At 73.1% G+C, this 55,806-nt stretch carries 54 protein-coding genes (1 of these 54 only partly in view); 22 read left to right on the top strand and 32 right to left on the bottom strand.

The genetic code is table 11. The annotated features are described in order from the left end of the window. The 3 genes from IO39_RS35350 to IO39_RS35340 all read right to left on the bottom strand — a co-directional run. Positions 1-1,313, bottom strand: partial view of an FAD-binding oxidoreductase gene (locus IO39_RS35350; protein ID WP_043632868.1) — the 5' portion only. 292 nt of this gene lie to the left of the window's left edge; 1,313 of the gene's 1,605 nt are visible here — the first part of the coding sequence; its start codon is at positions 1,311-1,313; its stop codon lies beyond the left edge, outside the window. A gap of 133 nt (positions 1,314-1,446) precedes the next feature. Then, positions 1,447-1,809, bottom strand: coding sequence for a nuclear transport factor 2 family protein (locus tag IO39_RS51260; protein ID WP_052423776.1), 363 nt, complete (start codon positions 1,807-1,809; stop codon positions 1,447-1,449). 55 nt (positions 1,810-1,864) lie between these two features. Beyond that, on the bottom strand, positions 1,865-3,025 hold the full coding sequence (locus tag IO39_RS35340; protein WP_043632865.1) for an epoxide hydrolase family protein: 1,161 nt from the start codon (positions 3,023-3,025) through the stop codon (positions 1,865-1,867). Between the two features lie 204 nt (positions 3,026-3,229). On the opposite strand from IO39_RS35340, the gene IO39_RS35335 reads away from it, so the two are divergent. Next, positions 3,230-4,432 (top strand): ROK family transcriptional regulator, encoded by a 1,203-nt coding sequence (locus IO39_RS35335; RefSeq protein WP_052423775.1) that lies wholly within the window; start codon positions 3,230-3,232, stop codon positions 4,430-4,432. Between the two features lie 172 nt (positions 4,433-4,604). Here IO39_RS35335 and IO39_RS35330 read toward each other — a convergent pair whose 3' ends face one another. Beyond that, the gene (locus IO39_RS35330) at positions 4,605-5,216 is read right to left on the bottom strand and encodes a hypothetical protein (RefSeq protein WP_043632862.1); all 612 of its coding nucleotides are present in this window, start codon (positions 5,214-5,216) and stop codon (positions 4,605-4,607) included. Positions 5,217-5,297: 81 nt separating this feature from the next. Between IO39_RS35330 and IO39_RS35325 the strand changes: the two genes are divergently transcribed. Beyond that, positions 5,298-7,565 carry an MMPL family transporter gene (locus tag IO39_RS35325; protein ID WP_043632859.1) on the top strand — a complete coding sequence of 756 codons (2,268 nt, stop codon included), beginning with the start codon at positions 5,298-5,300 and terminating at the stop codon, positions 7,563-7,565. Here IO39_RS35325 and IO39_RS35320 read toward each other — a convergent pair. From IO39_RS35320 to IO39_RS35300, 5 genes are all read right to left on the bottom strand, one after another. Beyond that, positions 7,550-9,667, bottom strand: coding sequence for a polyprenyl synthetase family protein (locus IO39_RS35320; RefSeq protein WP_157549291.1), 2,118 nt, complete (start codon positions 9,665-9,667; stop codon positions 7,550-7,552). The two genes, IO39_RS35325 and IO39_RS35320, sit on opposite strands and share 16 nt — an antisense overlap. 158 nt (positions 9,668-9,825) lie before the next feature. Next, the gene (locus IO39_RS35315) at positions 9,826-10,284 is read right to left on the bottom strand and encodes a cupin domain-containing protein (protein ID WP_043632856.1); all 459 of its coding nucleotides are present in this window, start codon (positions 10,282-10,284) and stop codon (positions 9,826-9,828) included. Between the two features lie 105 nt (positions 10,285-10,389). Then, positions 10,390-11,298 carry an NmrA family NAD(P)-binding protein gene (locus IO39_RS35310; protein WP_043632852.1) on the bottom strand — a complete coding sequence of 303 codons (909 nt, stop codon included), beginning with the start codon at positions 11,296-11,298 and terminating at the stop codon, positions 10,390-10,392. Positions 11,299-11,527: 229 nt separating this feature from the next. Continuing rightward, positions 11,528-11,650, bottom strand: coding sequence for a hypothetical protein (locus IO39_RS59160; protein WP_281200315.1), 123 nt, complete (start codon positions 11,648-11,650; stop codon positions 11,528-11,530). A 427-nt stretch (positions 11,651-12,077) separates the two neighbouring features. Continuing rightward, complete coding sequence (locus IO39_RS35300) at positions 12,078-12,518, bottom strand: MarR family winged helix-turn-helix transcriptional regulator (protein WP_043632846.1); 441 nt, start codon at positions 12,516-12,518, stop codon at positions 12,078-12,080. Between the two features lie 62 nt (positions 12,519-12,580). On the opposite strand from IO39_RS35300, the gene IO39_RS35295 reads away from it, so the two are divergent. Then, positions 12,581-13,102 carry a hypothetical protein gene (locus IO39_RS35295; RefSeq protein WP_043632844.1) on the top strand — a complete coding sequence of 174 codons (522 nt, stop codon included), beginning with the start codon at positions 12,581-12,583 and terminating at the stop codon, positions 13,100-13,102. On the opposite strand, the gene IO39_RS35290 is transcribed toward IO39_RS35295, so the two are convergent. Both IO39_RS35290 and IO39_RS35285 read right to left on the bottom strand, forming a co-directional pair. After that, positions 13,084-14,295, bottom strand: coding sequence for a WD40 repeat domain-containing protein (locus IO39_RS35290; protein WP_043632840.1), 1,212 nt, complete (start codon positions 14,293-14,295; stop codon positions 13,084-13,086). The genes IO39_RS35295 and IO39_RS35290 overlap by 19 nt on opposite strands. A gap of 111 nt (positions 14,296-14,406) precedes the next feature. Beyond that, positions 14,407-16,011 carry an MFS transporter gene (locus IO39_RS35285; RefSeq protein WP_052423773.1) on the bottom strand — a complete coding sequence of 535 codons (1,605 nt, stop codon included), beginning with the start codon at positions 16,009-16,011 and terminating at the stop codon, positions 14,407-14,409. A gap of 156 nt (positions 16,012-16,167) precedes the next feature. Here IO39_RS35285 and IO39_RS35280 point away from each other — a divergent pair, with 156 nt between their 5' ends. Next, positions 16,168-16,758: a helix-turn-helix domain-containing protein gene (locus tag IO39_RS35280; protein ID WP_211267278.1), complete on the top strand. Its 591-nt coding sequence runs from the start codon at positions 16,168-16,170 to the stop codon at positions 16,756-16,758. A gap of 66 nt (positions 16,759-16,824) precedes the next feature. Here IO39_RS35280 and IO39_RS35275 read toward each other — a convergent pair whose 3' ends face one another. The 3 genes from IO39_RS35275 to IO39_RS35265 form a co-directional block, all read right to left on the bottom strand. Then, the gene (locus IO39_RS35275; RefSeq protein WP_063765405.1) at positions 16,825-18,042 is read right to left on the bottom strand and encodes an MFS transporter; all 1,218 of its coding nucleotides are present in this window, start codon (positions 18,040-18,042) and stop codon (positions 16,825-16,827) included. A gap of 156 nt (positions 18,043-18,198) precedes the next feature. Continuing rightward, positions 18,199-18,549, bottom strand: a complete 351-nt coding sequence (locus IO39_RS35270) for a DoxX family protein (RefSeq protein ID WP_043632835.1) — start codon at positions 18,547-18,549, stop codon at positions 18,199-18,201. 49 nt (positions 18,550-18,598) lie between these two features. Continuing rightward, entirely contained in the window at positions 18,599-18,847 is a 249-nt protein-coding gene (locus IO39_RS35265) for a DUF3817 domain-containing protein (RefSeq protein ID WP_043632832.1), read from the bottom strand. Between the two features lie 275 nt (positions 18,848-19,122). On the opposite strand from IO39_RS35265, the gene IO39_RS35260 reads away from it, so the two are divergent. Genes IO39_RS35260 through IO39_RS35250 form a run of 3 tightly spaced genes read left to right on the top strand, consistent with a single transcriptional unit; the run spans position 19,123 to position 21,909 of the window. Continuing rightward, positions 19,123-20,085, top strand: coding sequence for a GlxA family transcriptional regulator (locus IO39_RS35260; protein WP_043632829.1), 963 nt, complete (start codon positions 19,123-19,125; stop codon positions 20,083-20,085). Further along, positions 20,082-20,684, top strand: coding sequence for a DJ-1/PfpI family protein (locus IO39_RS35255; RefSeq protein WP_043632826.1), 603 nt, complete (start codon positions 20,082-20,084; stop codon positions 20,682-20,684). The genes IO39_RS35260 and IO39_RS35255 overlap by 4 nt, the downstream gene beginning before the upstream one ends. Before the next feature lie 7 nt (positions 20,685-20,691). Further along, complete coding sequence (locus IO39_RS35250) at positions 20,692-21,909, top strand: MFS transporter (protein ID WP_043632822.1); 1,218 nt, start codon at positions 20,692-20,694, stop codon at positions 21,907-21,909. Between the two features lie 226 nt (positions 21,910-22,135). On the opposite strand, the gene IO39_RS35245 is transcribed toward IO39_RS35250, so the two are convergent. The 5 genes from IO39_RS35245 to IO39_RS35225 form a co-directional block, all read right to left on the bottom strand. After that, on the bottom strand, positions 22,136-22,714 hold the full coding sequence (locus IO39_RS35245) for a helix-turn-helix domain-containing protein (protein WP_043632817.1): 579 nt from the start codon (positions 22,712-22,714) through the stop codon (positions 22,136-22,138). After that, on the bottom strand, positions 22,711-23,442 hold the full coding sequence (locus tag IO39_RS35240; RefSeq protein ID WP_052423771.1) for an alanyl-tRNA editing protein: 732 nt from the start codon (positions 23,440-23,442) through the stop codon (positions 22,711-22,713). Before IO39_RS35240 ends, IO39_RS35245 begins: the two co-directional genes overlap by 4 nt. A gap of 143 nt (positions 23,443-23,585) precedes the next feature. Continuing rightward, positions 23,586-25,196 (bottom strand): hypothetical protein, encoded by a 1,611-nt coding sequence (locus IO39_RS35235; protein WP_043632813.1) that lies wholly within the window; start codon positions 25,194-25,196, stop codon positions 23,586-23,588. After that, positions 25,193-25,948, bottom strand: coding sequence for an ABC transporter ATP-binding protein (locus tag IO39_RS35230; RefSeq protein WP_043632810.1), 756 nt, complete (start codon positions 25,946-25,948; stop codon positions 25,193-25,195). Before IO39_RS35230 ends, IO39_RS35235 begins: the two co-directional genes overlap by 4 nt. 468 nt (positions 25,949-26,416) lie before the next feature. After that, complete coding sequence (locus tag IO39_RS35225) at positions 26,417-26,842, bottom strand: hypothetical protein (protein ID WP_043632802.1); 426 nt, start codon at positions 26,840-26,842, stop codon at positions 26,417-26,419. 156 nt (positions 26,843-26,998) lie between these two features. Here IO39_RS35225 and IO39_RS35220 point away from each other — a divergent pair, with 156 nt between their 5' ends. Genes IO39_RS35220 through IO39_RS35210 form a run of 3 tightly spaced genes read left to right on the top strand, consistent with a single transcriptional unit; the run spans position 26,999 to position 29,299 of the window. Beyond that, a complete protein-coding gene (locus tag IO39_RS35220) occupies positions 26,999-27,649 on the top strand; it encodes a DUF998 domain-containing protein (RefSeq protein WP_043632799.1) in 651 nt (216 codons plus the stop codon). Positions 27,650-27,692: 43 nt separating this feature from the next. Further along, positions 27,693-28,064: a YciI family protein gene (locus IO39_RS35215; RefSeq protein WP_043632796.1), complete on the top strand. Its 372-nt coding sequence runs from the start codon at positions 27,693-27,695 to the stop codon at positions 28,062-28,064. Beyond that, positions 28,061-29,299, top strand: coding sequence for an RNA polymerase sigma factor (locus IO39_RS35210; RefSeq protein ID WP_043632793.1), 1,239 nt, complete (start codon positions 28,061-28,063; stop codon positions 29,297-29,299). Before IO39_RS35215 ends, IO39_RS35210 begins: the two co-directional genes overlap by 4 nt. 82 nt (positions 29,300-29,381) lie before the next feature. Here IO39_RS35210 and IO39_RS35205 read toward each other — a convergent pair whose 3' ends face one another. Continuing rightward, complete coding sequence (locus tag IO39_RS35205; protein ID WP_157549289.1) at positions 29,382-30,023, bottom strand: TetR/AcrR family transcriptional regulator; 642 nt, start codon at positions 30,021-30,023, stop codon at positions 29,382-29,384. An 87-nt stretch (positions 30,024-30,110) separates the two neighbouring features. Here IO39_RS35205 and IO39_RS35200 point away from each other — a divergent pair, with 87 nt between their 5' ends. Beyond that, positions 30,111-30,947: an NmrA/HSCARG family protein gene (locus IO39_RS35200; RefSeq protein WP_043632790.1), complete on the top strand. Its 837-nt coding sequence runs from the start codon at positions 30,111-30,113 to the stop codon at positions 30,945-30,947. 144 nt (positions 30,948-31,091) lie between these two features. Beyond that, the gene (locus IO39_RS35195) at positions 31,092-31,988 is read left to right on the top strand and encodes an aminoglycoside phosphotransferase family protein (RefSeq protein WP_043632787.1); all 897 of its coding nucleotides are present in this window, start codon (positions 31,092-31,094) and stop codon (positions 31,986-31,988) included. A gap of 218 nt (positions 31,989-32,206) precedes the next feature. Here the strand turns inward: IO39_RS35195 and IO39_RS35190 are convergent, their stop codons facing one another. Then, positions 32,207-32,641, bottom strand: a complete 435-nt coding sequence (locus tag IO39_RS35190; RefSeq protein WP_169789180.1) for a GNAT family N-acetyltransferase — start codon at positions 32,639-32,641, stop codon at positions 32,207-32,209. 886 nt (positions 32,642-33,527) lie between these two features. Here IO39_RS35190 and IO39_RS35185 point away from each other — a divergent pair. Next, positions 33,528-33,755 (top strand): hypothetical protein, encoded by a 228-nt coding sequence (locus IO39_RS35185; protein ID WP_157549287.1) that lies wholly within the window; start codon positions 33,528-33,530, stop codon positions 33,753-33,755. 9 nt (positions 33,756-33,764) lie between these two features. Next, complete coding sequence (locus tag IO39_RS55165) at positions 33,765-34,118, top strand: hypothetical protein (protein ID WP_157549285.1); 354 nt, start codon at positions 33,765-33,767, stop codon at positions 34,116-34,118. A gap of 343 nt (positions 34,119-34,461) precedes the next feature. On the opposite strand, the gene IO39_RS35180 is transcribed toward IO39_RS55165, so the two are convergent. From IO39_RS35180 to fxlM, 6 genes are all read right to left on the bottom strand, one after another. Then, positions 34,462-35,559 (bottom strand): hypothetical protein, encoded by a 1,098-nt coding sequence (locus IO39_RS35180; RefSeq protein ID WP_043632779.1) that lies wholly within the window; start codon positions 35,557-35,559, stop codon positions 34,462-34,464. A gap of 2 nt (positions 35,560-35,561) precedes the next feature. Continuing rightward, the gene (locus IO39_RS35175; RefSeq protein WP_043632774.1) at positions 35,562-36,530 is read right to left on the bottom strand and encodes a thiopeptide-type bacteriocin biosynthesis protein; all 969 of its coding nucleotides are present in this window, start codon (positions 36,528-36,530) and stop codon (positions 35,562-35,564) included. After that, the gene (locus IO39_RS35170; RefSeq protein ID WP_245642478.1) at positions 36,512-37,702 is read right to left on the bottom strand and encodes a lanthionine synthetase LanC family protein; all 1,191 of its coding nucleotides are present in this window, start codon (positions 37,700-37,702) and stop codon (positions 36,512-36,514) included. The genes IO39_RS35175 and IO39_RS35170 overlap by 19 nt, the downstream gene beginning before the upstream one ends. Beyond that, a complete protein-coding gene (locus IO39_RS35165; RefSeq protein WP_043632771.1) occupies positions 37,699-40,737 on the bottom strand; it encodes a lantibiotic dehydratase in 3,039 nt (1,012 codons plus the stop codon). The genes IO39_RS35170 and IO39_RS35165 overlap by 4 nt, the downstream gene beginning before the upstream one ends. Before the next feature lie 82 nt (positions 40,738-40,819). Next, a complete protein-coding gene (locus IO39_RS35160; RefSeq protein WP_052423770.1) occupies positions 40,820-41,020 on the bottom strand; it encodes an FxLD family lanthipeptide in 201 nt (66 codons plus the stop codon). A gap of 51 nt (positions 41,021-41,071) precedes the next feature. Further along, on the bottom strand, positions 41,072-42,304 hold the full coding sequence (gene fxlM, locus IO39_RS35155) for a methyltransferase, FxLD system (protein ID WP_043632765.1): 1,233 nt from the start codon (positions 42,302-42,304) through the stop codon (positions 41,072-41,074). A 782-nt stretch (positions 42,305-43,086) separates the two neighbouring features. On the opposite strand from fxlM, the gene IO39_RS35150 reads away from it, so the two are divergent. The 3 genes from IO39_RS35150 (at position 43,087) to IO39_RS35140 (ending at position 46,198) form a co-directional block, all read left to right on the top strand. Continuing rightward, complete coding sequence (locus IO39_RS35150) at positions 43,087-44,538, top strand: hypothetical protein (RefSeq protein WP_157549283.1); 1,452 nt, start codon at positions 43,087-43,089, stop codon at positions 44,536-44,538. 76 nt (positions 44,539-44,614) lie between these two features. Then, a complete protein-coding gene (locus IO39_RS35145) occupies positions 44,615-45,175 on the top strand; it encodes a 2'-5' RNA ligase family protein (RefSeq protein ID WP_052423769.1) in 561 nt (186 codons plus the stop codon). 195 nt (positions 45,176-45,370) lie between these two features. Beyond that, a complete protein-coding gene (locus IO39_RS35140) occupies positions 45,371-46,198 on the top strand; it encodes a hypothetical protein (protein WP_157549281.1) in 828 nt (275 codons plus the stop codon). A gap of 97 nt (positions 46,199-46,295) precedes the next feature. Here IO39_RS35140 and IO39_RS35135 read toward each other — a convergent pair whose 3' ends face one another. Continuing rightward, positions 46,296-46,676: a winged helix-turn-helix transcriptional regulator gene (locus tag IO39_RS35135; RefSeq protein WP_043632754.1), complete on the bottom strand. Its 381-nt coding sequence runs from the start codon at positions 46,674-46,676 to the stop codon at positions 46,296-46,298. A 174-nt stretch (positions 46,677-46,850) separates the two neighbouring features. Between IO39_RS35135 and IO39_RS35130 the strand changes: the two genes are divergently transcribed. Then, positions 46,851-47,255, top strand: a complete 405-nt coding sequence (locus tag IO39_RS35130; RefSeq protein ID WP_043632751.1) for a RidA family protein — start codon at positions 46,851-46,853, stop codon at positions 47,253-47,255. A 98-nt stretch (positions 47,256-47,353) separates the two neighbouring features. Here the strand turns inward: IO39_RS35130 and IO39_RS35125 are convergent, their stop codons facing one another. Next, complete coding sequence (locus tag IO39_RS35125; protein WP_245642477.1) at positions 47,354-48,517, bottom strand: serine hydrolase domain-containing protein; 1,164 nt, start codon at positions 48,515-48,517, stop codon at positions 47,354-47,356. A 94-nt stretch (positions 48,518-48,611) separates the two neighbouring features. Between IO39_RS35125 and IO39_RS59155 the strand changes: the two genes are divergently transcribed. Further along, entirely contained in the window at positions 48,612-48,740 is a 129-nt protein-coding gene (locus IO39_RS59155) for a hypothetical protein (protein ID WP_281200310.1), read from the top strand. Positions 48,741-48,760: 20 nt separating this feature from the next. Here the strand turns inward: IO39_RS59155 and IO39_RS35120 are convergent, their stop codons facing one another. Next, positions 48,761-51,484 (bottom strand): ATP-binding protein, encoded by a 2,724-nt coding sequence (locus tag IO39_RS35120; protein WP_043632748.1) that lies wholly within the window; start codon positions 51,482-51,484, stop codon positions 48,761-48,763. 110 nt (positions 51,485-51,594) lie between these two features. Here IO39_RS35120 and IO39_RS35115 point away from each other — a divergent pair, with 110 nt between their 5' ends. Together IO39_RS35115 and IO39_RS35110 are read left to right on the top strand one after the other, a co-directional pair. Beyond that, positions 51,595-52,674, top strand: a complete 1,080-nt coding sequence (locus IO39_RS35115; protein ID WP_043632745.1) for an alkene reductase — start codon at positions 51,595-51,597, stop codon at positions 52,672-52,674. Continuing rightward, positions 52,671-53,972 carry an MFS transporter gene (locus IO39_RS35110; protein ID WP_052423767.1) on the top strand — a complete coding sequence of 434 codons (1,302 nt, stop codon included), beginning with the start codon at positions 52,671-52,673 and terminating at the stop codon, positions 53,970-53,972. The genes IO39_RS35115 and IO39_RS35110 overlap by 4 nt, the downstream gene beginning before the upstream one ends. On the opposite strand, the gene IO39_RS35105 is transcribed toward IO39_RS35110, so the two are convergent. Further along, positions 53,918-54,139, bottom strand: a complete 222-nt coding sequence (locus IO39_RS35105; protein ID WP_157549279.1) for a hypothetical protein — start codon at positions 54,137-54,139, stop codon at positions 53,918-53,920. The genes IO39_RS35110 and IO39_RS35105 overlap by 55 nt on opposite strands. A gap of 144 nt (positions 54,140-54,283) precedes the next feature. On the opposite strand from IO39_RS35105, the gene IO39_RS35100 reads away from it, so the two are divergent. Beyond that, entirely contained in the window at positions 54,284-54,589 is a 306-nt protein-coding gene (locus IO39_RS35100) for a hypothetical protein (protein ID WP_043632736.1), read from the top strand. Between the two features lie 185 nt (positions 54,590-54,774). Here the strand turns inward: IO39_RS35100 and IO39_RS35095 are convergent, their stop codons facing one another. After that, a complete protein-coding gene (locus IO39_RS35095; RefSeq protein WP_043632734.1) occupies positions 54,775-55,500 on the bottom strand; it encodes an alpha/beta fold hydrolase in 726 nt (241 codons plus the stop codon). Positions 55,501-55,806 lie beyond the last annotated feature (306 nt).

Genomic DNA, 55,806 nt, shown 5'->3' with positions numbered 1-55,806 from the left:
AAGAGCGCCTTGAGGATCGAGTCGCGCTCGGCCATGGCGGTCGCGCCGGAGGCCACGGTGTTGACCTGCCCGCCGTACGACGCCAGCAGCAGCACCCCGCTCGCGGACGCCGGAGCGGGCACGCTCAGGTGGTCGTGGGCGACCCCGATCTGCCGGTCGGTGAAGCGCCGGCGCAGCTGGGCGGATTTGGCCTTGAACCTCCCCGACTCCTGGTCGGCGCCGAGTGCCTGCGTGCTGACCGCCTGGTACCACGGCAGCCGCCGCACCTCGGGGATGTACGCCCGCGCCCCCACTCCCCGCGTCAGCGCCGCGAAGTAGTCGGTGAGCAGCCGGCCGGCGTCCGGGACGGAGGCGTCCATCATGGTCGGCAGGATCATGCCGCCGGGATCCGCCCCCTGGGCGCGGCTCTGGACGATCAGCGCGCTCCACAGCCCCGCGTACGGCGAGCCGGGGTCGCTGTTGCGCTCGTGCCACGCGCCGTGGTTGCGCAGCAAGGCGGTGAAGGACTCCCTGCTCATGTCGCCCCACGACCAGGCCGGATGGCAGACCAGCAGGGCCGGCGGCGGCTTGGGCAGCAGCGTGCGGGGATCCTTCCCCTTCGCCCGCGGGTCGCGCATCCAGTAACGCGTCACGACGCCGAAGTTGCCGCCCCCGCCGCCCGTGTGCGCCCACCACAGGTCATGGTGGGGGTCGGACGGATCCCTGGTGGCGATCACCGCTCGCGCCCGCCCCGCGCGGTCCACCACCACGACCTCCACGGCGTGCAGGTAGTCGACCACCGCGCCCAGCCGGCGCGAGTGCTGGCCGTAGCCGCCGCCGGCGATGTGGCCGCCGGCCGCCACCCCGCCGCACTGGCCGCCGGGAATCGTCACCCCCCAGCCCAGGTACAGCTTCCGGTACACCTGCATCAGCGTCGCGCCCGCCTCGATCGCGAACGCGCCCCGCCTGTCGTCGAAGTACACCTCCGACATCTCGCACAGGTCGATCACGACCTGCGCGCCGTCACCGACGAAGTTCTCGTAGCAGTGGCCGCCGCTGCGCACGGTGACCCGCTTGCCCGCCCTGACGGCCTCCTCCACGGCCTTCTCCACCTGCGCGGTCGAGCCGGCCACGTGGAAGTACTCCGGCCTGGGATCGAAGCGCTGGTTCGTCCGGCGTACGGCGAGATCCTCGTAACGCGGATCACCCGGGGCTATCCGGACCGGCCCCAGCTCCCGGCCCTCCGCCCGCGACGGCGTGCCGAGATCCAGCACCGCCGTCCCACCGGCTGCCGCCGCCCCGCCCATGAATCCGCGGCGGGTCACCTTGCCCACGATCGACCACCTCCTGCTCGCAGCGTGAAATCCGTGCGAGGGCCACGCTAGGAGCGCGGTCACCCGGCGGAGAACCGCCCTGGCACCCGTCCGGGATGGGAGATAACCCCCAGGCGGACGAGGAGGACGCGGATCACCGCTGCGGGCCCTGGTAGAAGGCGCGGACGCGGGCGGCCCTGCCGTGCCGGTCCAGCTCGACGACGTCGAGCACGCGGTTGCCGTTCTCGCGCCGGTACAGCAGCGCATAGCCGCCCGCGCCGGGCAGCAGCGCCTCCTCGGTGAAGGTCAGGTCCGGGGCCAGTTCCAGGCCGAGCTCGAAGTGCCTGCGCAGCTCCGCCCTGCCGTGCAGCCGGCCGTCGGCACGTCCCCAGCGGCGCGCCACGGTAGGGGCGGCGAAGTCGACGTCCTCCGCGTAGCAGGCCAGGATCGCATCGAGATCGCGGCGCTCCCAGGCCGCCAGCCAGGCGTCGGCATGGGCGCGAAGATCCGTCTCCACAGTGTCTCCTCCGGGTTCGTACGTGACCTGACGGGGGCCGGCGGCAGTCGCGCGGTCAGCGGAGCAGGCGGAAGAAGGCACGGAGCTCCTCGACGAACAGGCCCGGCTGCTCGAACGCGGCGAAGTGGCCACCCTTGGCCGGCTCGTTCCAGTACAGGATGTCGGTGAAGCGCCGCTCGGCCCACCGCCGCGACGGCCTGGGGTTCTCCCCGGGAAAGACCGAGCAGCCCGCCGGGACGGTCACCACGTCCGTCGTCCCGGTGGTGAAGAGCCGCTGGACCGCCTTGAAGCTCTCCCAGTAGAGCCGGGCGGCGGACGCGCCGGTCCCGGGCAGCCAGTAGAACATCAGGTTGTCGAGCAGCTCGTCGCGCGTGAGGGCGCCCTCGGGGTGGCCGCCGCCGTCGGTCCAGGACCGGAACTTCTCGATGATCCACGCGCACAGCAGCGCCGGCGAGTCGACGAGGCCGTAGCCGATGGTCTGCGGCCGGGTGGACTGCTCCAGGGAGTACCCGTCCTCGTCCTCCCGGCCGCGTTCCAGGTCGGCGAGCGCGGCCCGTTCGGCGGCGGTGAGGTCGCCGAACGTGGCCGGGTCCGGGGCCGCCAGCGGCGGGACGAGGTGGATGCCCGCCACGTGGGCGGGGTCGCGCAGGCCGATGAGCGTGGTGACGGTCGTGCCCCAGTCGGAGCCCTGCGCGGCGTACCGGTCGTAGCCGAGCCGGGCCATCAGCTCGATCCAGGCGTCGGCGATCCGCTCCACGCCCCAGCCGCGGTGCTCCGGCTTGTCGCTGAAGCCGTAGCCGGGCAGGGACGGGCACACGACGTGGAAGGCGTCCCGGGCGTCGCCGCCGTAGGCCGCCGGGTCGGTGAGCGGGCCGATCACCTTGAGGAACTCCACGATCGAGCCGGGCCATCCGTGGGTCAGGATGATCGGCAACGCGTCCTCGTGGGGCGAGCGGACGTGCAGGAAGTGGATTCCGAGGCCGTCGATGGAGGTCCGGAACTGGGGCAGCGCGTTCAGGCGCCGCTCGGTGGCGCGCCAGTCGTACTCGTCGGCCCAGTACCGGCACAACTCGCGCAGGTAGTCCAGCGGAACGCCCTGCGACCAGTCCTCGACCGTCTCCTTCTCGGGCCACCGCGTGCGCCGCAGCCGCTCGCGCAGGTCGGCCAGCGCGGGCTCCGGGATGTCGAGACGGAATGGTGTCACGTGGTCGGACATGCTGCCTTCCTCGTCGGGATCATTCGCGGGATCATTCGATGGTCAGCGATGGAACGGCGTCGTTTCACCGCGAGCGCTGGAGCGGGCGGGCCGGCCGAGGCGGGCCGGTCGAGGCGGGCAGGGACAGATCGCCGCGAGATCCGTTCGGACAGCGCCCCCTTCGATTAAACTCGTCCACCGAGCATAAACGAAGGGGAACGACACATGGCAACCCCACCCGACCGGACCGGGCCGGCGCGTGCCACCCATCTCCGCTGGCGCGGCGCCCTGGCCGTGCTGCGGGAGATGCGCCGCGAGCCGGGCGTGACCAGAGCGGCCGTCGCGCGCCGGCTCGGCCTCAGCACCGGCTCCGCCACCGAGATCACCTCCCGGCTGCGCGACCTCGCCCTGCTCGCCGAGACCCCGGCCGCCGCCACGTCACGGGGCCGTCCGACGAGCGTGCTCACCCCCCACCCGGACGGCCCCCTCGTCATCGCCGTGGACCTGCGCCAGGAGGACTGGCGCTGCGCGATCGCACCCCTCGACGGACAGCCCCGCATCACCGACACCGCACCACACCACAGCCGCGCCCCCGAGCACGTGATCGCCGCGGTCGCCCGGGCGGTGCGACGCCTGCACCACCACTACGGCCACCGCATCCGGGCGACCTGCGTGGCCATCGCCGCGACCGTGCAACACGGCACCGTCGTGCAATCCAGCGTGCTCGGCTGGGACGCCGTCGACCTGACCGCCCTGGCACCCGACCCCCGCACCCCGCTGCTGATCGGCAACGACGCCACCCTCGCCGGCCTCGCCGAAGCCCGCCACGGCGCCGCGGCCGCGGCGGCGACCGTCCTGCACCTCACCGTGGAGGTCGGCATCGGCGGCACCCTGGTCATCGACGGCCGCCCCCTGCACGGCGCGACCGGCGCCGGCGGGGAGTTCGGCCACCTGCCGTTCGGCGACCCCGCCCTGCGCTGCCCCTGCGGCGCCCACGGCTGCTGGGACCTGACCGTCGACGGCCGCGCCATCGCCCGCCACCTCGGCCAGCCTCCACCCCCCGACCCCCGCACCTACGCCGAACAGATCCTCACCCGCGCCCCCGCCGACCCGGCCGCCCGCGCCGCCATCGCCCGCACCGCCACCGCGCTGGCCCACGGCCTGGCCGGCCTGATCAACGCCCTGGACCCAGCCGTCGTCACCCTCGGCGGCCTGGCGCCATCACTACGCGCCGCAGCCGAACCCGAGTTCACCACCGCCCTCACCCACGGCCTCATGCGCTTCCGCCGCCCCCACCCACCCCCCGTGCTCGCCGCCGCCCTCGGCCGCGACGCGGCCCTGCGCGGAGCCGTGGCCACCGCCCTCGACCACGTCCTCACCGAGGAAGGACTCACCGCCTGGGCGGCCCAGCGCCCCTCCCCGGCCTGAGCCCCACACCGCGTGCCCTCCGCACCGCCCCATGAGGGCGGGCGGAGGGTCCTTGCCGTCCGCGTGCAGGCCGTCGCCACGGTGCCTCTGGGCCGTCGTCACGGTGCCTCTGCCGTTCGGCAGCGCCCTGGCGACGCGCCTGGGCCTCGGCTGCTTCCTCCGGTCGCCGGGGTCAGGTGAAGGAGATCTGGCCCGTGCCGGTGAGCTGGGTGAAGCCGGCGGGGGTGGTGCACTGGTTGAGGTCGGAGGTCATGGTGCCGGTGCCGCTGAAGGAACGGCCCTTGAGCCGGCCGGCGGCGACGGTGCCGCTCAGCAGGTTGTCGGCGAGGGTGGCGCTGCCCGGGTGGGAGGCAGTGAGCGTGGAGGTGCCCACGCTCGTGCCCTGGCCGTTGCGCCAGGTGACGTTACCGGTCGCGGCCAGGTCGGCGACGCTGCGGCAGCTCGCGGTGGCGCTGCCGCTCACCTCCAGCCGCCCCGACCTGATGTCGGTGATCGTGCCCGAGGGTGAGGTGCAGTTCTCCAGGAGGAGGACGCCCTGCCCTTCGGTGTGCCGCGCCGCCGCGTCGCGCAGCGCGGGGGTGAAGACGATCGGGTGCTGGGGCGCGGTGCGCACGTCGCACTTCAGCACGGCCGTGGCGGCCGCCGCCGGTGCGGCGGCCGGTGGCGCCGCCGGGCGGGCGACGGTCTCGGCGGAGCCGGTGGAGGCCAGGAACGGCACCGCGAGACCGGCGACGACGACCGCGACGGCGAGGCCGCGAACGCGGTGGGGGCGTGACTGGGACACACATCCTCCTCATAACTGTACGGATCTGATTGACTACATTTTGTAACACGTTTGGGACTCTCTTTACCAGGAGGCGGCATCATGGCGGTGTCCTCAGACGCGCCGACCGGCGAGCCGGCGCCCGGGCCGCCGGCTGCCGGTGACCGGAGGCGTCGCTCGGTCTGGTGCCGGCTGGGCCTGCTGGCGGCGCGCCGCCACCGGCTGGTCCTCGCCGTGTGGCTGGTGCTCGTGGCCGGGTCGGCGGTGCTGGTCCCCGGCCTCGTCGAACGCTCGGCCGCGCCCGCCATCCGGGTCGAGGGGTCGGGCTCGGCCGACGCCGCGCGGCTGCTGCAGCAGGGCTTTCCGCAGCTCGGGGGCGAGCAGATGCTGATGGTGTTCGCCTCCGCGACGCTCACCGACGCCGACGGGCCCTACCAGCGGGCGCTTCACGACGCCACGCGCGCCGTGGCCGCCCGGCCCCTGGTGGGCGGGGTGCGGCTGCTGCCCGCCGTGCCGGGCCAGGACCGGCGGCGGGTGTACGCGCTCCTCGGCGTCAACGGCGACCAGCGGGCTCGGCAGGAGGCGCTGCCGTCACTGCTGCGCGCGGCCGGTGACGCGGCGGACCGGGCCTCCGGGGGGCGGGTCGAGGTGCACGTGGTGGCCGAGGGCGCCCTGCTGACCCTGATCAAACGGACCGACCTGGCCGACCTCCAGCGGGCGGAGCTGCTGGCCGTGCCGCTGTCACTGCTGGCGCTGGCGGCCGGACTGGGCGCGATCGGGGCCGCCGCGGCGGTGCTGGCGGTGGCCGGGGCCGTGACCGTGACCTGCCTCGGCCTGCTGGGTGTGGCGAGCCTGCTGGGCGTGACGGTCAACACGTTCATGCTCGCCGTGGCGGCCACCGTCGGGCTGGGCCTCGGCCTCGACTACGCGCTGCTGATCCTGCTGCGCTACCGCCAGTCGCGGGCCGCCGGGCACGACCGGCACGAGGCCGCCGGGGCCGCGGTGAGCACCGCCGGGCGCACGGCGATCTGGTGCGCGCTCGGCGTGGCGCTCACGTCGGCGGCGCTGCTGGTCGTCCGCACACCCATGATCCGCACGATGGCGGTGGCGGTGTGCGTGGCGGCCGTGGTGGCGGCCGCGGTCGCCGTCACGTTGCCGCCCGCGCTGCTCGTGGCCGCCGACAGGTGGCTCCTCCGCCGCCGCGCCGCCGACAGGTGGTTCCTCCGCCGCCGCGCCGCCGACAGGTGGCTCCTCCGCCGCCGCGCCGCCGACAGATGGCTTCTCCGCCGCCGCGCCGACAGGCAGTCCTTGCGCCGCCGGGCCGCCGCTCCGGCGGGCGGTGACGGCTGGGCGCGATGGGCCCGGCACCTCATGCGCCACCCCGTCGCCTACACGCTGGCCTGCTCCGGGGCGCTGCTGCTGGCCGCGGCGCCGCTGACCGGGGCGCGTCTCGGCTTCGACCTGGACCGGCCGGCGCTCGCGGGCACCGACTTCGCGCGCGGCCTGGCGCACATGGAGGCCGACGGGATCGCCTCGGCCGTGGCCGTGGTGCTGCCGCACCCCGCCGGCACGCCGCCGGTCGCCGCCTCCGCGCTGGTCGCCGCGCTCAAGGACGACCCCAGGGTGTCGCTGACCGCCTCCGTCGACAACGGCCACGACCTCACCGTCGTGATCGTCTTCACGCGTACGAGCCTCGACGACCCGGCCACGACCGAGCTGGCCCGGCAGATCACCGGGCGGCTCGCGCCCGCGACGCTGCCGCCCGGCCAGCAGGTGTACGTGACCGGGCCCACGATGATCTTCTCCGATCTCATGGACGAGACCGCCGCCCAGCTCGGCACCGTGATCCCGCTGGTGCTGGGCTGCTCGCTGGTGTTCCTGCTGGTGACGTTCCGCAGCGTCGTGCTGCCGGTCAAGGCCGTCGTGATGAACCTGCTGGCCGTCCTCGCCGCGTTCGGGCTGCTGACCCTGGCCACCCGCCACCTTCCCGGCCTGGTCGGCGCCGAGGTCAACACGTTGGTCCCGCTGCTGGCGTTCACGCTGGTGTTCGGCCTGTCGATCGACTACGAGATCTTCCTCATCCATCGCGTCGCCGAGCACTACCAGGTCCACGGCGACAACACCGCCGCCGTGGCCGACGGCCTGACGCACACGGCCAGGCCGATCACCGTGGCCGCCGCCTGCATGGTCGCCACGTTCGCGGCGCTGCTCACGGCCGACAGCCGTCATCTGGTGCAGCTCGGGCTCACCGTCGCGGTCGCGATCGTGCTGGACGCCACCCTCATCCGGCTCGTCCTCGTCCCGGCGCTGATGCGGCTGTTCGGCGACCGCAACTGGTGGCTGCCGTTCGCGCGTCACTCGTCGAGCTGACGGGTGGCCGCGTAGAGGCCGAGGGCGCGCATCATGACCGTGTGGTGGTTGACGGGCAGCAGGTCCTGCAGGGGCCGCCACGCCCGGTCGACGGCCGCGCGCGCGTCGGCCAGGCTGGCCTCGATGGCGCCACAGCCGTCCACGGCGCGGGCGACCTCGGCCGCCGCGACCGGATCGGCGCCGCCCGCCCGGACGATCTCCCAGACCTCCCGCAGCCGGTGCCGCGGCAGCCGCGCGATCGCGTGGGCGAGCGGGTAGGTGACCTTGCCTTCACGGATGTCCTCGCCGGGGAGCTTGGCGACGCGGGCGCCGGGACGGCCGTCCACGGCCAGCACCGCCCGCAGGTCGGCCACGTCGTCGGTGATCTGGTACGCCAGCCCCACGGCCTCGAAGTACGCGCTGACGGCGGCCAGCAGCTCCTCGCCGGCCCCGGCGAGGATCGCGCCGAACTCTCCCACGCCCCGCACCATCCCGCCGGTCTTGAGCCGGTGCGTGGTCCGCACCCGCTCCAGCACGGCGGCGGCGTCACCGGTGGCCACGGCGAGCTCCATCACGTCGTGGTGCCCGGCGATGTCGAGCGCCTGACCGGCGTGGTTGCGCCGCATGCCGTCGAGGTAGGCCTGGTAGAGCCGCAGCCGCCGGTCCGGGTCATCGGGCATCAGGTGGCGTACCACCTGGTCGAAGACCAGATAGGCGTGCGTGCCGGTGTTGATGGCGGTGGCCTGCCCGAACACCGTGTGGACGGCGGGCCGGCCGCGGCGCGTCGGCGCGTTGTCCTCCACGTCGTCCACGATGAGGCTGGCGGTGTGCATCAGCTCGACGAGCGCCGCCAGCGCCCGGTAGCGCCCGCTGTCGACGCCCTGCATCTCCATCGCGGCGAGCGCGGCGTAGCTGCGCCAGCCCTTGCCCATCGCGTCGGCCAGGTGGCGGACGGGCGTGACCAGCGCGCGGTGCAGCGGCCCGGCGACGGCGTCGACCGGCCAGGAGCCGGCGGGGGAGAGCCCGGCCAGCGTGGCGATGGCGGCCGGGTCGGGCTCGTCGGGATACAGGCGTACGACCTCGGCGTGGGTGAGGTCGCGCAGCCGTTCGACGTGCCCTTCGAAGTCGGTGATGCGGTGATCGGGCTGGATCTCCAGCCAGCCGGCGCCGCTCACCGGCTCGCCGCGCAGCTCGCCGTCGGCCGTGACGGCGGCGTCGAGCAGGGCGGACAGCCCGAACGCCGCCTGCCGCTCCTGCTCGGGGAAGCAGGCGGCCACGCGCAGCGACAGGCCGGCGCCCGGCGCCTCGATCCGCCAGCCGATCGGGTAGGCGTGCAGCGTCGTCGTGGAGATCCAGCTCTCGCCCGGGACCAGGGTGACGGGGCTGTCGGTGCGGGCGCCGTCGGGCGCGACCAGCAGCAGCCGGCCGTCCGCGGCCACCACGTCCCACCCGTTGTCCAGGTGCACCGCGATCCGCGCGCGGCCGTCCTGGGCCGGGCCCGGCCCGCGGCGGTACAGGGCGATCCCCGTCAGCGGGATGGGCGGGCGTTCCGGCCGCCGCCAGGTCGCCTCGACCGCGAGGCGGGTGACGAGCTCCGCGCCGGACGCCGCCACGGCCGGCTTGAGCGGGCGCGCGGTCAGCTCCCACTCGTCGCCGTCGCCGCGCAGCACGACGCGGCAGCCCTCCTCGCCGGGCGCCCGCAGCTCGGCGACGCCGCCGAAGTCGAGACGGGTGCGGTCGGCCGTCACCTCGGCCGGCCCGGGCAGCAGCCGCGCGGGAAGGATCGGCCGCCCGCTCGCGCACGCCTCGCGGACCGCCTCGCCGACGCGCGGGTCCCACCCGTCGCCCGCGTCCTGCCGCGTCAGCTCGACCCCGCCCGCGTCGCACCAGGTGAACGCCCGGTACGCGGGCCGCCCGGGGACGCACGTCGCCCACTCGCATCCATGGGCGACAAGCGGGCCGCCGTCGGGACGGGTGACGCGACGGACCTGGAAGCCGGCCGTCAGCCGGTGCTCCACCCCGCCCTCGTCACGCAGCACCGCGGCGAAGCGCCACTCCTCGTGTTCGAGATCGGGGCCGGGAAGCGTCTGCGTGCCCGCCTCGACGATCGGCTCAACTCCCACGGCGCCCACCCTTCGGATCGGTGACGATACGCGTGCATGCGATCGCTCTTCGTCATGATGGGGGATGGCATGCCGTGACTGCCACCGGATCAGCCCGGACCCCCCAGGACGGGACCGACCTCCGCCCGCCGCCCGGGGCTTGATCGCGCTGCGTTTCCTCAGCGTTCGGCGGGATGGAAGTCGTAGGGCCGGGAGTCGTACACGTAGTAGACGCAGTCGGAGCCCGGAGCGCACTTGCCCCAGTGCACCGCCTTCGAGGGGTAGTACAGGTAGTCGCCCGCGCCTACCCGGTAGGTCTTGTGCCCTTCCACGTGCCACAACATGACTCCCGAGACGCCCACGACGTGCTCGGGACTGGTGTGCCAGTGGGGGGAGAAGGGGGTGCCGGCCTTGAGGGTGAACATCGCCTCCGACGGGCCGGTCTTCGGGTCGCCCTTGAGCTGGACGAACGTGCATCCCTCCAGTCCTTCGCAGGGCGACCCCTTCTCCTTGTGCGAGTGGTGGATGACCCGGTCCGCCGCCTGCGTGGGGCGGGAGTCGGCGAGCGAGGCGGTCGCCCCGCTAGTCATGAGGGCCAGCACGCCGGCCATGCCGGCCAGCAACAGCTTCTTGCGCATGCCTGATCTCCTGTAGTGTCACAACCAAAACGGACCTCAGTCCGGATACTGGCACCGTACCGGACTGTGGTCCGCTTGGTCAACGGGAGAAGGCCGGGCCGCGCGTCAGGACGCGGTCGCGCCGGCGCGCACGAAGTCGACCAGCGGCTGCGGCGTGACCTGCGGATACCTGGCGTTGTCCAGCCTGTCGAACTTGGCCTTGCCGGTCACCATGCACCACTGGTACTGCAGCGCCACGTACTCGAACGGGTTGTCCGTCTGCGCCGCCCGGCGGGCGATCTCCGCGCGCAGGTCGTCGGCGCTGCCCAGGTGGCGCAGGCGCAGCGTGCGGCCCGAGCCGCGCTGGACGGCGTCGTGGAACTGGCGCATCGACATGACCTCGCCGGCGAAGCGCAGCGTGCCGGTGGCGGCCGGGTCGAGGGCGACGGCGGCGGTGTAGGCGGCGGTGTCGGGCACCGAGGTCAGGTCGAGCGGCTGGTCGGGATCTCCCCAGTGGGACAGGGTGCCCTGCTCCCAGTCGATGAGCCCCATGAAGCCGGTCATCACCTCGTAGAAGGCCCCGTTGAGCACGGAGACCACGTCAAGCCCGGAGCCGGCGAGCGCGGCGGCGGCCTGCCGTCGCCAATCGATCATGAAGTTGTCGCCGTCGTCCAGCTTGGTCAGGTCGAAGGCGAAGTCGGACGGGATGAACCGCCGGGCGCCGGCCTTCTCCGCGGCGCGTGCGAGGTTGACCTGGCCGTCCACGACCACGTCGGGGCCGCCCTGGACGGCCGAGATCACGGTCGTGGCGTCACCGATGGCCTCGGCCAGCCGCTCGGCCGGATCGGTGATGTCACCCTCGGCCACCTCCAGGCCGCCGGCCCGCAGCTCCGTCAGGGCGCGCTTCTTCTCCTCGCCGGCGCCCGGCCGCACCAGGGCCCGCACGGAGGCGCCCCGGTCGAGAAGGGCCCGGACGATCTGGCCGCCGAGCAGCCCGGTGGCGCCGGCCACGAAGACCTTGGGGGAAGAGGACATGATGAATGAACTCCTTGTCACAGTAACTAACTCGAACGTTCACCCGGAGCCCGGGGCGGGCGCAGGGGCGTCTCAGGATTCGGCCAAGGGCTGAGCGGGAACGCGCCGGACGGTCACGTCGCGCCCGGGTGCGCGGGCCCCGGAGGCGGGTGGCGATCGCGGCGGCCCGGCCCCGGGCCGATGAAAGGCGTCCGCCGCCGGATGGAGGTGCGGCGACGTGCCGGCGGGGCTATGTCCGGGCGTGCATCAGGCCCATCCGGCCGCCCGCCGTGGCCGGCGCCGCCGCCACGCCGCCGGCGGCCTCACGCCGCGCGCGGGAGAGGCCGTCCTCGCCGGCCGGCACGTGTTCCATCCGCACACCACTCCAAAAGGTTGGTTTGACACAACCAACTATCGCGCATGAGGAGACTCGATGCAAATGCATGCACCCGCGGCTCGGCGGCGATCCGCTGACCGCCCTCGCCGTCGCGCACGTCAACGCCGCGTTCACCGCGTCGCCGGCCTCGACGGATCCATCGACGTGCCGAACGGCTAGGGTCGAGCGGGGTGGGATGGTCCTGGCGCATCCAGTCCCGATCCGGCCGCACCCCCGTCTCCGGCTCGATGACGGCGAGGCGCACGGCGAGGCGCACGGCGAGGCGACAGCGGGCATGCGATGAGCTCCGCTGTCATGATTCCTCCTGCCTGACGTGCCTGACGTGCCTGACGTGCCTGACGTGCCTGACGTGCCTGACGTGCCGGGCGCCGGGCTCGGGTGCCTCTTTCGCCGGGCGGCAGGCTCAGGTGCCTCGTTCGCCGGAGAGGAGGCGGTCGACGAGGGTCTTGAGCGTCGCGGCGTCGTCGGGGCCGAGCCGGTCCAGGAGATGGCGGCGGGTGGCGGCCTCCAGCGTGGGCAGCGTCGCGTCGAGCACCTCCCTGCCCTGCGGGCGCAGCACGACCTCCACCCCGTTCGCGACCTTGTCGCGGGCCACGTAGGCGCGGTCGGTCATCCGGGTCAGCAGGTGCGACAGCCGCGTGCGGTCCCAGCCGAGGGCGGCGGCCAGGGCGTTCTGCCGCAGGCTCCCGCCGGACTCGTGCAGGCACACCAGGACGCTCAGCTCCGGCTCGGAGACGCCGGACGCGGCCGTGGTCTCGGCGATGACGGCGGCACGCACCAGCTCGTGCGCGCGCTTCCACCGCAGCCACAGCTCGGTCGCCTCTCCCGACCCAACTGTTGACATATCAACACCTGCTTCCTAGTGTTCGACGTGACCAAGACGGCTCATGTGTAAGGACCACTCGAATGCTCGATCCTCGGCGGCACTATGCCAGCCTGCGCGTGGTGGCGCTCCTACCCCTCCTGCTGTTCCTCCCCGCGGTGATCGCCTTCTTCACGGACCCGGACGTGGCGTGGGGAGAATACCTGGGGGTCTTCTTCCACCTCTCGATCCTCTTCCTGGTGTCCCGGCTGGACGCGGCGCCCTGGGCCAAGGCCGCGGGCTACGGCTGGGTGGCGCTCGACGTCCTCGCCGGAATTCTCATGATCAACGCGATCGAGTACGACACGGCCTGGGCGGTCCGGCTCGGCGGCCACGTCCTCGCCGGCGTCTGGATCGTGGCCAGTTCCCTGGTCAGCCACTCGTGGCCGGTCCGCGTGGTCGGCGTCATCACCGGTGTCTGGCTCGGCGGCTACTCCTTCGCCGGCACCGCCCTCGCGGAGGAGTTCCTGCGCCCGGCCGGCATCATGATCCTGGTCTGGTTCGCCCTCCTGGCGATCTTCCACCGGGACAGCCCGGTCCCGGCCGGTCAGCCGGCCACCCTGTGAACGGAGACGCGGCCGCTGTCGTCGCCGATGAGGAGGAGCGCGCCGTCGCGGGAGAACGCGACCCGCCGCACCCGGCAGGGCCACCCGCCCAGGTACGCCGTTCCGGTGCGCCGCATGGTGGCGGCCGGGAACGTGGTGACGACGCCGTCCCACCCGCCCATGGCGGCGACCGTCCCGTCCGGGGAGTAGGCCCAGTCACCGCAGCTCTGGTAGCGCCCGGTGACCTGGCTGTCCGCCACGGCCCACCGCAACTCGCCGGTGTCAGCCGCCATCGCGAACCACCCGGCCAGGTGAGGGCCGCCGGCGACGAGGAGGCGTTCTTCCGGGTCGAAGCCGAGACGGTGGATCCCGGTCGGCGCGCCGGTGAAGCCCGGCGGATACGGGAACCGTTCGGCCAGCACCCGGCCGCCGCCCTGCACGTCCCAGATCTCCACCTGCGACAGCTCGCCGAACGTCAGCGCCACCAGCCGGCCGGACGGTGACAGCGTGGCGGTCCGGAACCCGGGCCGCTCGCCCACCGGCAGGTCGAACAGCGGCTCGCGGTCCGGGCCGAGGACGCGTACCCGGTCCTGGTGGAAGAGCAGCAGGCGCTCGCGGGCGGCGTCCCAGCACGGCTGCGCGAAGAACGGATTGATCGTGCGAAGGTCGTGCACCGCCAGGACGCGCGTCTCGCCGCTGCCGAGGTCCAGCTCCCGGGTCTCGCCGTTCACGGCGAACACCAGCCGGGAGCCGTCCGCGTCGAACGCCATGGCCTGCAACCAGACCCCCTGCTGCCCGATCCGGCCCGACTCGGCGTGGACCGGGCGCCGGGCCCCGGTCGGCAGGTCGATCACGGTGATCTCCACCCGCCGGGGGTCGTGCGGGGTCGCCCCGATCGCCAGCGTGCGGCCGTCCGGATGCAGGTCGAACAGGTCGCCGCCGGCGCCGCGCACCATGCACTGGAACACCAGCTCGCCCGGCTCGGCCGCGTCGGCGGCACGCCGGAGGACGAAGCCGTCGCGCATCTTGGCGCGCGTCTCCTTCTCCAGCGCGTCCCGTGCGCCGTGCTCGTCGCCGAAGGTCTTCGCGCTCTCGCGCGGTTTGCCGGCGCCGGTCCACCACCGCCGCGACAGGACGCTCCCCTGAACCGCGAGCTCGACGTGTCTGGGGCCCGGCGGGCCCGGGTGGCTCAGCGTGATCGCAGCTCGGCGCATCCCGGCACGGTACCGGATCACGCCGGCCCCCCATGACATCAGCCGGCACCGCAAAAGAAGGTGAAGGCCGCCGTCCGGCCGGAGGGGGAGGCCGCGCGGGCCGGTCCGGGTTCATGCGGTCATCTGGGGGTGCCGGTCTTCGGGGGTCTGCTCCCTGCCCGCCGAGGCGGAGGGCCTGTTCCGCGGGCCGCGGACGGCGGTGTAGACGAACAGGACGCCCATGACGACCACCCCCGCCCACATGGCCTGCTGCCAGCCGTCGACGAAGGACTGGCGGGCGGCGTCGGCCAGGGCTCGCGCGTGGGGGCCGGCGGCGCCCGCGGCCTCGATGGCGTTGGCGACGCCCTGGCGGGCGGCGTCCGCCGCGCCCTGGGGGAGGCCGCCGAGCTCGTCGTCGATGGCGGCGCGGTAGCCCCGCGCCAGGAGGGCGCCGAGCAGGGCGACGCCGAGTGCGGTGCCGAACTCGCGGGTGATGTCGTTGAGCGCGGAGGCGACACCCTGCTGCTCCCTCGGCAGGGAGCTGGTGATGGCCTCGGTGGAGGGGGCCATCGCCAGGCCCATGCCGATGCCCATGGCGAGCATGCCGGGCAGGATGGACAGGTAGCCGCCCGCGACGGAGACGATGCCCGCCATGAGGGCCAGCCCGGCGCCGAACAGCACGATTCCCGCCGCCATGGTGGAGCGGGCGCCGATGCGCGCGGCCAGCCTGGGCGCCACGCCGGAGGTCAGCATCATCAGCACGGCCATGGGCATCAGCGCCAGGGTGGACAGCAGCCCCGACCAGCCGAGCACGGCTTGCAGGAACGGGAAGAGGACCACGAACACGCCCGCCTGGACACCGAAGACCACCAGCAGCGTGAGGGAGCCGCCGGCCAGGCCGCGCTCGCGGAAGAGCCGCACGTCCAGCAGGGACGCGTCCCCCCGGCGCAGGCCCCGGGCCACGAAGAAGAGCAGGGCCGCCAGGCCGGCGGCGAGGCCGGCCAGGGTGACGGGGTCGCTCCAGCCGCGCTCCGGGCCTTCCTGGAGGACGAAGATGAGGCCCGCCACGGCGACGACGGAGGTCAGCGCGCCGATGGTGTCGAAGGGGTGCCCGGAGTGCTCGCGGGAGTCGGGCACGGAGCGCATCATGCCGAGCGAGACGGCGGCCAGGACGACGGGCAGCAGGAACAGCCACCGCCAGTGCGCCACGTCCACGAGCAGGGCGGACAGGAACATGCCGATGATGCCGCCGCCCCCGGCGACGCCGGTCCACACGCCGATCGCCTTTCCGCGCCGCTCGTCGGGGAAGGTCGAGGTGATCACGGCGAGGGTGATCGGCATGATCATCGCCGCGCCCACGCCGCTGAGCACCCGGGCGGCGATCATGACTTCGGCGGACGGGGCCAGCCCCGCCAGCGCGCCGGCGATCCCGAAGGCGATCAGGCCGGTGATCAGCGTGGGCTTGCGGCCCAGCCGGTCACCGATCGCGCCGAGCGGAAGCAGCAGGGCGGCCAGGGTGAGGGTGTAGACGTTGATGATCCACAGGATGGTGGTCTGTGACGCGCCGAACTCGACGGCCATGTCGGGCTGGGCGACGTTCAACCCGGTCACCGAGGCGATGACCGCCATCAACGCGACACAGACGGCGATCAGGATGGTGCGCAGCTGGCGCGCGTCCGGCGCGTCCCGGCCGCTCGCCGCGGCGGTTTCCCCCTGTACGGGCTGGTTCGTGGTCATGGATTCCTCTCAAGAAACGCAGGTCGAAAGGCAGGCGTCGCCCCGGACGACGAGCCGGCGAAGGAGGTCAGCCGTCGTCTCTCCTCGGCGCCCGGCCTCAACGGATCTGCGTGCGACGATAGGCGCGCCTTGCACCAGGGGCATAGAATCTTGCCCATGAAGCAAGAAGATGAAGACCTGGACAGCCTCGTACGCAAACGCATCCGCGCTCTGCGGGTCGCGCAGGGCTGGTCCCTGGAAGAGCTGGCCGCCCGCGCCAGGCTCAGCCAGTCCTCCCTGAGCCGCATCGAGAACGGCCGGCGCCGCCTCGCGCTGGATCAGCTCGTCACCCTCGCCCGCGCCCTGGACACCTCCCTCGACCAGCTGGTCGAGACCGCCTCCGACGACGTCGTCATCAGCCCCATGATCGACAGCGTCCATGGCGTGATGCGCTGGCCGATCAAGAGTGACCCCGGCATGACCGTGATGCGCCGGCGCATGACCGAGCCGCCGCCCGACAATCCCGCCCGGATGCGCGCCCACCCGGGCCGGGAATGGCTCGTCGTCCTGTCCGGCACCGCGATCCTCATGCTCGGCCACCGCCGCTTGCGCCTGGAGGCCAACCAGGCCGCCGAGTTCCCGACGATGATGCCGCACGCCATCGGCGCCGAAGGCGGGCCGTGCGAGATCCTGGGCATCTTCGACCGCGACGCGCGCCGCGGCCACCAGCGCGACGACGACCGCGAGGCCCCGCAAGCCGCTCCCTAGCCGGACCCGCTCCAGAGCTGGACATCCCCTTCGTGCTCGACCGGCTGACCGGGTTCGCGGCAGCGCTCAAGCTCCGGGCGGTGCCACCGCGTCGGCGGGCAGGCGGCGGGCCAGGCGGAGCAGGGCGAGCCCGGCCGGCCCCACCAGGGCCGCCAGCGTCAGCCACAGCAGGGGCGGCGCCGTGTCGAGCAGGGCGGAGAAGCCGGCCGGTGCGACGACCGCGGCCACGGCCCAGGTCTGCTGGTAGACGGCGAGGTAGCGGCCGCGCAGCGCCGGCGGCGCGGTGCCGGCCGCCAGGGCCCAGCTGGGCACGGTGTGCATGAGCTCGCCGAGGGTGAGGACGAGCGTGGCGGCGAGCAGGCCGCCGATGCGCGCGGGTCCGGCGGGGAGCAGCGCCGTCGCGGCGTAGCCGGCGCACGCCAGCATCATGATCAGGCCGCTCAGCGCCATGGCGTGGGTGCGGCGGGTGTGACGCTGCCACCGCCGTACGGGGAGCTGGCCCGCCGCCACGAGGACGGTGTTGATCGCGTAGAGGATGCCCAGGAGGGCGGGCGGGGCGCCGAGCACGGTGACCGCGTACACCGGCAGGGCGACCGGGAGGATGAGGTGCATCAGGGTGTAGGCCTGCTCCGCCGCCACCAGGGTGACGAAGGGCCGGTCGGCGAGCACCTGGCGGTAGCCGCCCGGCTGCCGGGGCGGCGGGGCGGGCGCCCCCCGCCCGGACAGGACCAGGCAGGCGGTGGCCAGGGCGAAGCTGGCCGCGTTCACCAGCGCGACGACCGCGAACCCGCCGGCGCCGGCGAGGGAGACCAGGCCCGCCGACAGCAGGCCGCCCAGGCCGAAGGCGACGTTCCTGGCGGTGGCCAGGAGCGTGTACAGGCGGTCCCTGAGCGCGCCCTCGGCCAGGGCGGAGACGTAGCCGCCGGAGGCCGGGTAGTAGGCGCGATCGCCGATCGCGACCAGCGCGGCGACGGCGATCAGCGCCGCGAAGCCGTCCACCAGGGGATAGGCGGCGAACGCCAGCGCCCGCAGCACGTAGGTGCCCATCAGCACGCGGCGCGCGTCGAACCGGTCGATGAGGCTCCCGGCCACCGGGTTGGCCGCCAGTCCCACGACCGCCGCCACGGTGACCCCCAGCCCCACGGTCGTCATCGGCAGGCCGGTGACCTCGTGGACGAACAGCAGGGTCAGGGGCACGTACAGCCCGTTGCCGAGCGCGTCGACGAACATGCCCACCAGGAACGGGCGCACGCCGGCGGTTCTCGTGAGGGAGGGGGAAGCCATGCGATCAGTGTCGCGGGGGCGCCGCCGCGAACGGCATCGGACGATGGTCCTACGGGCCCGGGCCCTGATCCGCCCTTGGTCCTAGGTCTCGCCCTCCCCGGCGGAGGACAGGGTCACGAGACGTTCCGGAACCGCGCCGGCCCGTCCCCGGCGCCGTCACTGTGCGGCGGCGAGGACGGCGGACGCGACGGCCAGGGCGAAGTACGCCCCCGGCACGGCGATGTTGTGGAAGACCCCGGCGCGGACGTGGGCGACGAGCGCGCCGAGGAAGAACAGGACGAGCCCGACGGCGGCGGCGAGACCGACGTACGGGACTCCCGCGAGCCCCAGGGCCAGCCCGGCGGCTCCGGCGGCCTTCAGCACGCCCAGCAGCGGGACCCAGGACGGGTCGACGTTCACCGCGGCGGAGTTGCCCAGCACCCAGGGGACCCGCGCGAGGTCGAGGAGGGCGATCACGGCGTTGGCCAGGATCGTGACGACGGTGACGACGAGGTAGGCGGTGTGCATGCGGCTGCCCTTCGGGTCGAGGCGCGGGGAGCGGGGCGGACACGGCCGATCATTCCTGCTGCGTGCGGAGGAGGTGCCGGAGGGCGAGCAGGCCGCCCACCCCCGGGACGAGCGCGCGCAGGCGCACGCCTCTCGCGCTCCGTGCCAGCGAGGTGGCGGCGATGACGGTCACGTAGGCGGTGCCGTGCACCGGCCCCGCCACGCTCGTGATCGTTTCGAGGTGCAGCGTGGCCAGGTTGGTGAGCAGGATCGTGAGGGAGACGGCCTCGGCGGTGGCCGCCATTCGCAGGACGCGCACGCCGTCACGCTCCCGGGCGCACGGCTGGTCGGGCAGGGGTCATGAGGTTCCTTCTCCAAACCTTCAGGGAGCCTGAAGCTTAGCCGGAGTTTCAGCTTCCCTGAAAGCGGAGGCCGGAAGTCGCCTGAAGGCGGAGCGTCCAGGTTCGCCCAGGTCATGCCATGCATGGCGCTGCTCCCTCCGGCCCCGATCCGCGCCGGACGGAGGGGCAGATGGCGCGATCTGTGGCATACGTGTCGTTGACGCCATCGATCCCGGGGCCGGATCGTGGTGGCGTGCATCCACCCCGCATCGCCTTCGTCATCTTCGATGGCTTCCAATCGCTCGACCTCGCCGGGCCGCACGAGGTGTTCCGGCGCGCCGGGGGCTACGACTGCACGGTCGTGGCCCCCGTGCCGGGGCCGGTGCGCGCCGAGAGCGGTCTGCCGGTGCACGCCGGCCACGGAGTGGCGACGCTGCCGCCGACCGGCATCGACACGCTGGTCGTCACCGGCGGGGCGGGCGTCTACACCGCCAGGCACGATCCGCGCCTGACCGGCTGGATCACCGCCGCCGCCCGCGGGGCCCGGCGGGTCGTCTCCGTCTGCAGCGGGGCGTTCCTGCTGGCCGAGGCCGGTCTGCTGGACGGCCGGCGCGTCACCAGCCACTGGGCCAGGGTCGAACGGCTCGCGCGGGAGTATCCCGCCGTCACCGTCCAGCCGGATCCGATCTTCGTCCGTGACGGTCACTTCTGGTCCTCGGCCGGGGTGACCGCGGGGATGGATCTCGCGCTGGCCCTGGTGGAGGAGGACCAGGGGCAGCAGGTGGCGCTGGAGGTGGCCCGCCACCTGGTGCTGTTCCTGCGCAGGCCCGGCAACCAGTCCCAGTTCAGCGTGGGGCTGTGGTCGATGCAGCCCTCCTCCGACCCGATCCGCCAGGCCGTGGCGGCCATCCACGCCGACCCCGGCGCCCGGCACAACATCGCCGACCTGGCCGCCCGCGCCGGGCTCAGCTCCCGCCACCTGCAACGCCGCTTCACCGCCGAGCTCGGCATCCCGCCCGCCGCCTACGTCGAACGGGTCCGGGTGGAGGCGGCGCAGGGAGCCCTGGAGAACGGCGGCGACCCCCTCGACGCCATCGCCCGCCGCTACGGCTTCGGCACCGCCGAGACCCTGCGGCGCAGCTTCCAGCGCTGCCTGGGCGTCACCCCCTCCGACTATCGCGACAGATTCCGATCCACCTTGGGAGAACACCGATGACCACGTACGGACTGCTGATCTTCGACGTCGCCGAAGAGCTCGACGTCGCCGGCCCCTGGGAGGTCTTCACCACCTCGGCCCTGCTGCGCGGCGGCGCCGACACGGTGCTGCTCATCGCCGAGCACCCCGACCCGGTGCGCTGCAGCAAGGGCATGCACCTGATCCCCGACCGCACCCTGGGCGACCACCCGCCGCTGGACGTCCTGCTGGTGCCGGGCGGGCGCGGCGCCCGCGAGATCGAGCCGCACAACGCCGCCGTCACCGACTGGATCGTCAAGACCGCCGAGCAGGCGACCTGGACCATGAGCGTGTGCACCGGCGCCTTCCTGCTGCACGCCGCCGGCCCCGCCCGCGGGCGCCGCGTGGCCACGCACTGGGCCTACGAGGACGCCCTCGAAGCGCGCGGGGACGTCACCGTCGTCCGTGACGCCCGCTACGTCGTGGACGGCGACCTGATCACGACCCAGGGCGTCTCCGCCGGGATCGACGGCGCGTTGTGGCTGGTCGGAAAGCTGCACGGCCGCGAGCACGCGCGGGCCGTGCGCCGCGAGCTCCAGTACGAGCCCGCCCCGCCGTACCTGGCCGACGAGCCCCTCTAGGCGCCAGATGTCGCTTCTGGTCTTCTCGCTCATGCTGGTGATCTTCGGCCTGACCACCGGGGAGTTCGTCATCGCCGGGATCCTGCCCGACGTGGCCCGCGACCTGTCGGTCTCGGTCCCGGCGGCCGGGCTCCTGGTCAGCGCCTACGCCCTCGGGATGATCGTGGGCGGGCCGGTGATCACCACGCTGACCGCGCGGCTGCCGCGCAGGCCGCTCATCGTCGGGCTCATCGCCACCTCCATCGCCGGGAACGCCGCGTCGGCCCTCGCCCCGTCCTATCCGGTCCTGCTGGCGGGACGCTTCGTGGCCGGCCTGGTGGTGGCGACCTTCTTCGCCGTCGCGGTCGCCACCGCCGTCTCCACCGCCCCGCCGGGCAGGCAGGCCTCGACGGTGGCGCGGCTGACGTTCGGCATGAACCTGGGCATGATCGCCGGTACGCCGCTGGGCACCTTCATCGGCCAGCACCTCGGCTGGCGGGCCACCTTCGCCACGATCGCGGTGTTCAGCGCGACCGCCCTGACGATGGTGCTGCGCTCCGTGCCCGACCGGCCCGCGCCGCAGGTCGGGTCCCTGCTCGGTGAGCTCCGCGTGTTCGCCCGCCGGGACGTGGTGCTCGCCATCGCGCTGACCGCGGCGGGGAACCTGGGCGTCGTCACCGTCTTCACCTTCATGGCGCCGCTGGCCACCGACGTCAGCGGCTTCCCCGGCGCGGCACTCCCGCTGCTCCTGCTGCTGTACGGGGGAGGCGCGGTCGTGGGCAACTTCCTGGGGGGATGGCTGGCCGACCGGGCGCTCATGCCCTCGCTCGCGGGCCTGCTGGCCGGGCTGGCGGGCGTCCTGGCCCTGGGCCTGCCGCTCAGCGGTCACCAGCTCTCCGCCGCCGTGCTCTGGTTCGTGCTCGGGGTGCTGGCGTTCGCCATCATCCCGGGCATGCAGACCCGGGTGGTGGCCACCGCCCGGGGCGCGCCGACCCTGGCCGTCGCCGTCAACGCCTCGGGCTTCCAGCTCGCCGCCGCGTTCGCCGGCTGGCTCGGCGGCCGGCTCATCGACGGCCCCGGGCCGGGGTCCCTGTACCCGGTGGCCGCCGCCCTCACCCTCACGGGGCTGCTCATCGCCCTCTCCTCGCTGTGGCACGACCGCCGCCGTCCCCGCTCCCCGGGAACAGGAGGCCCGCCTGCGCCTGAAGCCGCGCCAGATCGTGGCGCTCCGGCGCCGGCCGAATGACGTCCTGCTGCGGGCGCGCCCGGTCAGCGGGACCAGGCGTCGTGGGGGATGCGGTAGAGGACGCGCGGCGTTCGTCCGCACCGATCGCTTCCCGCGTTGGCGCGTGCTCGACCGGCGTGCGACTCAACCGCCGGTGCGGCTCCACGGCTCTCCGCCGGGTTCATATGACCAGCGGGGAATCCGTGGGGGTGAGGGGCCGGAAGGTCAGTGCGTCCAAGCCGGCCTTTCAGCCGGTGACCGGGGAGGCGATGACCACGGTGACGTCGGCGGGTGTGTCGTCGGTGCGATAGCAGTGCGGGGCGTCGCCGGCGAAGGCCAGCATGTCGCCGACCTTCAGGCGGCGGAGATCGTCGGCCGGGCCTGCGAGGAGGCTGCCGGAGGCGATCAGGAGATGCTCGGTCGTGCCGGGGGCGTGGGGAACGCCGTCGACGGCGGTGTCCGGCGGGAGGCGCAGTCGCCAGATCTCCAGGCTGTGGCCGCCGCTGATCCGGCGCAGCAGTTCGCGGGTGGGCCCGTCTTGGCCGGCGATTGTCGAGGCGAGGTGCACGGTGCCGGGGTCGCCGTGGCGGATGAGCAGATCGGTGAGCGGGATGGCCAGGGCGACGGCGATGGCGTCCAGGGTGTCGAGGGTGGGGTTGCCCAGGCCCGCCTCCAGCTGCGACAGGGTCGCCTTGCTCAGCCCGGTCCGTCGGGCCAGCTCGGCCTGGCTCATGCCGCGCTGCTGCCGGCGACGCTGGATCTGGACGCCGGCTGCCGCGGCGGCGCTGCTGGCGGGACGACGGTCTCGGCCGGGAGCGCCGCTCATCGCAGCGGCCGGTGGGCGGCGGTGTAGGAGACGCGGAGCCGGCCCTTCTTCAGCTTCACGGCGGAGATCGTCACCTGTTGCAGGTCGGCGAGGCTGCGCACGTGGGTGCCGCCGCAGGCAGCGGCGTGGACCTCGCCGAGCCGTACGATCCGGTGCCCTTCGTCGTCGTGCTCTGCGGTGACCGGCAGGTCGTCGGCGATGGCGGCGGCGACGAACGCCCGTATCCGGTCGGAGGCCTTTTCCCTTTCCTCGGCATCGGCGAGCTGCGCTCCGGCATCGGGCGGGGTGAGCTCGATGCGGGCCTGGCCGGGGAAATGGTTGTTGCCGGCCAGCGTCCAGCCTTCGGCCCGGCAGGCCGCTTCGACGAGGTGGCCGGCGGTGTGCAGCGCGGCGTGCAGCAGGCGCAGGCCGGCGTCTATGCGCGCGTGCACGGGATCGCCCTCGGACAGGTCGTCCAGCCCGGCGCTGTGACTCTCGGTGGCGTGCAGCACCACCAGGCCGGTCGCGGCGTGGCGTACGGGGACGACTTCGCACTCGCCCAGCCGGCCGCGGTCGGCGGGCTGGCCGCCGCCTTGGGGATGGAAGATGTTGTGCCGCACCGCGAGCCATCTTCCGCCGGTCTCGTCGCGCCCGGTCGCGGTCACGCTGGTGTGGACGTCGGCGAGGTAGGTGTCCCGCAGGTAGAGGGCGTCCTGCGAGACTTGCTGGCAATCGTTAAGTTGAACCACGCGTTCATCATATCGAACGAGGTTGGGTGGCTTCGGCACGTGGAGATGAGGTGGCAGGGCATCGCCGTCACCTTGCAGCGTGCATCCACGGCCCATGCCGCCGAGGTGCTGGAGGGCGATGGGCTCGCCGGCTTGAGACACCGCTAGCGCTCCGCCTTGCGGGCGGACGGGCGGACGACGGCGGCACCGCGGGAGGCCATCGCATCCAGGAGATCAGCGCCATGCTGATGGAGCCGGCGCACGGTGAGCACGGGGATGGCGTACAGGACGGCACCGGCCAAGAGGATGGCGGACAGGGCGGTCACCCATCCCGAGCCGCCGGAGACCGCGCCGATGACACCGGGCAGGACGGCGGCCAGCAGGACCACGGGGAAGATCGTCATCTGCCCGCCGGTCGGATCGCCTGCCTGCTGGCCCGGGTAGACGCGATCGCGAGCGTCGGTGCCCACGGCCGGCATCAGGAGCGCGAGCAGTGGTGCCACCGCGCAGGCGGTCGCGGCCGCGGCGATGGCGCCGGCAACGGCGGCTGCTCCCAAGGGTGAGCCGGTCGCGGCCCACAACGCGGCCGTCAGCACAATGGACGGGACGCCGAACAGCAACGCCCAGGCCGCCATCCGCCCGCGCACGTCGGCTCTGAGAGCGCCCGGTGTGGTGAGAAGCTGCCACAGGGCCGTGCCGTCCATGGCGTAGGTGTTGATCGCGACCATCGCGCCGAAGACCGCCGCCGCGGGACCCGCCAAGGGCAACGCCCAGCTCCAGCCGGTGGGCGCGACGATGAGCGCCATCAGCAGCGGGGTCAGCCAGGCGCTGCGCAGCTCCACGCCGCGCGCCGGGTCGCGCAGCCAGGTGGCCAGCTCCCGCGAGACGACCGCCGCCACCTGCGAGGTCGTGAACGGCAACGGCAGTGCACGTCCTGGTACGGCCGGCCGTCGCGGTGCCGCTCGGCGGGACGGCCGGCGCAGGGCGCGAGCCGTCAGCGCGATCCAGCCCAGCTGCAGCAGGGCGCCCGCGGCCAGCAGGGCGGCCAAGGGCAGCAGGGCCGCGCCCGGACCGGCGCCGTCGCGGGCGGCGAGTGCCGCGCCGTAGCCCCAGCCGGTGGGCAGAGCGGCGAGCACGTCGATCACCGGCGCGGGCAGGTGCCCGAGGGTGGGCGTGACGAGCGCGGTGTCCCCCTCGCCGAGACGCGGCAGCAGCCACGCGGCGATCGGAACCCAGCCGGCGAACGACAACGCGAGCATGATCGCGGTTTGTACGGCTGCCATGGTCATCCCGGCCCGGGTCTGCAACAGCCAGGCCGCCAGCGCCGCCACCGTCTTGCCCGCCCAGATGAGCAGGTACAGCTGGGCCGGCACCGCCGCGACCGCGATCGCCACTGCCGCGGGGCCGCCCGGTGCGGCCAGGACCACCAGGGACGACAGGCTCACCAGGGTGATCAGCGGGCCGACGCCCAGCAGTTCGGTCCACGACAGCGCCCGCGCCAGCCGCCACGGCCGCAGCGGATAGCCGCGTAGCCACTCGCGTGAGATGACCGATGGATCGTGGCGAGGCTGGGCCAGAGGTCCGAACACCCACATGCCACCCCACACAGTGAGCGCCACCGCGATCCAGCCCTCGTCGATCCTGCCGGGAGCCGGCATCGAGCCCGCGATCACCAGGGCGGCCAGAACCAAGCCGGTGACCAGGCTGAAGGCGCGCTCGTCATGCGGGCCGTTGCGGAACAGGCGCAGCTTGAGCGCGATCAGGGTGCCCGTCATCGCAGCCACTCCAGCGGGCGCACCGGGTCGGCGCCCACCAGCTCGATGAACCGCTCGTTCAGCGTCGAGCCCGCGGCCACCTCCTCCACCGGCCCTTCGACCAGCACGCGTCCACCGGCCACCACCGCCACCCGGCGGCAGTTGCGCTCGACGAAGTCCATGATGTGGCTCGACAGGACCACGGTGCCGCCAGCGTCGACGTACTGCTTGAGCACCTGCTCGATGGAGTGGGCGGAGACCGGGTCGATGGCTTCGAACGGCTCGTCCAGCACCAGGACGCGCGGCCGGTGCAGCAGCGCCAGCGCGAGATTGATCTTCTTGCGCATGCCGGTGGAGTACTCCACGATCAGCGTGCGCGGGACCGCGTCCAGCCGGAGGATCTCCAGCAGGTCGCTCGCGCGACCCTGCCAGCCGTCCTCCAGGCCGCGCAGCCCGGCGCTGTAACGCAAGACCTCAGTGGCGGTCAGCCGCTCGGGCAGGGACAACCCGTCCATCATGACGCCCAGCTGGGCGAGCGCGGCCTCCCGATCGGTACGCAGATCATGGCCGGCGACCTTGATCGTCCCGGCGGTCGGCACTCGTAGCCCGCACACGGCCGTCAAGGTAGTGGTCTTGCCGGCCCCGTTCGGTCCGACGATGCCATAGAACATCCCCGGCGGAACGCTCAGGCTGAGCCGGTCGACCGCGAGCACGGATCCGAATCGCTGGGTGAGGTCCGCCACCTCGATGGCGGGGACGGAGAAATCGGGCACGGCCTTCTTCCTGCACGTTCGGTGAGCGGATCTTCGTCACAAGCACTGGAACGGCACGCGCCGTGCCGAGAGCGGACGCGGTCATTCTGGTCATCCATCGGCGAACCTGTCAACACGGCACGTGCCGTGCCGGTAAGATGACGTCGTGACCCCGGCCACCACGATCGAGCCGCCACACGCACCGAAGCGATCATGCCGGCCACGCTCGCCCTGGCTCAGGAGACGGGCCCGGAGGCGGTAGGGGAGGCCGGGATGGCGAACGTCGTCGCCGGCACCCGCCCTTCGACCCCCGCGTCGGTCATCGCCCTGCATCCGCGTCAAGGCGACAACCGGCCGGTCACGGTCGCGAGCTCCCGGACCTGTTCGCGAGACATGCAAGGGCCGAAGCGGCCGGCCGGGCCGGTGGCGGCGGGCCCTGCGGAGGGGCTCGCCGCCACCGAGGGGTCTCCGGGGCGGGCGGGAGACCGATCAGATGCGGGTCGAGGTGGAGGAGTACCCGCCGCCGCCGGGGTAGACCCACTCGCCGGTGAGCGTGGTGTCGTCGGCGTCGAAGGTGCCCCGGTAGTAGGCCGGGGCGCCCTTGGCGCCGGCCCAGATGGTCAGCGTGTCGCCCTCCAGCTCGTAGACGTAGTCGAAGGTGTTGCCCGCCGAGTCGTAGTACCGCGACACCACGTCCGTCCCGGTCGGCTCGCCGAACGGGCGCAGCCTGCCGATGATCTCGATGCCGGTGACCGGCTCGCCGAACTGGGTGAGCTCGACGTGCTGGACCAGGAAGAACCGGCCGGGCATCCACTCGTAACGCACGGTTCCCTCCGCGCCGCCGGTGACCTTCCAGGTGCCGACCAGACGGTCGAGGGCCTTGACTTCGGGGCTGGGCTGCTGGGTCTCGATCATGGTGTCCTCCTGTGGTGGTTGCTTGCCGGTACCTCGGAGCCCTCCGCCGGACTTTGACACGAAACCGATGTGACCTGAATCACATTCATGTGGCGTCAAAATCCCCGATCCGGTTCCGAGGTAGCGAGCGAGAACCCACGAACCAGGGAGGACACCATGACCGTCACCACTGCCACCGGCGTTTCCGCCCGCGCGACCGCTCCGGCGTCCGGGCGCCTGCTGCTGGCCGGAGCGCTGGCCGGGCCGGTCTTCTTCGCCTCGGCGATCACGCAGATGCTCACCCGCGAGGGCTTCGACATCACCCGCCACCCCATCAGCCAGCTGTCCACCGGCGACCTGGGCTGGATCCAGATCCTCACCTTCGTCCTCGCGGGGACCGGGGCGCTGGCGCTGGCCGCCGGCGTCAGGCGCGCGCTCACCGAAGGGGTGGGGCGGCGGGCGCTGCCGATCCTGGTGGGCCTCTTCGGCGCCGGGCTGGTGGCGGCCGGGATCTTCACCATGGACCCCGAGAAGGGCTTCCCGGCCGGCACCCCCGAGGGGCCGGTCGCGCAGATGTCCTGGCACGGCGTCGCGCACTCGGCGTCGGCCGCCGTGGCCTTCACCGCGCTGGCCGTCGCGGCCATCGTGATGACCGTCCGGTGCGCCCGCCGCAAGGCGACGCTCCCCGCCGTGCTGAGCGCCCTCGCCGGGCTGGTGCTGCTGGTGCCGATGTCACCCGGCTACATGAGCATCCAGATCGCCGTGAACGGCCTGGTCGCCTTCACCTGGACGACCGTTCTCGCGGTGTCGCTGCGGCGCGCCGCCTGAGGGACCGTAACGTAGCCTCCGACCATCAATAGAGGGATAAGTCATGAAATATCTGCTGCTCGCCTACACTCCGGCCGCCGCGTGGGACGCCGCCACCGCCGACGTTCCCAGTGAGGAGGCGCTGGCCGCCTTCGCGACGTACCAGAAGCTGGAGCAGGAGCTGATCGCCTCCGGCGAGTTCGTCACCAGCGAGGGCCTGGGACACCCGGCGGTCAGCACCACCGTCCGCCGCGACGGCGACAAGGTGGTCGCCACCGACGGCCCCTTCGCCGAGCTCAAGGAGGTCCTGGCCAGCTTCGCCGTGATCGATGTGGCCGGCAGGGAGCGCGCCGTCGAGATCGCCGCACGCATCGTCGAGGCGCTCGGCGAGCCGATCGAGATCCGCCCGATCATGGGTGAGGACTTCGCGGCGTGAACCACGAGCTTGAGCACCTGCTGCGCACCGAGGCGCCGCAGGTGCTCGGCGCGCTGGTACGCCGGTTCGGCCGCTTCGACATCGCCGAGGACGCGGTGCAGGAGGCGCTGCTGACCGCCAGCCGGACCTGGCCGGCCGAGGGCGTCCCGGAGAACCCGCGCAGCTGGCTGATCCGCGTCGGATACCGGCGCATGGTCGACCTCATCCGCTCCGACCAGGCCCGCCACCGTCGCGAGCAGCAGGCCGGAGTGGCCGAACTGGCCATGCAGGAGCCTGATCGCCGGGCACGATCCGCGGCCGAGACCGACGACAGCCTGACCCTGCTGCTGCTGTGCTGCCATCCCGCGCTGGACCCCACCTCCCAGGTGGCGCTCACGCTGCGCGCGGTCGGCGGCCTGAGCACCGCCGAGATCGCGCACGCCTACGGCACGACCGAGCCCACCATGGGCTCCCGGATCAGCCGCGCCAAGCAGCAGCTGGCCCGCGCCGGGGCGCGTTTCACCCCGCCCACCGACGCCGACCGCGACAGCCGGATGGCCGCCGTGATGCGGGTGCTCTACCTGATCTTCAACGAGGGCTACACCGCCACCGCCGGCGACCGGCTCGCCCGCGTCGACCTGACCCGCGAGGCCATCCGGCTGACCCGCATGCTCCACGCCACGCTCGGCGACGACGCCGAGGTGACCGGCCTGCTGGCGCTGATGCTGCTCACCGAGTCCCGGCGGGCCGCCCGCACCGAGGGCGGTGACCTGGTTCCCCTGGACGAGCAGGACCGCACCCGGTGGGACCGCGACCTGATCGACGAGGGCACCGCCCTCATCGACGGCGTCTGGAACCGCGGCCCGGCGGGCCCCTACCAGCTCCAGGCCGCGATCGCCGCCGTGCACTCCGCGGCCTCCTCACCGGGCGAGACCGACTGGGCGCAGATCGCCGTGCTGTATCTGTGGCTCGAACGGCTCACCCCCACCGCGCCGGTCCAGCTCAGCCGCGTGGTGGCGGTGGCCCACGCCCACGGGCCGGCCCGCGGCCTGGCGCTCCTGGACGACCTCAACCAGCGCCACCACCTGGACCGGCACCCGCTCACCCGGCAACGGGAGCACGCGGTCCGCGCCCACCTGCTCCAGATGACCGGCGACACCGCGCGGGCGGCCGCGCTCTACCGTCAGGCGGCCGGCCTGACCGCGAACCAGGTCGAGCAGCGCTACCTGCTCGGCAAGGCCGGCGATCTCGGCTGAGCGACGTGCGGACCGGCGCCGAGACCCCCGGCGCGGCGGCGTGTCCCCGGGGGCTCACCGGGGCCGGCAGCGCCTTCCGCCGTCAAGGGGTATCCCATAGCGCCTGGTAGTGCTGCATGTCGGGTGGTCCGCCCGGCAGGGGGCCGGTGTGGTGAGCTTTGAGGCCGTCCATGGCGATGGCCAGCAGCCGGGCGCGTACCTCTTCCTCGCTGCGCCCCGGCGGGGCCGGGACCGTGCGGCCGAACTGGCCGATGAGCAGGGAGATGTCCATGGTGGACACGTCCGCGCGGAGCAGCCCCGCGCGGTGGGCGCGTGCGACGAGTTCGTCGGCCAGTCGCTGGGCGTGCTGGGTGGCCTGCCGCATCTCGGGCGTGACGTCGATGGCGCCGGCCAGCGGGGCCAGGATGCCGAAGCCGAAGGCCACGCACTGCCGGATGTAGGAGACCAGCCCCTGCCAGGGGTCCTCGTGAGCCAGGCCCTCCCGCGCGGCGGCCGCGACGCGTTCCATCGAGTCGACGCACAACCGCTGCAGGAGCTCTTCCTTGGTGCGGTAGCGCCGGTACAGGCTGCCCATGCCCACACCCGCGTGCTCGGCGACGGCCGAGACGGGCGCGTCGAACCCCTGCGTGGTGAACACGTGCCGGGCGGCCTCGATCAGCGCCTGGTCGTTGCGGGCGGCCAGGGCCTGGGGGCCGCGCTTGCGCGGGGTCACGGGGTCGGGCATGCGTCCAGGATACCGCTTGCGGAGCGTTCCGCTCCGAGTTACATTACCCGGAGTGAAACGCTCCGAATAAGAGGCGGTTGTTTGTCCATGTCTGCATCCCGAGTCGTTCTCGTCACCGGCGCCACCGGCAACCAGGGCGGAGCCACCGCCCGGCAGCTGCTGACCCGCGGCTGGACCGTTCGCGCCCTGGTGCGCGATCCGAACAAGCCCGCCGCCCGGGCCCTGCGAGAGCAGGGCGCCGAACTCGTCCGCGGCGATCTCGACGACCCCGGCTCCCTGAGGGAGGCGATGCGCGGCGCGTACGGCGTGTTCAGCGTCCAGGCGCTGGCCCATGAGCCCGAGACCCTGGCCGCCGAGGTGCGCCAGGGCAAGGCGGTGGCCGACCTCGCGCACGACAGCGGCGTCGCCCACCTGGTCTACAGCTCCGTGGGCGGCGCCGAGCGCGAGACCGGCATCGACCACTTCGAGAGCAAGGCCGAGATCGAGCGGCACATCCTGGCCCTCGGCGTGCCCGCCACCATCCTGCGGCCGGTGTTCTTCATGAACAACCTGCTGCACTACGCCGACGCCGAGGGCGAGCGGCTCCTGGCACTGCCGGTCAAGCCGGACAAGCCGATGCAGCTCATCGCCACCGACGACATCGGGGTCTTCGCCGCCGACGCCTTCGACGATCCCGCCCACTTCATCGGCCGGCAGCTCGAACTCGCCGGCGACGAGCTCACCTTCCCCGAGATCGCGGAGATCTACGAGCGCGTCACCGGCACGCCGACCAGGTTCGAGGCGCTGCCGATCGACGAGCGCATGTTCGAGTGGTTCGCCGAAGAGGGCTACCGGGCCGACATCGAGGCCCTGCGCCGGCGGCATCCGGACCTGCTGACGTTCGAACGGTTCCTCACCCGGCAACTCGGCGCGCGCCGATCCTGACCCGTGCCGATCCTGACCCGTGCCGATCCTGACCCGCGCCGGGGTCCGAGCCCCTGCGGCAGAGCGCCGTCATGGCGGGAATCACAGCGAGATGTTCCCGGAGCGGAAGCCGCTCCGCCTGCCGCCTGGGTACTGTGACTCCGCATGACCGAGATCGAGATCACCGCGGAGCTGGTCCGCGACCTGCTGCGGGAGCAGCATCCCGACCTGGCGGGGCTGGCCGTCCGCGAGGTGGCGGGCGGCTGGGGCAACCAGATGTGGCGCCTCGGGGACGAACTGGCCGTACGCATGCAGCGCATGGACCCCACCCCGGAGCCGCAGCTCAAGGAGCGGCGGTGGCTGCCCGTGCTGGCCCCGCGCCTGCCGCTCCCGGTGCCGACCCCGGTGCGGTCCGGCGAACCGTCCGGGCGCTTCCCCAAGCACTGGACCGTGATGACGTGGGTGCACGGCGAGCCGCTGGACCACGGCGCGATCAGCCGCGGCGCCCACGCGGCCGACACGCTGGCGGCCTTCCTCCGGGCGCTCCACGTGGCGGCGCCCGCCGAGGCCCCGGCCAGTGCGGACCTCGGCGCCCACCCCAAGGCGTGCACGGCCGGCTTCGAGCGGTTCCTGCAGGCCGTCGACCCCGGCGCGGTCGGCGACGTCCACGCCGTCCGGGCCGTCTGGGCCGATGCCGTCGCGGCCCCCGAGTGGGAGGGACCGCCGGTGTGGGTGCACGGCGACCTCCACCCCGCGAACGTCGTCGTCTCGGACGGAACGCTCTCGGGCGTCGTCGACTTCGGCTCCCTGTTCGCCGGCGACCCCGCCTGGGACCTCGCCGCCGCGTGGGTGCTGCTGCCCGCGGGCACGGCCGCACGCTTCTTCGACGCGTACGCGCACGCGGACGAGGCGGCGATCCGGCGCGCCCGCGGGCTGGCCGCCATGAAGAGCCTCTTCCTGATGCTCATGGGACAGAACGGGGACCGCGGCCTTCCCGGCGGCAAACCGGCCTGGGGTCCCGCCGGCCGCGCGGCCCTTGATCGTGTCCTGAAGGGCGTTTGACGCGCGGCCCGGACCCGCTCTCGATCTCGGCCGAGGGTCACGCGCAGTCCACCCTCGTCGCTTCATCGCGCCACCAGCCCAGCCCACGGCGAACGTCGCGTACGCGCAGGCGGCGGCCGTGATCGAAGGCGACGGCACGATCTGCCATGAGCCGGCCCGGCTCCCGTCTTTCCCCCGGGTAGAGGAGGAAAACGGGAGCGCGATGTGCTCATGGAGGTCTACCTGGGCTGCCAGCGGCCGATCTTCTTGCTGGTGAGGGTGGCGCCGATGCGCGTGTAGAAGCGCTGTGCCGCCTTGTTGGTTTCGGCGACCTCCCAGCGGATCACCTTGCCACCGGCGGCTTCGGCTGTCGCACGCATGAGCTGCTCGCCCACGCCGTGGCCGCGCTCGGCGCCGGTGACGTACAGGTCGTCGAGGTGGAGGTAGTCCTGTCCGGACCAGAAGCCGATGCGCTCCAGCCAGGAGACGTAGCCGACGGCCTGGCCGTCCCGCTCGGCGATCAGGTAGGTGACGTCCGGGCGGGCCAGCATCTGCTTCAGGTCCTCGACGCTCACCGTGACGCCCCAGGCCTGGTCTTGATGCTCGGCCAGGGCACGGATGAGGCTGTGCACGGTGGGGGCGTCATCAGGGGTGGCGCGACGAATGTTGATCACAATACGTCCTTCCCGTCAGGGGTTGGAGGGTGGGGTTGCTGTGTTTGCAGGCCGGTCGCCGACTACGGGCCCGGGCGGGCCCGGCGGCGATCGGGCGCCCGCCTGCTCGACCGCCTGTTTCGGGGCCGGCAGGTGGATGTGGAACAGGGGTGCGGCGGGCCGGGGTGGGCGCGGGCGGCGCCGTCGGCGTTGATCGCGGCCGCGAGGGCGATGGCGTGCTCGCGATAGGCGGCCATGCGTTCGGGCAAGCCGTCCAGGTGCACCAGGGCGGCCAGGGCCAGTGGCCAGGCGTCGCGGATGCCGCCGCCCGGCGGGCGGGGTGTCGTCGTCCACCCGCGCCAGCATCTGCTCCAGCACCTGGCGGGGCCCGCGCCGCAGAGTCGCGTGCAGGAACAGCGAGCGCCGCCCGCGCGGACTCGGCTCGGCCATCAAAGCTCCTTCACGTCGAGAAGAACGCCACGCCCAGTGAACCATACGGGGGTTGGGTATAGCGAGGTGATCCTGATCTCTGCGTTCCGCGACCGCGGGGCAGGCACTGGAGTCGGTACGGGGTTCGGCAGAGCGGCAGCGGGCAGGCTTATCCGTGTTCGGCGGGCGAAGCGGTGCGTGGTGTGCTCGTGATCGAACGGCATCGCCTGGCGGCTCTTGGCCGCGATCTCCGCCTGCCGCTCCGCCGGCGCCCGGGGTCGCGTCCTGACGGGCGCGGAGCGTTCTGCCGACCTGACCCCGTCCGGCCGTGCTCAGCCGCCGGTGGCGCCACTTCACCGGAGAAGCCCCGGCGGCCGGGGACGACACCTCGACCGATGACCAGGCCCCGCACGCCCCCGCCTGAGTACGCCGGAGCGGTCACCCGGCTCCCGGATCGGATCTAGGCCGGTGACTCGCGATGAGTTTGACCGTCAACCTCATCCGGTCCGACGCCATCTGGGACGAACGGGTCGCCTACCTCGACGTCGGCCAGCACTGGGAGGCAGGAGGAAGCACAACCCCATGCTTCACCCTCCTGCCGACGGCACCGCTGTTCAGCCGCCTCGAACCGGCCTGCGTGAAGTGCGGATGGATCGGCGCGACCCTTCAGTACCGGCCGGCGCGCCGCCCGCTCCTTCTGCCGTGAAACTCTGACGTGCACGTGAACGTGGCCAGGCCGGAGCGGCTGGTTCGTCCGCCAGAACTGGACGCCGCCGAAGGCCGTCCATCCACGGCGTCGGTTTCCGTCCCGTTGACCACGCCGTCGGCCGCGCTGCCTCTGCGTTTGGTACGGCCGCGCTTCATCTGGGAGGCGACCTCGCGGGACGGCCGGACGGTGACGGTGGCGCGCGAGGTGACCGACGAGCAGATAGGACTCGCCTACCGGATACAGCTGAGCATCTGGTCAAAGCAGATGCGGCGAGTGACCAGTGTGCGCGAAGCGCAGCCGTGTGATGTGCATCGAGCCTGTGCGAGGCTTGGCGGTGCGGTTGTATCCCGCGCAGGGTGATGTCGTACATGAGAGTGGTACCGCCGCCGGGGACTTTTGTAGAGATGAAGATCGTACGCCGACTCAGTCCGATACCGGCGCATGCGGGAGCAGTTGCTCGGCAAGGTGGCCGAGGAGGATGCGTGCCGGTGGCGCTGCCCACCGCGGCCTACCGGTACTTCACCGAGTTGGGGTCCTACCTGCCGTCGTGCGGCCCGTGGCGGCAGGCCGGTATCTCCGGAGCTGGTGGAACTCGGGGCATCGTGGGAGTGGTTGGAGGTCGAGCTGTCCAGTGCCCGTCCGCCGCATCAGTCCCAGCGCCGAGACGGCCGCGGCGGTGAGCGTTCCCTCGTCCATTGGATATTCACATCGCTGCGGTGAGCACCTCGCCTGCCGCTTTCACCGAGCAGGTGAGCGAATCGAGCAGCGGGGCGGGCAACGCCCCTGCTCCCAGGCCAGAGGCTGCAACCAGGTCGGCCAGCGCCTGGCGTTGCGCATCCGACACGCCTTCCAGAGGGCGGTGCCGGAGCAGGTCCCGGGCGGCGTACCCGTCGCCGGACTCGATCACCTCGGCGGCCAGTCGAGCGAGAACGCGACCGGTCGCCTCGCTGTCGGCGAGGGTGGCCACGGTCAGCCCGAGCCGGGTCCGGAAGACCACGAAGCCGGGCCTCGGCTGGTGGCCGAAGAATTGGTCGACCATGGCCGCCACGTCCTGGCCGGCTGCCTTCCCGTCCGGTTCCGCGCACATGACGCGCAGGCAGGAAGCGACCTGCTGCTCCCAGGGCTCCGTGGGCGTGCTCTCCTTCAGGAGGGCCCGCGCTGCGCCGAGCGTGCCGCGCAGGCGGTGGGCGATGATCGCGGCCTGCCGTCCGTCCATCAGGTGCAGGCCGATGCCCTGATGTGCTCTGGCGTGTGTGACCGCCTCGTCCCAGCGGCCGGCGAGCGTCAGGGCGCGGATGCCGTCCGCGAGGTACTGCCGCCAGACCCATTCGCGCAGCTTGTGCCGTTCTCCCGGGGTGCCGGTGAGGTGGGCCAGCGGCAGGGTGCGATGGCCGATCACCAGGTCGGTGTCTTTGGTGACCGCCTGGTACATCGCGTCCAGGAGCCGTAGGGCGTGTTGTCCGTCGCCGGCGCGGAGCTGGAGCCGGGCGAGGTTGTGGACGGGTTCGAGCATGTACCGGGCGCGGGTCACGGTCAGCGGGCGGCCAGCGCCCCGGTAGATGTTGATGTGCTGCCAGCACAGGTCACGGGCTAGGTCGGGCAGGCCGCAGTCGCTGGCCAGGAGCGCGGCCTTGTTGAGCGCGTGCGCCCCTTCGTGCAGGGCGTCACCGCCGGGGCGGGCCGCGGTTTCGGCGATGTCGGCGATCTCCTGAACTCGGTCGGGCAGCGGCGGGTGGCCGGGCCGGGCGTGGCCGACGAGGGGGAAGCGGCGGACGGCGGCGTGCAGCGTGGCGGGGTCCATGGTCAGCTCTCGGGCAGGAAGGCGGCGGCGGCCGCGCGGGAGAGGACGTCTTGCGTGGTGGCCGACAGGCCGAACCGGTTCCAGTGGAAGATCACGACGTGGGTGAGCAGCGCACGCAGGCCGCGGTGGATGCGGCCCTCGGCGGCGGCGCGGCCGAGCTCGTTGCCTGCGGCCTGCCAGGCGGTCAGCCACGGTGCGGCGAACGCGGCGAGCCCGCCGGGCGCGAACGGCTCCCTGTCGGGCTGGGCGGGGGCGGCCAGCAGCGTGCGCACGTGGGCCGACAGCTTCTCTACCTGGCCGACGTCCGCGGTGGCGGGCGCGGGCCGTAGGCGGGCGGCTCGGGCGAAGACGTCGCCACGCTCGAACCAGTCCAGCCCAGCCGCCTGCAGCAGGGCGTTGATCAGCACGATGGACAGTTCACGGCGGCCGAGGTCGGGGGCGGCCTGGCGGGCGTATTCGAGGACGCCGAGGCTGTCGGCGTGGAACAGGTCATGCGCGGCCTGCATCCCGGCCGGGCCGCCGAACGCGGCGGTTTCCGGCTCGTACACGGTCGGCCACCAGTGGGTGATCGTGCCGGTCGCGGTCAGCTCGTTGAACAGGTCGTCAACGGGGTCGCGGTCGGCGTCGCGCAGCCGCAGCCGCCAGCCTGGGGGTTTGCGCAGGAACCACCACCCGTTGATCGCGCCGTCCGCGTGGAGCCGCTCCAGGCGCGGCATCAGCTCGTGGGCGCCGATCGTCTCAGCGGTGTTCCCGTCGGGGAACTGGACGCGCAGCTGGTACCAGCCGGCTTCGGCGCGTTGTTCGAGCGCCGTGAGCCCGGCGGCCCGATACACCGTGGCGGCTTCGTCGAGGTCGGCCGGATCGACGCCGGCGTCGGCGGCGGCGGTGTCCAGGTCTGCCCCGGCGAGGAGGGCCAGGACGCCGTTGGCGAGCTGGTGCGGCGCCGCGGTGGTCAGGTGATGAGGAGGCATGCGTCCCATCCAGAACGTGGGGGTGTGGTGTGTCGTGCGGTTTCCAGGGCCAGGCCCACCCCGGCGGGCCCGTCCAGTAGTCCCTCGGTGTCGTCCTGGCCGATCGCCGCGTGCTGGGTGAGCGCGGCCGCGAGCGCGGGGAGGCGGCTCCCGATCGCTTGGTTCGCGGCGTCGAGGGAGGCCCGGTAGGCGGTCTGGTAGACGCCGGCCATGCCGTGGCACAGCCCCGCGTCGGTGATCTTCTGAAGCTGTTGGCCGGTCAGGCACTCGGCCATGGCCTTCTCGGCGATTCCGCGCCGGACGGGGTCGCCGGTGGCCAGGGCGGCGAGTTGCTGGGCGCGGGCGATGCCGGCCGTGCCGTAGCACCACGAGGGCCGTCCCGGGCCGCGCTGGGAGGGGTGGCCGGTGCGCAGGTCCTCGCGGGTGAGCCATTGCGGCCACCAGGTGCCGTCCGCCGAGTGTTGCCGCCACTGGTCGTACCAGCCGGCCAGGGTCTCGATCGCGTCGGTTTGGCCGGGCACCGTGCATCCGCGCAGGGAGGCGAGGGAGAGCAGGGCGAGCAGGCCGGCCGCGCCGTGCGCGAGGCCGAGGTTGACGTGCCCGCCCGGGGTCGGGGCGAGCGGGTCGGGGTCATGATCGGCCCACCAGCCCGGCAGTGCCGCGCCGTCCACGCGGCGCGGTTGGGTCAGGCAGGTCACGTAGGTGAGGACGGCGCCGAGCAGGTCACTGCCGGGGGCTCGCAGGAGCAGGAGAGCGCCGAGTCCGGTGAGCCCGCGGAACAGGTCGTACTCGGCGAACGCGGCGGGCGCGGCGGGTGCTCGTCGCCTCATCCGTTCGGCGGCGGTGGCCAGCCGGCGTTGGGCCAGCCGCGCGACGTGCTTGTCGAGGCTGCGGGCTGCCGCCTGGTAGCGGGGGTGGCCGGCGCGGGCGGCGTGCAGGACGAACGCGACGGCCGGTGCCCCGTAGTAGAGGCTGGCGTGCGGCGCGCTGTCGATGGGTCCGGTGGTGGCCTTGCGGATGTGCGCGTCGGCGCTCGCCCAGTCTCCAGTGCCGGACAGGGCCCGCTCGATCGCCAGGAGCGCGTTCGCGGCGGTCGGCCTGGTGAGGGACTGGCTCGCCCTCTCGTGTTCGCTCAGCTCCACCGGCTCCGCCTCCGGTGCCGGGCCGGTCACAGGGCACCTGCCAGAGCGAGGCAGCGCAGTGCGGCCGCACGGGCGAGCCGGCCGGTCGTCTTCTCGTACTCCGGGTCGACGCCGAGGGCCCGCACGTGGTGGTCGTGCAGCAGGGTGCGCAGCACGGTGGCCGGGTCGCGCTGCCCGGCGAGGGCGCGGTGGTAGGCGGTCAGCGCCGTGTCGCGGGCGCGCCAGGCGGCGGCGACGGTTTCGCCGCCCGGGATGGCGCGCACGGTCCGGTAGTCGTGGGCGGGGTCGCCCCAGCGGAGCGCATGATCGCGCAGCGTGCGATCCAGCGGGCCGGTCTGCCGCTCCAGGCAGCCGACCAGCGCCCGCCAGCCGGCGACAGGGCCGGGGGCGAACGCGGCGGCGAGGTGCGCCATGGAGGCGGCGGCCAGCGCCTGGCCGGGCAGCCGGGCGGCGTCGGCCACGCGGATCTGCGTGATGGCGGCCTGGGTGTCGGCGGTGAACGCCTGCTCGGCCGCCGTCAGCGCTGCGGCTTGGCCGTACCGGCCGGGCTGCTCGCGGCAGGTGGTGATGGCGAGCTGCGCGGGCAGGCCCAGCGTGTCCAGCCGGGCGGCGAAGGCGGCCAGGCGTGCCGCGACGGGCCCGTACCGGCCGGGGTCGGCCAGACGCAGGTACACGGCGAGGTACTGGTCGGCGTCGGGCTGGATCATGTCGCGGTGCCGGCGCACCCACCAGGACGTGAGCAGGTCGGCGAGTTCGTCGGCGAGCGGCGGCAGGTGCCGGGCCAGGATGTCGTCGAACCGGGCCGGGTTGCCGACCAGATGCGCGCACACCAGCGTGGTAGCGCCGGGGGCCGCCATCACAGGGAGGCTGCGTCGCGACGGGCTCACCACGGTCATGGGGATCAGCAGCTCGGCCGGTCGGCCGATCCAGCCCCGCCCGTGCGCCGGGTCGTCTTCCTGCAGCTCGACCTTCCCAGCCCGCTCCAGCCGTGTCTGGAGGACGGCGCGGTCCATCGGCTGATCGAGGTCGAGCGGGAGACGCAGGTCCTCGTGGCAGAGCAGGACGCGTGCCGGCGTGCGCCACCGCGACCGCCACGCGCTCAGGGCCGCGTCCCAGCCGTGGCTGGGGCCGGGGACGTCGGCGGTGGTGAGGAGCCATCGGGCGGGTGCCAGGACGGTGCGCCGGTAGCGGATGCGCGGCAGGTGCGGCAGGGTGCGGGCGGCGCCGTAGTTGAACGGCTTGTAGGCGGCGGCGCGGGCGTCGGCGACCTCGGCGAGGAACCGGGCCAGCGGCGGGATCTGGACGGTGGTGTCCAGCGCGTGCGGGAGCCGGGCGATGACGCGCCGGCCGGTGGAGCGCTGCACCAGGTGCAGGTGGGTGGAGTCGGCGGTGACCGCCAGGTCCTCGACGCCGATCGCGCCGCCGCCGGCGGGGTGCTCGCCCAGGTGGACGACGGTGGGCAGGAGCGGCGGGACCCGCGCGAGGTTCTCGTTGCGGGGGCGGCGGGGCGGGAAGGACAGCTGCACCACCACGGCGTCGGCCCCGGCGGCATGGGAGCCGGCCAGCCGGGCGCGGTCGCCGTCGTTCAGAAGGTGCGCGAACCGCCCGGTCATGCTGGTGTGAGCGCGCGGGTTGGCGGTGATGCGCAGGCCGAACTCCCCCCGGTTGATCGCCTCCGTGGAGGGCGCGGACACAGCGACGCCGATCTCGATGCGGTGGGGCAGCACCACGGTGTCATGGTCGCCCACGGTCAACGCGGTGACGTCCGCGTCGGTGAGCGTGATCTCGTCGGCTCCGCTCTGGGCGGCTTGCTGGATGAGGGCCAGGAGGGTGGCGTCCCGGTCGATGATCGTCCGCCAGGTGGGCCGGGCGCGAGGTGCGCCGAGGTAACCGCCGGGGTAGCCGAGCCCCGAGTCGGCGACCAGCTCCTTCACCGGGACCAGGGCGCCGGGCCCGTACCGGGCCAGGAACCGGGCGTGGTAGTCCATCCAGGCCGTGCGGCCGAACGGCTCGGTGGCCAGGCGCAGCAGGACGGTGGCCGCGCGGGCGGCCTCCTGCAGCACGACGTCGGGCACGGCGATCCGCGCGTCGAGCGCCATGTCGGTGGCCAGGCCGGCGCCCGGCGCGAGCGCGGCCATCTGCACCCGTGCGGCGGCGCGGAGCGCGGCGGCCCGCTCGGGAGCGGCGGTGTTGTGCCGCGCCAGCAGGTCGCGGACGTGTTCGAGGTGACGCAGCAGCCGCGCGAGGTCGGCCAGATCGGCGCCGCCCGCCTCGCGCAGCACGCCGATCAGGTGGTGGAGCGGGTCGGCGGCCGTCATCGGCGGGCGCAGGTTGGTGATCAGGATGTGCTGGTCCACCAGCGTGTGCAGCAGGGCGAGGATCTTCTCCGGCGAAGCGCCGGGCAAGCACGCGGTCAGGTCGGTGGCGAGCCGATCGAACCGGATCGGTGTCGCCGCGGCGGCGAGCGCGGCCTGGACGGGCCGGGTCAGCCGTATCGACATCTCTCGGATCGGGCCGGGGTGCCGGGCGTCGCCGTGCGCCCGTGCGGGGACGACGAAGCGGCCGTCGCGGGCGATTCCGAAGCTGTCGGCGATCACCATCAGGCGCGGCCGCAGGCCGCGATGCCGCTCCATCTCCTCGGCGAGGTGGGTGATCCAGTCGGCGTTCACCCGCGCGTGCGCGCGGTGCCGGGCGCCGATGTCGGCTCTCGCGGGCCCGACGGCCGCGGTCGTGATTCCGGCGAACAGCCCGAACGGGGTCGAGCGGCGCTGCCAGCGCAGCAGGTAGGAGACGGTGGCCATGACGGCGCGGCGCACGTCGCCGGCAGGCGGGACGGCGGCGTCGAGCAGGGCGTCGACGCGAACGGCGAGGTCGGGGCTGGCCATCTGCAGGGCCTCGCGCACCTCGCCGCGCGCCCACACCTTCGCCAGCCACGTCCGGCCTTCCTGCTGGAAGGAGGCGGGGTCGCGCAGATCGAGGCATGTCGGCAGTTCCAGGTCGCCCGGATCGGTGCTCGCTCGCACCATGACCAGGCCGGTGTGCCGGTAGCGCAGGGGGACGCTCATCGTGATCCCTCTCCGGAGGTCGGTGGTGAGCCGCGCCGCCGGCGCCCACGCGGGGTGTGGGCGCCGGGCGGCAGAGAGTGGTTCAGGAAGGGTCGTTGGAGCTGGTGGTGCACGCGCTGGTGCTGCACGTGTTGCCGCACCCGTCGCTGGTGTCGCAGTCTTCCATCCTGATCAGCGGCGTGGTGGCCTCCACGACGCGCATGTCCAGCTCGAACTCGTCGTCGGCCACGACGTCCGCATGGTGCAGGACCTCGGGCGCGTCGAGGGTCATCGTTGGAGCCATCGGATCACACTCCTCATCGGTTGGGTGTGGGGCATCCTGGCCCGGCGGCGGTCAGCCGGTGGGCCAGGAGATCGTGACAAGACCGTGGGTCTTGTTGAGCCTCGCCGTGCCCTCGGGCAGACGGGCGGGGGCGTGGCCGGCCGGCCAGTAGGCGAACGTGGGCTCGGCGCGGTTGCGGGCCTGCTCGTCCCACGCCCGGATCTGCTCGACCAGCACGGCCGCCGCCTCCAGGCCGTGCGGCCCGTAGGCGCGAGCGCCGAACTCCGAGCCCGCGCCTTCCAGCGCGGGCCGCACCGACAGGTAGGCGAAGGAGTCACCGCGCACCCCGGCGAACGGGAACCACGTCTTGCGCTCCTGGGCGAGTTCGGCCCCCTCCTCGGCGGCCAGCTTGCAGAAGCCGGGCAGGAAGCTCGCCAGCCACAGGTGCAGGTCGGCGAACGACACGCCGTGCTCGATCGTGACGCCGGACCACAGCTCGCTCCGCTCGCCCGCCAGAACGCCGTCCAGCAGCGCGGGCTCGTCGGGCGCCCCGTCGTCGAACCGCAGGGTGACCGTGTGCCCGTTAGGGTCGCGGAGCCGGAACTCCCTGTCCACGTGCTGCCCGGCACCCTGCATGGGGACGAACCCGCACACCACGGCGGACGTGCTGGTCAGGTGGTCGTTCGTGCCGCGGAACGCGATGGAGCGGGTGACGCCGTTCATCCGCAACGGCACCACGAGCATGCCGTTGGGGGCCAACTGGCGCAGCCAGGCCGGAGACAGGTCCCACGCGCCGACCGTCACGATGATCGCGTTGAACCGCTCGAACCCGGGGATCTCGTGCTCGGCATCGACCTCCATGACGGTGACCCGGCTCGCGTACCCGTTGGCGGCCAGCAGTTCGCAGGCGCGAGCGGTCACCTCCGGGTCGATGTCCACGCTGACGACGTGCCCGTCCGGCCCGACGATCTCGGCGATCATCGCCGCGTTCACGCCCCCCGAGCCGATCTCCAGCACCAGCATGCCCGGCTCCAGGCCGGCCTGCTCGGTCATCGCGACCTGGACGTAGGCGGCGCTGACGGACGAGATGGCCGTGCCGTTCTCGTCCCGCTTGGTCACCACCGCGCTGTCGGCCTGGTAGGTGACCTCCAGCGGGGTGTCGGCCGGCACGAACGCGTGCCGGGGCACGGTGCGGAACGCCTGGTCGACCTGAGCCGACCGGATGTGGCCCGCCGCGGCGAGCTCGTCCGCCAGCTTGTCCCTCAGTTCGGCAGCCCGTGCCTGGTCGGTGCTCTCGTCGTTCACACGATCTCCCTGTGATATGTGTCCTGGTCAGTGGATTGTGCGGAGGGGCTTGACGCGGCGCGGGTTCACCGTGGCGGGGCCGGGCAGCCCTGTCCAACGGACACGCCGGTGGTCGGTTGGCGGCGGTGTCGGCGCGCCTCCACGCTGGCTGGTGCCGGGGAAGAGACTGTCGAGCAGGGCCAGGAAGATGTGGTTCATGCCGGGCCCCTGAGTGGGCGGGGACGGGGAAATTGGCGCCGGGGATGTGAGGCGGACGCATAACCCGCCAGCCGGGCGGCGAGCGCCGCGCGTGGTTCCTGCGGGGATGCTGGCCTTGCGTTCGCAGGCTCTCCTGAGCGCAGCGGGCGCGCGGCCACATCCACGTACACGACTCGGGCGTCCACTAGACGGCCGCGACGGTGCCGCTGTTCCGGCTGTTCGCTGCTGGCAGGCCGCTGTTGGGCGGGTTGTTGTCAGGGACCATAGGGCCTCTATCCTCTTTTCGAGGAGCGTCTGCCCGCTCCCGCATTCGGGTGTAAGGATTGACGTCAGTAAACGCCCAGATGCGAAGTGTAGAGAGACCCGAAAAAGTTAGCTCAGCAGATTGCGGTTGACCTGCGGATATGCCTCTATACGGAGGCGGAAGTCAGCTGGCCGTCAGCAGGTCCGTAAGCGCTACCTTGAGAGGTAAGGCGGCTCAGGACTAAGGGTGAGTCATGGCTATCCCGTCAAAGAGACAGCAACGTGCGCTTCGCTCGCATCAGCTACGAATGCGGGGATTGACGTGGGAACATATCGCAGCTGTGTGGGAAATCGACAATCCGGGAATATCGCCTCGTGAAGCGTTCCGGGTGGCGCACGACCTGAGCCTTCAAGGCGTCGCCGACCGCTGGAACGAGCTCGATGCGGGCGACGCTCCCATGGTCAGGTCTCGCACCCTGGAGTTCGAACGTTGGCCGAAGGGTGGCCGCCGGCCCAGCGTCACTGGCCTGCACGTGCTCGCGCGCATCTATCAGGCTCATGCGCGGAGCCTGCTCACCGACACCGAGTACGCGCTCTACAAAGCAGATGAAAGGGCTGAGATCGACCGTATCGATTACCGATCCCTCGACGATAATCATCGGGCGCACGGCCCCGCTAAATGCGAGAACGCTCCATTCCCGGGCACACCCGAAGTGTCGCGTCCATCACTTATGGACCTTCGGGACCGCCGCGTCCTGGACCCCGCCCAGCAACTTTCCCTCTATGCTCGAGAATCCTCGAAGATCCTGACTCAGGCCGAGCAGAGTAACGTCGGCGAGGAAACCCTTTCCCGGCTCCAGGCCGAACTGCAGCAGGCGGCGCACAGCTACCTGCAAATCCCGATGCCCAGGCTGCTCGCCGATGTACGGCGCATTCGTGACGAGGCTCTCCACCTCCTCGAAGGACGGCAGCCCCTGCGCTACCGGACGGAGCTCCATTCGATCGCGGGCTGGGCCATGACCGTACTCGGCTGGGCCAGTACCGACCTCGGCCGTGTGGACGCGACCGCCGCCCACACGCATACCGCCTGGTACTTCGCGCAGGAGACCGGCAACGACGCCCTCCGCGCCTGGATCTGCAAAACCAGGCAGGTGGCCGCCTACTGGGCGAACGACTGCGAAGCTGCTATCCGGCATGCCGAGCGCGGGGCGTTCTTCGCCGCCCGGGCCGGCGGGCAGACCCACGTGATGCTCGCGAGCACCCTGGCGCTCGACTACGCGCGGGCAGGAAGACTCCGAGACGCCCGTGAAACGCTCGCCCAGGCCCGTGGCATCTCGCCCACGCAGGAACGTCAATGTCTGGGCGGGGTGCTGAGCTGTCCGCCCGAGCGGGCCCTCAGCTACTGGGCCGATGCCTGCCTCGTGCTGGGTCGGCCCGGGGTGGCCCTGGAGATGGCCGAACGCTCCGTCGCCGCTTCGCGTGCCCGACCGGCACCGGAGCGCAACCTCGGCACCGAGCGTATGACGCAGCTCCACATCGTTCGTGCGCACGTCGATCAAGGCGAGCCCGAAGCCGCCCTGACTGTGCTCGACATGGTGCTGGACACGCCCTCTGACGCCAGGCCGGCGCCGCTGCTGCTGCAGCTCGCCGAAATCATCACGAGAATGAGCCCGGCCTTGCGCGCCAGCAGGGATGGCAGAAGGATCAACGACGCGATCAGCGCGTTCGAAGCAGCGACGACCATGCGCGTGGAGAGGCGGGCCCTTGGCAGCGGACGAGAACCAGACGCGTGACCACTGGTGGTGGAGGCCAGGCTGGCGGCCGGGCAGATCCTATTTCACCTGGCACATCCTGGTAGAGGATCAGCCGGTGATCCATGAGTTCGCGCGGCAGATCCAGCCTGAGCTGGCGGCCACCGGCGCTCTGGGCCCCATCCCGCTGGAATGGCTGCACATGACGCTGCAGGGCGTCGGCTTCACCGACGAGGTGGATGAGGAGTCTGTGCGGGAGGTCGCCGCGGCGGTGAGCGACCGCGTCGCCGGCCTCGGCCCGGTGCCCGTCAAGCTGGGTCCTGCGGCGGTGGACCCTGAGGGCGTCAATCTTCCCGTTCGGCCGTCAGCCGCGGTCGATGCGGTGCGGCGGGCTGTGCGGGCCGGTATCGCCGATGTGTGGGGCGCCGACCGGGTCCCCGAAGCCGAAGAGGGCTTCAGGCCTCATGTGAGCCTCGCCTACTCCCAGGTCAGTGGCATCCCGCTGGCGCCGATTCGCGCGGTGCTCGACAAGCACGCGGCCGCGCTTCCCGCGGTGCTGACTCGCGTCTCGCTGATCGACATCAGTCGCGACGAGCAGGTTTACCGGTGGCGTCTCATCCAGCGGGCGTCTTTCGGGACCTCAGGTGCCCTCCAGGGGCGATCGGCAAGCCATGGTTGAGGCCACCGCGCGTCACGCACGGTGGCCTCACTGTTAATGCGGTGGGGCGTTCGAGCATTGGCCCGGCGTGCGGCCGGGAGATCTCCCATGACGGATTCGGAAGCCGACATTGCCGGGCAGGTATGAGTGGTGACCGGCCGGAAGAAGGGGCCCGGTTCCCATGAACCGGTCAGGATGGTGGCGCGTCCTTCAGGTATGAAGAGATCGCGTTTGGCCGTCCTCGCGGTGCTCGCAGCGTTATGCGGCTGCGGCCCGCCCGGCGCCGGTCAGGTGAGCACGGCGGCCGGGAGCGAGACGATCGTGTTGCCGCGGGCCGATCAGCCCACCGTGCATCGGCCCACCCTGGAGCGGCTCAAGCGGGAGGCGGCGGCGTCGGGCCGGCCCCTGGAGGAGGTCGTCAGGCGTTACGCGGCACGGATGGCCGCCACCTCCTCGCCCAAGCCGACCGACTTCGACGGTTACGACCCCGCGGTGACCGATCCGGACGTGGTGATCGACGGCATTCCGTACGCCGAGCTGGCCGACCTCGCGACCGTCGCCAGGTCGGAGGGCATCTCCTACGCCGAGGCCATCGACCGCTTCGGCTCGCAGTCGTCCAACGGCAAGGTGATCGACCAACTGCACGCGGAGTTCCCCGACGAGATCTCCGGCGTCAGGTACACCGACGACCGGCGCGGGCTGCGCGTCGGCTTCAAAGGGCCCGTCCCGGCTCGCGCGATCGAGCTGGCCAGGACCCTCCCCCTGGAGGTCACCCTGATCGGCGGCAAGGGATTCTCGTCCGCCGAGCTCCAGCAGGCCCGGGAAACGGTCGTCTCCGGGCTCCAGGGCCATCCCGAGGTGGCGACCACGTCGGCGCACGCGGATGAGGAGACCGGCCAGGTCAAGATCACGGTCCAGCCGAAGGTGATGCCGGAGGACGCCGAGGAGTTCACGCGCGGACTCCGGCTTCCGCAGCCGGACAATCCGCACATCACCGTCGAGGTCACGCTCTCCGCCGAATCGGTCGCCGTACGGACTCGGTAAGGGCCCCGTACGGACTCGGTGAAGGCCGCCGAATCGGTCGCCGGTGCGGACTCCGGGAAGGACGTACCGAAACCCCGGTGAGGCGGGCTCCGCGCGGTCAGGCGTCGAAGCGGCGGCGGGCGCCCTCGATGTGACCGAAGTACTGGTGGGTCCAGCCGCAGATCAGATCGACCGTCGCACGCAGGGCCTGGCCCGGCTCGGTGAGGGTGTACTCGACCCGCGGCGGCACGGTCGGGTGCACCTTCCGCTCGGCCAGGCCGTTGCGCTCCAGCATGCGCAGGTTCTGGGTGAGCATCTTGTGGCTGATGCCCTCGACCTCGTTGCGCAGCTCGCTGAAGCGCAGGGTGCGCTCACCCAGAGCCTCGATGATGAGCAACGCCCACTTGTTGGCGACATCAGAGAAGATCTCCCGCGCCAGGGAGTCCGCGCGCCTCAGGTCAGCCTCGTCGGACAAGCCGCTGAACTGCTTGGTCACCATCAGGTTCCCCCGTCACCGAAAAGTGCGTTCTTCCACGTCAGTCAACACTCTCCTATGGTTTCCGAGTAACCGCAAGAGAGCACGGGGGCTGCGGTGCTCACGGCGGCGCTTCGCTGCCCTGCCACCTGAAAGCTCGTCCGCCCTGCCACCCGAAAGAACGAATGAGGAGATCTCATGGCCGTTTCGCTCATCAACCCTGACCGGCATGTCCGGGTCCCGATCTACCACCACGTCGCGGTGGCGACGGGGAGCAGGCAGGTCCACATCGCCGGACAGGTCGCCTGGGACGAGAACGGCGACCTCGTGGCACCGGGCGACCTCGCCGGACAGGTCGCCCAGGTCTACCGCAACGTCGCCAAGGCGCTCGACGCCGCGGGGGCCACGTTCCACGACGTCGTCCGCTTCACCTGGTACGCCGCGGGCTGGAAGAGGGACATGTACGACGCCTTCAACGCGGGCATCGAACAGGCCGCCCGCGAGTTCGACATCGCGACGCCGCCGCTCGCGCTGATCGGGGTCGACATCCTCTTCGAGCCCGGCATTCTCATCGAGGCCGAGGTCACCGCGATCATCGACTAGGGCCTGCATCAAAGTCCCGGGTGCAGGGAACCAGATCACTCCATCATCGGCCCCTGCCAGTGCCGCACCCCCAGGAGGGACGGATCGTCCCCTCGGCCTCACCCGCGCACCGGGTGCTCGTCGATGCCCGTTCCGCACAGAGCCACCACGGTGAGGCGATCGAGGGCGTGGTCGATGGGGTGGGGATCGATGCCGCCGTCGTCGTTCAGGCGCTGGTACCAGGTGCGGTTGGTGCCGAAGGCGAGCTGGCGGCGGCCGTCGGGGCCGGCGACCGCGCGGGTGCCCATGCCGAAGACGCCGCCGTCGGTGCCCCAGAATCGGCCGCACGGCAGGTCGTATGCGTAGATGCCGAGGCCGTACGCGACGCGGCCCTGCCCGGCGGTGATGGGAACGGTCGTGCGCATGTCGGCCAGTCGCGCGGCGCCGAGGAGCTCGCCGCCGAGCAGGGCACGGAAGAAGCGGTTGAGGTCGTCCATCGTGGAGGTGATGGCGCCGGCCGTGCTCGCCCATGACATGTCGTAGACGCTGTACTCGCGGGGCGGCTCGACCAGGCCGAAGATCGAGGTGTAGGCCTTGGAGTGGGGGCCCGGGATGCGGGGGGTCCGAGGGAAGGACGTGTGGCGCAGGCCCGCGCGGCGGATCACGTCGCCGGTGATGTGCTCCTCCGCGCTACGGCCCGTGACCCGCTCCAGGACGAGGCCGGCCAGGATGTAGTTCGTGTTGCTGTACGCGCCCGGCTCCGCCCCCGGCTCACCCGTAGGGGGCTGTCCGAGGCCCAGCTCGGCCAGCTCCCTCTTGGTGAAGGCACGGAACCGGTTGGCGTCGAGGCTCTCCGGCGACCCTGTCACGGTCGAGGGGAACACCTGGGGGAGGTAATCGGGGATGTGGCTGGTGTGGTTGAGCAGCATTCGTACCGTGATCCGCTCGTCCGTGACCAGCTCGGGCAGGTAGGCGCGGACCGGGGTGTCCAGGCCGATGGCACCGCGGTCAACCTGCCGCAGTACCGCCACGGCGGTGAAGGCCTTGGTGACGCTGCCGATGCGGTGCACCAGGTCCGGGCGTACAGGGCGGCGGGTCCGGAGGTCGGCCACGCCGGCCGCGCCCCGCCAGGTACGGCCGCCGTCGCGGGCGCTGGAGTAGACGCCGTACATGCCGGCCTCGTGCACCGCCCGCAGCGACTGGTCGAGTGACTGCCCGCCGGCGCCGGCCGGACCGGAGGTGGCCAGTGACGCGATCATGACGACGGCCGTGCTCGCTGACAAGAAGGAGATCATGCGTGCCAGCATCGCCGGGGGAGTGGCGGTCAGATAGACGGCGATGTCATCGGTCCCCCATGACGGAAGTCACCGCGAATGGGTGAAACCGTGCGGAGTCACCGCGAGCCGGGACCCGTGCGCCCGGCAGGCCCTGGGTGAGGACGCGTACGACGCGGCGTTCGCCTGCGGCACCAGCCTGGAGCCCGAGCGGGCCGTCGATCTCCTCTGAGCCCGGGAGCCCTTCTCGCCTCAGCCGAGATCGAGGCGGGCGAGCTCGCGGCGGGTGCGGATGCCGAGCTTGCGGAAGGCGCGGTAGAGGTGGTGCTCGACGGTGCGCGGGCTGAGGAAGAGCTGGGCGCCGATCTCCCGGCTGGAGCCGCCTTCGGCCGCCAGCCGTACGACGTGCAACTCGCGGGCCGTGAGCCGGTCGAGCAGGCCGGCCGCGGTGGCCTCGGCCTGCGGCAGGCTCTCCCCGGTGGCCTGCAGCTCCGCCCGCGCCCGCGCCGCCCAGGGCGCGGCGCGCAGGCGCTCGAAGACGGTCAGCGCCGAGCGCAGCCGGTCGCGGGCCTCTCCGCGCCGCTTGGCGCGACGCAGCCACTCGCCGTACAGCAGTTCGGTCCTGGCCTGCTCGAACGGCCGGTCGGCGCGTGCGTGCGCGTCCAGCGCGCGCACATAGTCGGCCTCGTCCCCGCCCAGCAGGGCGCGGCAGCGGGCGCTCAGGGCCTCCGCCCACGGCCGGCCGCCCGCCCGCGCCCAGGACTCCAGCCGGTGCAGCGGCTCGGCGGCCCGCCCGGGCTCGCCCAGGCGTACGGCGGCCTCCACCTGGTCGGCGGCGGCGGCGAGCAGGCCGGCCGCGTGCCGCAGCGGCCCGCGTGCCGCGGCCTCCAGCCGGTCGAGGGCGGCGGCGTGGCGGCCCAGGCCCAGGTCGAGCAGGCTCAGCGCGGTCGTTCCCGCCATGCCGCCGGTATCGGGCGCGTCACTGGCCAGCCGGGCGCAGCGCTCCTCGTCGCCCTCGATGGCGGCGACCCTGGCCAGCACCGAGTACAGGTGCGCGACGCGCGCTTCGAGCCCGGTGTCCCTGGCGAGCTGGACGGCCTCCTCGACGGTGGCCTCGGCGTCGCGGTGGCGGCCGGTCGCGACCAGCACGCCGGCCAGGTCCTGCAGCCGGTGCGGCAGCGCGCCGACGAGGCCGTGCCGGCGGCAGCGCGCCACCCCGGCGTCGGCCAGCTCCACGGCGGCCTCGTCGGCGCCGAGGATCATCGCGCAGAGCGTCGCCCAGGAAATCGTCAGCCCCGCCGCCGCCGGCTGGGTCACGCCCTCGGCCGGCGGCCCGGCCGTCGACCCGGCTGTGAACCCGGCTGTGGACCCGGCCGTGTACCCGGCCTCCGCGCGGCGCGCGGCCTCGACGAACTCGGTGAGCAGCGGCACGCCCCGCGCGTAGTCCTCCCGCACCAGCGCCGCCAGGCCCGCCACCATCGGATCGGGCCGGCCCAGCTCGTCCAGGCGGCGGGCCGCGGCGAGTATCGCCTCCCGGTCGCCGTGGAGCCAGCCGTAGCCGGCGCTGGCCCGCAGCATCGCCGCCGCCTGCTCCGGCGGCGCGGTGGCCGCGCGCTCCGCCAGGATCCGGGCGGCCCTCCTGCGCTCGCCCGCCTCGAACTCCACGGCCGCGCGCACCGGCCCCAGGACGGCCGGCGGGCGGGCGCCGTACGCCAGCCGCTCGGCCTCCTCCACCAGGGCCACGGCACGCGAGAGGTGCCCGACGGACAGGGCCAGCCAGGCGGCCTCCCCGAGCCGCTCGGCGCGGGTGAGCGGCTCGGGGCTGATCCGCGCCGCCTGCTCGTACAGCCCTGACGCGGCGGCGTAGGCCGTGCGCCCGCGGGCACGCTCGGCCGCGCGGGCGATCTCGTCGGACACCTCGCGGTCCGTCGAGGTCGTCGCGGCGGCCAGGTGACGGGCCCGGCAGTCGTCGTCGGTCGCGGCCGCTGCCAGCGCCCGGTGCGCCGCGACCCGGCGCGCCACCGGGGCGCCCTGGTAGGCGGCCGTGCCGATGAGGGGATGGCGGAACGCCACGACACTCTCGGTGACCTCGACCAGGCCGTCCTTCTCGGCCTCCGCCAGGTCCTCCAGCCCGACGCCCAGCGCCTGCGCCCCGCCCAGCAGGGTGGGCAGGTGGCCGCGCCCCTCGGCGGCGAGCACCAGCATCATCTGGCGGGTCCGTTCCGGCAGCGCGCCGATCCGCGCGCGGAAGGAGGCCAGGACCCGGTCGGGCACGGGCATCGGCCCGGCCACGGTGTGGTGGGCGTGCTGTGCCGAGGCGAACTCCAGCAGCGCCAGCGGGTTGCCCGCCGCCTCCCGGACGACCTGCTCACGCGAGGAGGGCAGGAGGCCGCGGTCGGCCAGCAGCGCGGCGGCGTCGGCGTCCGACAGGCGCGCGGGCCGCGCCTCGGGCAGGCCCGCGGCGGCGAAGCCCTCGTCGCGGGCTGCGAACAGCAGCGCCACCCCTTCCGCCGACAGCCTGCGCGCGGCGAACAGCAGCGCGTCGGTGGTGGCCTGGTCCAGCCAGTGCGCGTCGTCCACCAGGCACAGCAGCGGGCCGTCCTCGGCGACCTCGGCCAGCAGGGTCAGCACGGCCAGCCCGGACAGGAACCTGTCCTGCGGCGCCGGCCCGTGCCCGGGCGCCAGCACGGCCCGCAGCATGTCGGCCTGCGGTCCGGGCAGCGCGCCGATCCGGTCCTGCAGCGGCCAGAGCAGCTGCACGAGCCCGCCGAAGGCGAGGTCGGCCTCGGCCTCGATCCCGGTGACCGACAGCGTGCGCAGGCCCAGCCGGCCGGCGTACCCGGCGGCCCAGGCCAGCAGCGCCGACTTGCCGATGCCCGGCTCGCCCCGGACCACGAGGCCGCCGCTGCGGCCCTGCCGCGCCGCGTCGACCAAGGCCCCGATCGCCGCGCGTTCGCCGTCCCTGCCGAACAGCACCCCAGTCTCCGATCACCGTACGTAGATACCGAAACCTTACCGATTCGCCCCGTATTTACCGCTTCCTAGCCTCGGAGCTGCGCAAACCACCGCATGAAAGCGAGCACGATATGAGCGATCTTCTCAAGCCGGTGACGATCGGCCGCCTGGACCTGCCCAACCGGCTCGTCATGGCCCCGATGACCCGCAGCCGGGCCCGCGGCGGCCTGGTCGGCGAGCTGACCGCCGAGTACTACGGCCAGCGCTCCGGCGCCGGGCTGATCATCGCCGAGGGCACCCAGCCCTGCGTGATCGGGCAGGGGTACATCGACACCCCCGGGCTGCACTCGCCGGAACAGGCGGCGGCCTGGCGCAAGGTCACCGACGAGGTGCACGGGCGCGGCGGGCGGATCTTCGTACAGCTCATGCACGCCGGCCGGATCGGCCACCCGTGCCTCTACCCCGGCGGCGAGCTGCCGCTGGCCCCTTCGGCCATCGCCTCGGGCGAGCGCCTCTACACCCCGCAGGGGCTGCTGGACCACCCCACGCCCCGAGCCATGACCCTGGACGACATCGCCCGCGCCATCGACGACTTCGTGACGGCCGCGCGATACGCGATGGACGCCGGGTTCGACGGCGTGGAGCTGCACGGCGCCAGCGGCTACCTCATCCACCAGTTCCTGTCGGACAACACCAACCGGCGCACCGACGCCTACGGCGGATCGGTGGAGCGGCGCATCCGGTTCGCCGTCGAGGTCGCGCGGGCGGTCGGCGACGCGATCGGCCCCGCGCGCACCGGGCTGCGCATCTCGCCCGGCATCACCTACAACGGCATGGCCGAGAGCGACCCGGAGATCCTCTACCCGGCCCTGGTGCGGGCGCTGGCGCCGTACGGGCTGGGGTACCTGCACGTGTCGGAGTACGGCACGCGGCCGATCACCGAGGAGCTGCGCGCCGCCTGGCCAGGCTCGCTGCTGCTCAACCCGCACCCGGGCGCGGGTGACGAGCCCGCGACCGTGACGGACGGGGAGGAGGCGCTCGCCTCGGGGGTCGCCGACGCCATCTCCTTCGGCCAGCTCTGGCTGGCCAACCCCGACCTGCCCGCCCGGGTCGCGGCCGGCGGCCCGTACGGCAAGGCCGACCCCGCCACGTTCTACGGCGGGGACCACCGCGGCTACACCGACTACCCGACACTGGAGGAGACCCGATGAGCGCCGCCACGACGCCGCGTCTCGGTGCGGTGAGGGGCGCTCGGCGGAAGGGGGTGTCGGCGGTCTGGCTGGCGCTGATGGCCGGTCCCATGTCGTTCGGCATCGCGGGTCCGGCGCTGGTGCTGCCCCATGTCGCAGGGGAGCTCGGCCTCGCCATCACGCAGGTGACCTGGGTGGTGACCGCGTTCGGATGGGCCATCGCGGTCGGCACCCCGCTGGTGGCCGGGCTGCAGGGCCGGCTCGGCGCCCGCGTGGCGACGCCTCTCGCCGCGGTGCTGGTGCTCCTGGGCGCCGCCGTGACGGTGACCGGCTCCGCCCTGCCGTACCTGGCGGCCGGGAGCGCCCTCATGGGGCTGGGCACGGCGGGACTCACCACGATCGCCATGAGCCTCACCATCTCGCCGCGCGCCATGGGCCTGGTCACGGCCTCGCTGGCGACGACCGGCGCGATCGCGCCGCTGGCCGGGGAGCTCGTGTCCGGCCTGGCCGGCTGGCGGGCGGCGCTGGCGCTGCCCGTGCTCGCCGTGCTCGGCGTGCCGCTCGTGCTGCGCCGCAGCCCGGCCGCGCCGGCGCCCGGCGGCCCAACGGGCGTGCCACGTGCGTCCGGCGGCCGAACGGACGTGCCGGGTGGGTCCGGCGATCCGATCGACGTGGCGTCTGGGTCCCGCGGGCGGCTCGACGTGATCGGCATGGTCCTGCTGGCGGCCCTGGTCACCGGGCTGGTGCTCATCCCGCACGCGTGGCCGGCGGGCGTGGGCGCGGCCCTGGCCGCCGCGGTGGCGCTGGCCCTGTGGATGCGTGCCAGGCCGGCCGGGCTCGTGCCCCTGGACGTCATCCGGGCGCCCGCGTTCCTGGTGGCGGCCGGGCTGGCGTTCGCGCTGGCGGTGGTCAACTTCGGCCTGATCTACGCGCTGCCCCCGCTCCTGGCCGAGACCGCGGGCTGGAGCGGCGGCCAGGTCGGGCTGGCCGTCACCTGGCCGCTGCTGTTCGGCGGGCTCGCCTCGTACGCGGTGATCGCGATGAGCGGACGCGTCCCCTTCGCCGTCCCCGCGGCGTCGTTCGTGGCGCTGGCCGCAGCCGCGACGGCGACCGCCGCCCTGAGCACGGCACCGGCGGCGCTGCTGATCGCCCAGGGCCTGGCCTCCCTGGCCGCGGCGTCGGGGCAGGGCGTCTTCGCCGACCGCGCCCGCCTGGCCGTGGCGGAGGAGCGGCGACCGGCCGTGATGGGGCTGTTCAACCTCGCCTACCTCCTCGGCGCCGCCTTCGGCCCGGCCATCGCCGCCCTGGCCGTCAGCTGAGCCGGCCGCCGGGCCACATCGGCGCGCGATACACCGCCATCCCCGCCGGGGCCCGGTGACCGGGAGGAGAGCTGGGCGAGCGTCAGCCACCAGTACACGCCGCCCTCGGCGAGGACGATCAGGACCAGCGCGAGCCCCGCCATCTCGGCGACGCGATCCCGGCCCATCCGAATAGGGTGGGAATCAGGTTCCCCGAGCGGCGAGGCCGCTTCGGGGCCGGTCATGTCGTACGCGAAGTCGGAGGTGATCACGGTGCATCCGGTCTTGTGACGGCCCCAACCCGGGGCGTCGCGGAGCCGAAAGGTGACCGTATGAGCAAGACCGACAAGACCCGGCCCTGGTGGGTGGGGATGGCCGAAGCGCCGATGGTGGCCTGCCGTCCCGTGCACGACCACCGGTACGGGCCGTGCACGCTGCCGGAGGAGATCACCGCCGGCAGCGCGTCCCTGAACCGCAGCGGAAGAAGCGGCTGCTACTGGGGCGCCACCGACTTCTACCTGTTCGAGTGCGGCCCCCTCGGCGGCGGCAAGGAGTGGTACCACTTCCGGCGCGAAGACCGTCGCCGCAGCCGTCACCAGGCGCGCCGCGAGCTGCGCGCCTACAACGGCGAGGACTGAACGACGGCCGGTGCCCGCACACCGGCGGGCCCGGCCCGGGCCCCGGCGGAAGGGCCCGCACGTCCGGCACGATGACGGCGCCTGGCCGGCCGGGCCCGCTCAGGCGTCGAGCGGGCCCGGCCGATCAAGACGGCCGTGGTCAGGACGGCCCGCCGCCCTGGCAAAGGAACGCGTGGGGGAGCGTGTCAGGCCGACACGGCCCGGAACGCCTCGACGATCACGCTCGCGACCTCCTTGGGCCGCGAGACCGCCACGGCGTGCGAGGCGCCCGCGATCTCCACGCCGCTCGCCCCGGCCCGCGCCGCGCCGAACCGCTGGAGGTCCGGGTTGATCGCCTGGTCGGCGTCCGCGATCACCGCCCACGCGGGCTTGGTCCGCCAGGCCGCCGTGCTCGCCGCCTCGGTGAACGCGGCGGCCGCCAGCGGGCGCTGCGCCACCGCCAGGACCCGGGTCACCTCCTCGGGCACATCCGCGGCGAACACCCCCGGGAACGCCTCGGGGGCGATGGTGAACTCCACGGCGTCGCGGCCGTCCTCGCCCGGGTAGGCCGACTGGCGCAGGGTCGCGGCCAGCGGCGGCTCGGGGAAGCGCCCCTGCAGGTCCACCAGGCTCTCGTCCTGGTCGGGGACGTAGGCGGCCACGTAGACCAGGCCGACGACGTTCTCGGCCGCGCCGGCCACGGTGATGACCGCGCCGCCGTAGGAGTGACCGGCCAGGACGACCGGCCCGTCGATCCCGGACACCACGGAGGCGACGTAGGCCGCGTCGGCCGCCAGGCCGCGCAGCGGGTTGGGCGGGGCCACCACGGGGACGCCCTGCTGTTGCAGCTCGGCGATCACGCCCGACCAGCTGGCGGCGTCGGCGAACGCCCCGTGGACGAGGACGACGGTCGGGATGGTGCTGTACGTCATGCGCATACTCCTGATCGGCAGGTTTTCCTGCGGCGATCCAAACAGCCCGCGAGCGACCGGTACGAGGCGGAAACGTACTTCCGCCTGTGGTTCTGCCTCGTCCTGCCGGGGCGGCTCTTGCTTGGATGTGAGGCGAACGGGAACCCCTGATGGGGGTTCTCACCCTTTTCACCTCTTGGAGAGATCATGAACAAGCCTGTCCTCGAACCCGCCGCGCAGGCCTTCGTGGAGGCCACCGCGCAGCCGCCCTTCCTGTTCCAGCTTGCGCCGGAGGAGGGTCGCAAGGCGGTGGATGAGGTGCAGTCC

It is taken from the genome of Nonomuraea candida (genome assembly GCF_000725485.1).
Classification (GTDB): domain Bacteria; phylum Actinomycetota; class Actinomycetes; order Streptosporangiales; family Streptosporangiaceae; genus Nonomuraea; species Nonomuraea candida.
The sequence above is the reverse complement of the archived record's forward strand: the minus strand, read 5'-3'. Positions and strand labels throughout refer to the sequence as shown.

Bases quoted from the DNA above. Each gene is read 5' to 3' on its own strand.
- IO39_RS35340 (WP_043632865.1), bottom strand. From the start codon at position 3,025: ATGTCCGACCACGTGACACCATTCCGTCTCGACATCCCGGAGCCCGCG.
- IO39_RS35335 (WP_052423775.1), top strand. From the start codon at position 3,230: ATGGCAACCCCACCCGACCGGACCGGGCCGGCGCGTGCCACCCATCTC.
- IO39_RS35325 (WP_043632859.1), top strand. From the start codon at position 5,298: ATGGCGGTGTCCTCAGACGCGCCGACCGGCGAGCCGGCGCCCGGGCCG.
- IO39_RS35315 (WP_043632856.1), bottom strand. From the start codon at position 10,284: ATGCGCAAGAAGCTGTTGCTGGCCGGCATGGCCGGCGTGCTGGCCCTC.
- IO39_RS35310 (WP_043632852.1), bottom strand. From the start codon at position 11,298: ATGTCCTCTTCCCCCAAGGTCTTCGTGGCCGGCGCCACCGGGCTGCTC.
- IO39_RS59160 (WP_281200315.1), bottom strand. From the start codon at position 11,650: ATGGAACACGTGCCGGCCGGCGAGGACGGCCTCTCCCGCGCGCGGCGT.
- IO39_RS35300 (WP_043632846.1), bottom strand. From the start codon at position 12,518: ATGTCAACAGTTGGGTCGGGAGAGGCGACCGAGCTGTGGCTGCGGTGG.
- IO39_RS35295 (WP_043632844.1), top strand. From the start codon at position 12,581: ATGCTCGATCCTCGGCGGCACTATGCCAGCCTGCGCGTGGTGGCGCTC.
- IO39_RS35290 (WP_043632840.1), bottom strand. From the start codon at position 14,295: ATGCGCCGAGCTGCGATCACGCTGAGCCACCCGGGCCCGCCGGGCCCC.
- IO39_RS35285 (WP_052423773.1), bottom strand. From the start codon at position 16,011: ATGACCACGAACCAGCCCGTACAGGGGGAAACCGCCGCGGCGAGCGGC.
- IO39_RS35280 (WP_211267278.1), top strand. From the start codon at position 16,168: ATGAAGCAAGAAGATGAAGACCTGGACAGCCTCGTACGCAAACGCATC.
- IO39_RS35275 (WP_063765405.1), bottom strand. From the start codon at position 18,042: ATGGCTTCCCCCTCCCTCACGAGAACCGCCGGCGTGCGCCCGTTCCTG.
- IO39_RS35270 (WP_043632835.1), bottom strand. From the start codon at position 18,549: ATGCACACCGCCTACCTCGTCGTCACCGTCGTCACGATCCTGGCCAAC.
- IO39_RS35255 (WP_043632826.1), top strand. From the start codon at position 20,082: ATGACCACGTACGGACTGCTGATCTTCGACGTCGCCGAAGAGCTCGAC.
- IO39_RS35250 (WP_043632822.1), top strand. From the start codon at position 20,692: ATGTCGCTTCTGGTCTTCTCGCTCATGCTGGTGATCTTCGGCCTGACC.
- IO39_RS35245 (WP_043632817.1), bottom strand. From the start codon at position 22,714: ATGAGCGGCGCTCCCGGCCGAGACCGTCGTCCCGCCAGCAGCGCCGCC.
- IO39_RS35235 (WP_043632813.1), bottom strand. From the start codon at position 25,196: ATGACGGGCACCCTGATCGCGCTCAAGCTGCGCCTGTTCCGCAACGGC.
- IO39_RS35225 (WP_043632802.1), bottom strand. From the start codon at position 26,842: ATGATCGAGACCCAGCAGCCCAGCCCCGAAGTCAAGGCCCTCGACCGT.
- IO39_RS35220 (WP_043632799.1), top strand. From the start codon at position 26,999: ATGACCGTCACCACTGCCACCGGCGTTTCCGCCCGCGCGACCGCTCCG.
- IO39_RS35215 (WP_043632796.1), top strand. From the start codon at position 27,693: ATGAAATATCTGCTGCTCGCCTACACTCCGGCCGCCGCGTGGGACGCC.
- IO39_RS35205 (WP_157549289.1), bottom strand. From the start codon at position 30,023: ATGCCCGACCCCGTGACCCCGCGCAAGCGCGGCCCCCAGGCCCTGGCC.
- IO39_RS35200 (WP_043632790.1), top strand. From the start codon at position 30,111: ATGTCTGCATCCCGAGTCGTTCTCGTCACCGGCGCCACCGGCAACCAG.
- IO39_RS35195 (WP_043632787.1), top strand. From the start codon at position 31,092: ATGACCGAGATCGAGATCACCGCGGAGCTGGTCCGCGACCTGCTGCGG.
- IO39_RS35185 (WP_157549287.1), top strand. From the start codon at position 33,528: ATGAGTTTGACCGTCAACCTCATCCGGTCCGACGCCATCTGGGACGAA.
- IO39_RS35180 (WP_043632779.1), bottom strand. From the start codon at position 35,559: ATGGACCCCGCCACGCTGCACGCCGCCGTCCGCCGCTTCCCCCTCGTC.
- IO39_RS35175 (WP_043632774.1), bottom strand. From the start codon at position 36,530: ATGCCTCCTCATCACCTGACCACCGCGGCGCCGCACCAGCTCGCCAAC.
- IO39_RS35165 (WP_043632771.1), bottom strand. From the start codon at position 40,737: ATGAGCGTCCCCCTGCGCTACCGGCACACCGGCCTGGTCATGGTGCGA.
- IO39_RS35160 (WP_052423770.1), bottom strand. From the start codon at position 41,020: ATGGCTCCAACGATGACCCTCGACGCGCCCGAGGTCCTGCACCATGCG.
- IO39_RS35140 (WP_157549281.1), top strand. From the start codon at position 45,371: ATGAAGAGATCGCGTTTGGCCGTCCTCGCGGTGCTCGCAGCGTTATGC.
- IO39_RS35135 (WP_043632754.1), bottom strand. From the start codon at position 46,676: ATGGTGACCAAGCAGTTCAGCGGCTTGTCCGACGAGGCTGACCTGAGG.
- IO39_RS35130 (WP_043632751.1), top strand. From the start codon at position 46,851: ATGGCCGTTTCGCTCATCAACCCTGACCGGCATGTCCGGGTCCCGATC.
- IO39_RS35115 (WP_043632745.1), top strand. From the start codon at position 51,595: ATGAGCGATCTTCTCAAGCCGGTGACGATCGGCCGCCTGGACCTGCCC.
- IO39_RS35110 (WP_052423767.1), top strand. From the start codon at position 52,671: ATGAGCGCCGCCACGACGCCGCGTCTCGGTGCGGTGAGGGGCGCTCGG.
- IO39_RS35105 (WP_157549279.1), bottom strand. From the start codon at position 54,139: ATGGGCCGGGATCGCGTCGCCGAGATGGCGGGGCTCGCGCTGGTCCTG.
- IO39_RS35100 (WP_043632736.1), top strand. From the start codon at position 54,284: ATGAGCAAGACCGACAAGACCCGGCCCTGGTGGGTGGGGATGGCCGAA.
- IO39_RS35095 (WP_043632734.1), bottom strand. From the start codon at position 55,500: ATGACGTACAGCACCATCCCGACCGTCGTCCTCGTCCACGGGGCGTTC.